Here is a 57,671-nt window from a genome sequence, read left to right as displayed (position 1 = left end):
TCGAATGGATTCGAACATGTTCAAACCGACTATTGGCCCACTCATAGGTCACATCACAACTAACCATGCGCGAATTCTTATTCGCGGCGATTATCAAAGCAATGCAGCAGTATTTGCTGCAATCCGTTACCGCAGTTCCGGATCACAACACTGGTCAAAAGGTACGTTCGCCAAGTTAAGCGCGCTACGCGACATGACGGAAGTACTGACACTCAACAACTTGAGCACTGATACCGAGTATGAGTACCAGGCAGTATGGTTCAGCCCGATGAATCCCGTGCATACCGTTCACAGTGTGGCGGAGTTGCCGCTGCAGTGGCCGAGGGAGATTTACCGGTTTCGCACCCGCTCCAGCAAAGCCTTGCAACCTCGTGCATACATCGTCGGCTCATGCCGCTACCTGCGCATGACGGCAGGTATCGCGTCGCTGCCCCATTTAGGCGACCGGATCTTTGCATCTATCAACCAGTTGATCGAAGGCGCACAGCCGCCGATCAGTGCAACACTCATGACCGGAGATCAAATCTATGTCGATGACCTGAACCTGATTGCACCGGATCGGGAATATAAAGATATTCTTGCAAAGTACCGCGCAGCGTTTTCACAACCCAACATACAACGACTGATGTCAACGACGTCGACCTACATGATTCTTGATGATCATGAAATCGAAGACAACTGGCCGGCAAACGCCGGTAAATCCGATCATGAGTTGTATCGCAATGCCATGGCCGCGTATGAGTTGTATCAAGTCAGTCACAGCCCGGCACACGCACTGACAACGAGTGGTCAAGTTGATCGTTCAACGCTTAAGCACTATTGGTATCAATTCAGTGACGGCGATATCGAGTGGTTTGTGACCGACAGTCGCACTCGCCGCAACTTGTCAGCCAGTGACCGACGCATTCTCGATGAGGCGCAAGAGCAAGCATTGCTTAAATGGCTGATCAACAGCCCGGCACGGGTCAAGTTCGTGGTCACCAGCGTCATGTTTTACCCGGATCGCAAGTTTCACGGCGATGACGCCTGGAAAGCCTTTCCGGAACAGCGTCTGCGCCTGCTCGAAACCATCCGCACCCGACAGATCAAAAATGTCGTGTTCGTTTCTGGCGACGTACACGGCTCGCTGACGTCGCGCCTGACACACAGCCAGGATCCGGACTTTGAAGTCCACACCATCGTTTCCTCGCCGCTGTGCAACAGCAAACTCTTGCCGTACGCCAAGGCGTCCACCTTCATCCTTGATCAGCCGTTGGTGCGCACGGCGGCGGGCGACTATGTGCATGAATTGACCAGCGAGGTGGTCGGCGAGGACAACTTCGCCCACCTGGTGGTCGAGACTGATCAAATCTTGGTCAATTACCACGATCAGAACGGGAAAAAGCTGCAAACCATCAGCCTGAAATTGCGCTGAAACGCAAAAAATCGCAGTCTTCGGCGGCGCCTGCATAGGTTGCAACCCCCCGCAGGCACTGCCGCAAGCTGCGATCTTTGGCTCTTTTATCGCCCCCACTGCAGAAATGCTCCGAGCAGCCGACACATTCTTATAGCACTTGGCCTTCATCACTCTTGTCAGTCAGTGCCGCAATGATGCAACCTTGCCGCAGGCAACAGTAAAGAGGGCGAGAGCCCGGCGCGTTCAGCATATTTCCAAGCGAGTTTCCTTCATGAAGAGCCAACCCGATGCCGCCAGCCGTACGGCGGCCGAGGTAGTGACGCAGTTGCCTGTGCCCTCGCGGCTCGGCATGCTGCGTTTCGAGCGCTTGAATGAAGCCAGCTGGGCGATGCTGTTTCTTGATCCCAACTGCGAACGCCAGTTCGGTCAACCGGCCGTCGAGCTCTGCGCGCTGGTCGGCTCGCCTTACGCCAGCCTGATGGAACCCGAAGCGCGTTATCAACTGCACGACGCGATCCAGCAGCAGCTCAGCGTGGGCCCGTACTATCTGGTGCGCTATACGTTGCACACCATGGCAGGCATGTTGAGTATCCTCGAACTCGGCGAGGCGTATAAACAGCACAACCGCCATCTGCTGCGCGGCTATCTGCTGGCGGTTGACAAGGTCTTTGACGATGCGCAAGCACTGCCCTCCGTTGACCTCGAAACCCAGAATTCCCGACTGCAAATCGCCCTTGAACTGAACCAGCGCGCCCAGCAGGAACAACTGCAACACCTCGAACGCGTGCGTGCCCAGCAAGATTTGATTCTGCTGCTCGCCCGTCAGCGCTACAGCACGCACAACTCGCTGCAAGAAGCCGCCGAACTGATCACCCGCAGTGCCTGCGACATCTACGAAATCGACTGCGCCAGCCTGTGGAACCTCGACGGCCAGCAACTGGTGCCGATCTCGGCTTACCACCGCGCAACGCAGGAGTACATCCTGCCCGACGTGATCGACGTGAGCAGCTTCCCCGACTATATGGAGGCGCTGCACAGTAGCCGCGCCATTGACGCCCACAACGCGATGCGTGACCCGCGTACCCGCGAAATGGCCGAGGCCCTGCGCCCGCGTGACGTCAATGCCATGCTCGACGCCAGCATCCGCGTCGACGGCCACGTAGTCGGCGTGTTGTGCCTGGAACAGACCGGCGTCACCCGCGCCTGGCAGTCCGATGAAATCGCCTTTGCCGGCGAACTGGCCGACCAGTTCGCACAAGTGATCAACAACCACAATCGCCGCACCGCCACCAGCGCCCTGCATCTGTTCCAGCGTGCGGTCGAGCAAAGTGCCAACGCGTTTTTGCTGGTCAACTGCGACGGCGTGGTCGAGTACGTCAACCCCAGCTTCACCGCCATCACCCAGTACACCACCGAGGAAGTCCACGGCCAGCGCCTGTCGGAACTGCCGGCCCTGGAAAACCTCAGCGAACTGCTGTTCGACGCGCCCTCGGCGCTGGCCAAGAGCAACAGTTGGCAGGGCGAATTCAAGAGCCGCCGCAAAAACCTCGAACCGTACTGGGGCCAGTTGTCGATCTCCAAGGTGTACGGCGACAACCGTGAGCTGACGCATTACATCGGCATCTACGAAGACATCACCCAGACCAAACTGGCGCAGCAACGCATCGAGCGTTTGGCGTACACCGACAACCTGACCAACCTCGGCAACCGGCCTGCATTTATCCGTAATCTGGACGAACGCTTCGCCCGGGATAGCGATACCCCGATCAGCCTGCTGCTGGTGGACATCGACAATTTCAAACGGATCAACGACAGCCTCGGCCATCAGACCGGCGACAAACTGTTGATCAGCCTCGCCCGCCGTCTGCGCAACAGCCTGAGCCCGAGCGGCAGCCTCGCCCGTTTCGCCAGTAACGAATTCGCTGTGTTGCTCGACAACACCGACCTTGAGGCCGGCCAACAGATCGCCAGCCAGTTGCTGATGACCCTCGACAAACCGATGTTCGTCGACAACCAACTGATCAGCGTCACCGGCTCCGTAGGCCTGGCCTGCGCGCCGCTGCACGGCCGTGATCCACAAACCCTGATGCGTAACGCCGGTTTGGCCCTGCACAAGGCCAAGGCCAACGGCAAACATCAGGTGCAAGTCTTTACCGAAGCGCTGAATGCCGAGGCCAGTTACAAACTGTTCGTTGAGAACAACCTGCGCCGCGCCCTGACCCAGAATGAACTGGACGTGTTCTACCAGCCAAAACTATGCCTGCGCAGCGGTCGCCTGCTGGGCATGGAAGCACTTTTGCGCTGGAATCATCCGGAACGCGGGATGATTCGCCCGGACCAGTTCATCAGCGTCGCCGAAGAAACCGGTCTGATCATTCCGATCGGTAAGTGGATCGCCCGTCAGGCCTGCCGCATGAGCAAAGCCCTGACCGCCGCCGGGATGGGCAATCTGCAAGTGGCGATCAACCTGTCGCCCAAGCAATTCTCCGATCCGGACCTGGTCTCCTCCATCGCCAACATCCTCAAGGAAGAAGCGTTGCCGGCCAATCTGCTCGAACTGGAACTGACCGAAGGCCTGCTGCTCGAAGCCACCGAAGACACGCACCTGCAGCTCGATCAGCTCAAGCGCCTGGGCCTGACCCTGGCCATGGACGACTTCGGCACCGGTTATTCATCGCTCAGCTACCTGAAAAAATTCCCGATCGACGTCATCAAGATCGATCGCAGTTTCATCCACGAAATCCCCGACAACCAGGACGACATGGAAATCACCTCCGCGGTGATCGCCATGGCCCACAACCTGAAACTCAAAGTCGTGGCCGAAGGTATCGAGACTGCCGAGCAACTGGCGTTCCTGCGTCGTCATCGCTGCGATGTCGGCCAAGGCTACCTGTTCGATCGGCCAATCCCGGGCGCCGAGCTGATCCAGGCCCTCAAACGCTACCCACGCGGCCCGCTCTGCCTCTGAGCACCACAGATCTCCCCTGTCGATGAATTTCCCCTGTGGAATCGTCGCACCGTCGCTCCCACATTTGAATAGTGCGAAATCGGGCATCATTGGGCACACTGGCGGTCTGATTTTTTACATCCCATCCTGACTGAGAGGAACGATCATGGTTCTGCGCTCGGAAATTCTGGTGAACAAAAACGTGCTCCCCACTAAAGATCAAGCTCTGCCCGGCCGCGAAACTGCGATGACCCTGCCGGAAAAACACTTCGTCTTCGAAGAAACCCCGCTGCTTGGCCCGTTTTTCCAGGACGTCGATTTTGCGATTTTCGGTCTGGGCTGTTTTTGGGGCGCCGAACGCCGCTTCTGGCAGCGTGAAGGCGTGGTCAGCACCGTGGTCGGTTACGCCGGCGGTTTCACACCGAACCCGACTTACGAAGAAGTCTGCTCAGGCCTGACCGGCCATGCTGAAGTGGTGCTGGTGGTGTATGACAAAGCGCAAGTCAGCTACGAAGCACTGCTCGCGATGTTCTGGGAACTGCATAACCCGACACAAGGCATGCGCCAGGGTAACGATATCGGCACCCAGTACCGCTCGGTGATCTACGCGACCACACCTGAACAACTGGACGCGGCGCTGAAGAGCAAAGCGACCTACCAGGCCGAGTTGTCGAAGGCGGGCCTGGGTGAGATCAGCACCGAGATCGAGCAGGCACCAACCGTGTACTTCGCCGAGGCGTATCACCAGCAGTATCTGGCGAAGAACCCTGAGGGTTATTGCGGGATTGGCGGCACCGGCGTGTGCATGCCACCGAGCCTGGCGGGTAACTGACCCTTTAAAGCAAAAAGATCGCAGCCTTCGGCAGCCCCTACAGGAGATCAAAGGTCGTACGCACATTGCGTGGACGACGCCGAACTGGGTAGGAGTTGCCGAAGGCTGCGATCTTTTAATCTTGCCGTTGATCAACTCTCGGCAATCAACCAGTCCATCTGCCACCCGCCCCGGGTCTGCCCCAGCTTCTTCGACAACCACGGCAGCAGCTCACGTAATTCTTCCTCCAGCCCCCACGGCGGATTGGCGATCGCCATGCCCGAACCGTTCAGGCTGTTCGGCGTGTCCAGCGGATGCACCAGCAGTTCTACGCGCAACAACTTCGGCGCACCGGTGCCAGCCAAGTCCTGATAGAAACGGCGCAATGCACGCTGATCCTTCACCGGATACCAGATCGCCGCCACGGTTTGGCGCATCCGGCCAATCGCCTCTTTCAACGACGCTGCGCAACGCTGCATCTCGTCGAGCTGTTCGAACGGCGGGTCAATCAACATCACCGCGCGCTTTTCCTGCACCGGCAACATCGCCCGCGCCACATGCCAGCCCTCGCCCAGATGCACTTTTACCCGGCGATCACCGGCCATGTTGTCCTTGAGCAGCACGCCGTCTTCCGGGTGTTTCTCGTTGAGCATCACCCGGTCCTGCGGCCGGGTCAGGCGCCGCGCCAGCTCCGGCGAACCCGGGTAGTAGCGCAGTTGGCCATCCGGGTTCATCTCGTGCAGCACCTTCATATAGTCGGCGGTCAGCGCCGGCAGATCCGGCTGATCCCATAAGCGCGCGATGCCTTCCAGGTACTCACCGGTACGGTTGGCCTGATCGCCCTGCAAGTCATACAGACCGATGCCGGCGTGCGTGTCGAGATAGGCAAACGGCTGCTCCTTGCGCGACATCAAGGCGATGAGACGGGTCAAGGTCAGGTGTTTGAACACATCGGCGTGATTGCCGGCATGGAAGGCGTGACGATAATTCATGGCTGCTCCTGCGAAGGGCGCAAAGTTTACCTTTTACCGGGCGGCAAGTCAGGGGTTGGCAGCCGAGAGGGCCTCAACGTCAAAAGATCGCAGCCTTCGACACTACAGATGATCCCGAGCAGTCTGTATCAAGGCTGCGATTTTTCGTGGAGAGTACGACCGACTCAGACAAACGGTCATTATTCCGTCAACTACCTGTCAGGTCTGACAGTAGCGCCGCCAGCAATGCTGACTGATAGTTCCCAAGGCACGAATGAATCGATTGCCGAGTATTTTTTATTGATGGAAGGAGGCTGGAAATGGCAAAGGATATTGTAGTTACACCGGGCAAGGGCACCGTCAGCGGAACCTATACCGTAGATCCGAACGGAGTTTATCCAACGTATTCTGTGTCTGTTCAGCCCGATGACAACAGCGGAGAGCTTAGCGTAACAACTCCAGCCAACCCGAATCTGAAAAAGGGCGATAAGGTCAGCTTTACCGTATCTGACGGCCCGGCGGGAAGACTCCTGGGGAATGTGGAAAAGATCTAACAGCAAAAATAACCATGCCAACAAACATGCTTGCAAATGCGATCTTTTGATCTCGCGGTATCAGGAAGGCGTGGCGCCCAAGCGTCGACCGATGACGCCGAGCAAATCACAGCCGTCGCGCAAGGGAATGGCGCAGAGTTTGGCGAAGTCGCTAAGGATGAGGGAATCGCATTCGATCGAGCCGCGCATGCACAGGTTTTCCAGCACCTGGACGACCGTGCGTATGCGGTAGTTGGCGGCGACCGTCCACGCCACATCGCGACAAAAGCAACATAAAGAAACATCTTCCTACTGAATTCACGTCGTTCCAATCGCAGAGGGAATGCGAAGATCCGTCTCACTTAAAACCTGTAAAGAGGGAAATTTACATGGGTAGAAAGGTGATCGGAATCGGTGCTCCAACTTCAACAGGAGGCTCGGTACTGGAAGGAAACGTCGGAATTAACATTGATTACGCCGTGAGCACTTCGTCCATCGGCCACATAGCCAGTTGCCCTGTATGCCCTCCTGGCAAAGGCCCCATCGTCGCTGTCGGACCAAGAACAGTCACTCTACCTGCAGGGCCGGTTGCGCTAGAGGGCGATTATGTAGCGTGTGGTTGTCCACCGAAATCCAACACTGTTCTCTCTGGTCAATCATCCGTCTTTGGCGGCGGCGAACACAGCGCTGCGAGCTTCTCAGCCATCATCCCTTTGATACCCAAACCAAAGAGTATTCAACGCATTACGCTTTCATATGGGGAGAGCCAGATTCCGGTCGACTCGGTTTCTCGCTTCTACACCGACCTGAATATTCATGTAAAAACTTCGGGTTACTCACCCGGCGAGATCGTTAGTGTGACGATCACGGGTGCAGCAGAAAAAACTCTGTCCGGCACCGTGGGGGCGAAAGGTATAGCGATTATTCCAAACGCTTTTCAAGGTGAAGTCTTCGACATGGAAGGTGAGGTCTAATGGCTCAGCTCAATATCAGCTCAGGTGGCGTAAACACTAACATCGTCGTAAAGCGTCCAAAATTCAGCACTCTGTGGACTGCTTACGCAGAAGTTGGCCTGAAAAGCTCGATTGATGTTTATGCGCTTGTTGGGGGTAACGTTGAGGCAGCCCGAGCAGAAAAGCCTGACGCTTACGCGAACGCTTGCGCACTGAGGATAAGCAGGGGATTTAATTATGGTGGATACAAAATTCCGAAAGGAACGATCATTCCGAGCAAGTCCATTTATCGTCTGGCCGGCGCAGACCAACTCCCCTACATCATGAAAGTCGCAGATTTTTTGACGTTCCTGAAACACAACTGGGGCGCTCCGGATCGCGAGCTAAAAATGAGTGAGGCGGATTTCATCAATGGCAAGAAAGGCGTGATTATCATGGAGATCACCGGATGGCTCGATGCTACAGGTCATGCGACTTTGTGGAATGGCAGCACAACCGGAGACAACAGTGACTACCATCGTCCAGATAGCCACACTTACGACCGGGCAGGCGTAACGCTGGAAAAGATCAACTTTTGGGAGTTAAAGGGATGAAGTTCCAGCTAATCATCGCATTCAGCATTTTGGGTGCATCTGGCAATGCCCTGGCAAGCGAAGTAGACGTGAACAGTGCGAGGACATCACTGAAAAATTACGGTCTCGCCAACTGCATATCGAATCAGTTCAAAAATCAGTCCGACATCAAGTCGGATATCGGACTAGCTATTGGCGCCTACTCCGCAATGGGTAAAGGGCAACACGCAATATCGCAGAATGAAGATACGCTTGAAGTCATCCATGACCCTTATGCGGAAACCGAAAAATTCATGACTGACGCATATGCGAAGGCTTCTTCTACCAGCAAGCAATCGGGCAAAAATGTTGTGTTTTATTCTTGCCTCGAAATTTACAACTCACCTGCCTTCGAAGCATTTATCAAGTCGCAGGATGCGTATATCTCAGACTGATTACGCGCTCAGCGTTGCCTCAACGTCAAAAGATCGCAGCCTTCGCGCAACGGGATCACGCAGAGCTGGGCGAAGTCGCTGAGGATCATCGAGTCGCACTCGATCGAGCCGCGCATGCACAGGTTTTCCAGCACCTGGACGACGGTTCGGATGCGGTGGTTGGCAGCGTCCATCAGGATGTCGGAGGGGACGTGGGTGTCGATGAACAGGGTGGGCATGTCGCTGTAGTTGCCGGTGAGGGCCATGAAGCGGTTGTCGGGATGGGGGATGATTTTTTCGTAGGGTGGATCGGGGTGCATGTTCGTCATTTTGTTATCTCCATGATTGATAAACGTTAGCCGCCAACGCACCTTCCTACAGGTTTGGGTGGCAGCTGTGCGCAAGAGTAGGAACCGAGCAATCATGGACCTCGGTCACGCCGAAGCGTGTCCCACGCACAGCCGCCGTGAACGATCTTATGGACTTGAATCAAGTGCCGCAAAAATCCAACGAGCTGTAACGTCATGAAAGCGAGGGTTCCTACACCCTGTCACCACTCTCGCAGTGACAACGAAAAGACTATCCCTGCAACCCGCCGCCCACCAGTTCATGAAAAACGCCGCAACTCGAAGGAAACGTCCGAAGCCTTCGCCCGGAAATGTCACTCCAGCTCTGCCAGCAAATACGCCAACAACGCCGATTGCGACGATTCTTCCGACATTGAAACCTGAAAAAACCGCCTGACCTTGCAACGCAAAACCGCCTCGGGAAACGCCTCGAACAATGCGGGATGCTCCTCGCTCAGCCATTGCACCGCGTTGCCTACGCGGACTTCATCCCCCGCCGAAGCCAACACCGAGTCAGGCACCGTCCACCAAGGAAACACACGCCCCGAAACCTGCGCCCGCCCCCCGATTTCCAAGGCCTGACCATTGATCAGTCCGCGTGAAATCATCGGCAAAAGCTGCGCCGCATCCACTGCATCGGACTTCAAGATCGGCAACAAAAACCGCCCATCCCAAAACCGAAAAAACACCGTTTTACCACTCGGCATCAGCACCTGAGTCAGGCTGCGAAAATGCTCGACCACCACTTCCAGGCTCGCCGAAGACACCGCCAACCAGCCCCAATCAAGAGACTCAGTAGTCGCCACCCAATCGAGAAACTCACTGTCCACAGCGACAATTCCCACGAAGGGCATCACCGCATCCCACTCAGCGTAAATAGTGTCCGCCCAAATCGGACTTGGCGCTTGTGCGGTAGTTGAATCGCTCCAGATCTTGAATGGCTCGCCATCGCTGGCGCTGCTGAGAACTGCAAACAATTGTTCATCGGCCATTAGCGGCTGACGCTGTAACCAATGGTGGGGAATTAGTTTATTCATTCAAGGGCCTATGCAGCTCTCGACAATATCGAGAATGCTGTTATCTACAAAAACAAATGGCTGAGTTAAAAACCAGCGTAAAGAGACAACCTGAATAACAAAAACAGATTGATTATCGAAAAGTGGTTAACTCAACCAACCATTAACCTTCCCCAACACCACACCGATTATTGCAATGGCGGTTAACACCAACATCATCCAATTGGAAAACAAAATTATCCGCCGCAAGCCTACTGGCAAGGCTTCGTAATCTTTGGCGTCCAGCTCTCCATTACGTATGGATTTACGCGAAAAGATCATGAGCGTGCCCACACTACTAATAAATAGAAATCGGCCAATCGGCTCCCACCCCAAGGTGCGTTTTCTAGAAATAACAGCCGGTGAATTGCTCAAACACTCAAAGATATCCCGCGCAAAAAAATAAGCGACAAACAGCAAAATCAAGGACGACAGAAAAATAAGTGCAATCAATACCAGACCACTTAACAGGAAGAGTATTTCAATATCAGATCTCAATTCTGTACTTCATAGACAACATCTGCCCCTTGCTCGCCCCACTCCCCGAAAGTATTGCCCAGCACAGCGGTACCCAAACCAGTCAACACAAGACCGCAGGCGATTCCACCTGCCCCCAAAGTGCTGAGTCCGATGGCGGCGCACACCGGGCCAGCTATTGCAGCTCCTGCGGCTCCGCCCATGACAATTCCACCAAATTTCCCACTTTCGGTGAACCGCACTCTCCTGCAAGCCTCTTCAGTACCCTCTCGACAAGTCTCCTTGACCTTGATTCCCGATGCTGTGGCCTGTAGCCCAACTCCGATCCAGCCCCCCACCTTTATTACCTTGCTCGCCTTACTTACCCCCTCAATATGCGTCGCATACCCCGGAATTCCGGCTGAAGAACCCACCTTGCTCCAGTGATGGACAAGGCTGCGGCTGGAAATGCCCAGCGCTTTCCTAAGGTTGGGGTGATCGGGCAAACCGACCATTTTTCGCATTAAGGTGCTGAGGCTGTTATCCAGTTGCGTCATCAACTGTTTTCGCTTTTCAAAGAAATCAGCACCTTTAAGCTTGCCGTGCTTATCGAAGGTTTTCTTATGCAGTGACTCCAATTCATCCAACGTGCCGGCGAGATTTTTAAGGTGATTACTGAACATCGCGGCTCCAATCCCGACACTCGTAGAGCCCTGCGATAAAAACGACTCAATCTCCCCATGATGTCGAGCCATAAACTCGGCCTCCGAGTCACTCATTGGCGCCAACGCCGTATCAACTTTCTGCGCCGCCTCCATCAGCAACGCCTCTTCCCGAGTGCATTGCGTATTACGCGGATCGCTCAGCACGATCAGTTGGCCGGGTTTGGCGTATTGGGTGAGTTGCGGATTGAGGCTACGAAATTTCTCCAGCACGGCCGGGTCCGGCTGCGGGAACAGTGTAGATTCCAGTGCAGACCGAGACATTCCCTGTTCAACAATATGAAAGCCCGGCTCAGCGCCCGAAGGCGCCGGCCGGGCTGAGGACTTTGGGGATTGGGTCAATGCATTTGGCGTCGGGCAGACACCGTCCTTGCAACGCTCACATTCCTCGCAGAATGGCGCATCACCCTTCAGACTCATGATTTGCGCCGGAGTCAGCATTGCCGCCGGCGCCGCCGCCAATGTATCCGGCAACCCCGGCACACTCGGCGCCGCGCTCATCGCCGCCATTGGCGCCCCACCCACAACAATCGGCACGCTGCTGAAGATCCCGCCGGGGCCGATGTTGATCCACTGCCCGCCCGCCTGAATCGTCGCGCTCGCGCCGCCGTCGATCACCACTTGCTGGCCGGCGCTGACGTGGAATTGCGCGCTGGCGCTGGTCGCCTGATTGCTCACGCGGATATGCCGATCGCCGACAACCGTCAGATGATCGTCCTGCCTCACTTCGGCCTTGCGCTGGCCGTGGGTGATGCGTTGTTCGTCGGCCTTCAATTCATGTTTGGCGGTGCCGGTGACGACGATGCTGCGCTGGTTGTCGACCTGCACCTGTTGATCGTGCAGCACATGCTGCGTCCAGTTGCGCTGGGCGCGCAGGTAGATCTCCTCGGCGCCTTTTTTATCCTCGATGCGCAGTTCGTTGTAGCCCCCGCCACCGGGGCTGCTCTGGCTGCGGAAGATGCTGCGGGTTTTCTCGGCCGGCAGTTCCAGCGGCACTGGGGTTGCAGCGTTGGGCAGGCAGCCCATGACCAACGGTTTATCGGCATCGGCGTCGATGAAACCGACCAGCACTTCCATGCCGACTCTTGGGATCAGCACGCTGCCGTAGCCGTCATGCGCCCACCCCGTGGCGACCCGCAGCCAGCAACTGGAATGTTCGTTGAACTCGCCGTCACGGTCCCAGGCCAGTTGCACCTTGACCCGACCGTATTCGTCGCAATGTATTTCGCTGTCCTGAGGCCCGGTGACGACGGCGGGTTGATACCCGCGCACCTGCGGCTTCGCCCCCAAGGCTGGGCGAAAGAACGCGTCCCACGGTGTGGCGAGAAAGGTATTACGGTACCCCTGGAACTCTTCCCCATCACCGGTCACCGATTCCTCCAGCACTTGCGGCTGTCGGCCACGGTGTTCAATGGCTGTCAGCAACCAGAGATCGTTCCAGTCCTGACGCGGATGCTCGGTGAGTTGCAGGAAATGTCCGCTAACCAGTGCCGACTCATCGCTGATGCCTTCGGCCTGACGGTAATCGGCGGCATGGCGCTCAAGTGCCCGCTGAACCAGGTGTTTACCGGTTTCACGATTATCGAATTGTCCGGGAAAGTGATAGTCCTCCAGCACCGGGCGCTGCTCACCGTCGATGCGGCTTTCCAGTTGCAGGCGCGGCTTTTCAAAGTTGTAGTCGCGCCGGGTGACTACGCTGGTGCGGGTTTGCACGCGAACGTTGAAACGCTTGATCGCTGGCGCTCCGCCCGCCATGCCACTGCCCGGCAAATACAGATTCGGTCGGGCCAATCGCGGGAACACGGTTTGATCATCGCCGAACACCAGCAAGTGGCCTTCGGGACTGTGCTGAAAGTGGTAATGAATACCGACTTCAGCACACAGACGCTGGATGAACGCCAGATCGCTCTCGGCGTATTGCACGCAATATTCACGCTGCGGGTAGTCGCTGCCGAGGTGAAACTCAAAGGCATCGCGCAGGATCGCGTGATCCTTGAGGATCTGCGCCACGATCTGCGGCACGCTCTGATGCTGGAATATCCGCTGATTGATCCGCTGCCCAAGGTATGTCAGACGCGGGACAAGGCTTACGTGATAGCGCGTCAGACGTTTCCCGGAGTCGCCCTGCCCGACCTGATAAATCTGACCATGGACGCCGGAACCGTCTGCATCAAAGCTCAGAAACGCCTGACAGTGCAGCAGGCTTTCCAGGTCCAGATCCGGCCGCTCGCTGACCAGTTCCAGCTCAAAACGAAAGGGTTGGCTGATGGCCTCCTTGCCCGTGAACTCAAGAACCTTGAGGTCATGCTGGGCGCCTTCGAGGGTCAACGTGAAACGCGGTTGATTGGCAGGCGCGAACATCCAATGTCTCTCTGCAGAATGAGGGCGGGCGATTCTGCATGAGGGGCTAGGGGTGTGGACTGGGTGACGGAAAATTCAGATTTACCCTACCTTTTTTGTCGAAAAAGCCTTCGAATATCGGCGCATCCGACTACAGACTCATCCCTCAAACACTGGGTTATCCAATGGTCTTGAGAAATTGCAGGCACAAAAAAACGGCCCGCCTCTTGTAGGAGTCGGGCCGTTTTCTGTGAGCCTCAGCTCAGTGCAATCACTTGTTCAGGTGGAAATCTTTTTCCGCCGCTTCGAAGCGCTGCACCATGCCTTTGGTTGGCTCGCCCAGTTTGCTGACGATGTAGATCGCCAGGCTGGCGAAGATGAAGCCCGGGATGATTTCGTACAGACCCATCAGCTCGAAATGCTTCCAGACCACCACGGTGATCGCGCCGACCAGGATACCGGCCAGTGCGCCGTCACGGGTCATGCCTTTCCAGATCACCGAGATCAGTACAACCGGACCAAACGCGGCACCGAAACCGGCCCAGGCGTAGGACACCAGACCCAGTACACGGTTATCCGGATTGGACGCCAGACCGATAGCGATCAATGCGACCAGCAGCACCATGGTGCGACCGACCCAGACCAGTTCCTTCTGCGAAGCGGATTTGCGCAAGAAGGTTTTGTAGAAGTCTTCAGTCAAAGAACTGGAGCACACCAGCAACTGGCAGCTCAGGGTACTCATCACTGCCGCCAGGATCGCCGACAACAGGACACCGGCAACCCATGGGTTGAACAGGATTTTGGTCAGTTCGATGAACACACGCTCAGGGTTCTCGGTGACGGCGCCCGCCACTTCCGGGTGCGCCGAGAAGTAAGCGATACCGAAGAAGCCAACCGCCACGGTGCCGGCCAGGCACAGGATCATCCAGGTCATGGAGATGCGGCGAGCCTTGGCAATCGATTTCACCGAATCAGCGGCCATGAAACGCGCGAGGATGTGAGGCTGACCGAAGTAGCCCAGACCCCAGCCCATCAACGAGATGATGCCGATGAAAGTGGTGCCCTTGAGCATGTCGAAGTTGCTTGGGTCCTTGGCTTCGATGGCCAGGAACGTGGTGTCGACGCCACCGGTCGCCAGCAGCACGATGATCGGCGTGAGGATCAGAGCGAAGATCATCAGCGTGGCTTGCACGGTGTCAGTCCAGCTCACCGCGAGGAAACCGCCAATAAAGGTGTAGGCAATCGTCGCCGCAGCACCGGCCCACAGCGCCGTCTCGTAGGACATGCCGAAGGTGCTTTCAAACAGACGGGCGCCGGCCACGATGCCGGAAGCACAGTAGATGGTGAAGAACACCAGAATCACGATCGCCGAGATGATCCGCAGCAGGCCGCTTTTGTCTTCGAAACGGCTGGCGAAGTAGTCCGGCAGGGTCAAGGCATCGCCGTTGTGCTCGGTCTGCACACGCAGACGGCCGGCGACGAACAGCCAGTTCAGGTAGGCACCGATCACCAGACCGATGGCGATCCAGCCTTCAGACAGACCGGACATGTAGATGGCGCCCGGCAGGCCCATCAGCAACCAGCCACTCATGTCGGAAGCACCGGCAGACAGAGCCGTTACGACACTGCCCAGGCTGCGGCCGCCAAGAATATAGTCAGAAAGGTTGTTGGTGGAACGATAGGCCATCAAGCCGATCAGCACCATTGCTGCGATGTAGATCACGAACGTGATCAGGGTTGGATTGCTTACGCTCATTGAGTTACGCCCTGGCTTTGTTTTTATGTAGCAGCGGTGGTGAATCGTGCGCAAACGACTAAGTTTGGCAGACGATTCCGTATCCCGCGCATTTAGGACTGATGTTTCCCCAGGAAAGCCACCAGCCGGTACACCGGGTATCCCGGTTGCACCTTGGGCGCGAATGCTATGCAACAAATCAAATAAGGTGCAACCAGTTTCGACCGAATAAGTTGCACCTAGTCGGATTTATCGACAATCGCCCCGTTTTTGCTCCCTTTTGTGGCAGTCATGGCGCTTGGCTAGAAGCAAAAGCACCAAGCAGGGGCAGCCCTTTCGTGCCAGAAAGCAATTCCTGACGAACTGCCTGTTTTTCCGACAAAAAAGGGTTGCACCCGGTTGCACCTCTTTCAACGCGCGGCTAATCTTGCCGCCAGCTGATGCCACGCAACTGTGGCAACCATGAGGATAAAAATATGGCTACCACCACCCTTGGGGTCAAACTCGATGACCCAACCCGCGAGCGCCTGAAGGCGGCCGCAACCTCGATTGATCGCACGCCGCACTGGCTGATCAAGCAGGCAATTTTCAATTACCTGGAAAAACTCGAGGGTGGTGCAACCCTGACCGAGCTGAACGGCCTGAGCGCCAAGGACGCCGATGACGCGGGCGAAGTCCACACCGATCACGCCCACCAGTGCTTCCTCGAATTCGCTGAAAGCATCCTGCCGCAATCGGTACTGCGTGCTTCGATCACCGCCGCTTACCGTCGCCCTGAGCCGGAAGTGGTGCCGATGCTGATCGAGCAGGCACGCCTGCCGGCAACGATGGCCGAGGCCACCAATAAGCTCGCCGCGACCATCGCGGAAAAACTGCGTAACCAGAAGAGTGCCGGCGGTCGTGCAGGCATTGTTCAGGGCCTGCTGCAGGAATTCTCCCTGTCCTCCCAGGAAGGCGTGGCGCTGATGTGCCTGGCCGAAGCGCTGCTGCGCATCCCGGACAAAGGCACTCGCGACGCGTTGATCCGCGACAAGATCAGCACCGGCAACTGGCATCCGCATCTGGGCAACAGCCCTTCGCTGTTCGTCAACGCGGCCACTTGGGGCCTGCTGCTGACCGGCAAGCTGGTGTCCACGCACAACGAAGCCGGCCTGACGTCGTCCCTGAGCCGCATCATCGGCAAGAGCGGCGAGCCGATGATCCGCAAGGGCGTCGACATGGCCATGCGCCTGATGGGCGAGCAGTTCGTGACCGGCGAAACCATCGCCGAAGCCTTGGCCAACGCGAGCAAGTTCGAAGCCAAGGGCTTCCGTTATTCCTACGACATGCTCGGTGAAGCCGCACTCACCGAACACGACGCGCAGAAGTACCTTGCGTCGTACGAACAAGCCATTCACTCGATCGGCAAAGCCTCCCACGGTCGTGGGATTTATGAAGGCCCGGGCATTTCCATCAAGCTGTCGGCACTGCACCCGCGTTACAGCCGTGCGCAGTACGAGCGCGTGATGGAAGAGTTGTACCCACGCCTGCTGTCGCTGACCCTGCTGGCCAAGCAATACGACATCGGCCTGAACATCGACGCCGAAGAAGCCGACCGTCTGGAACTGTCGCTGGATCTGCTCGAGCGCCTGTGCTTCGAACCGCAACTGACGGGCTGGAACGGTATCGGTTTCGTCATCCAGGCGTATCAGAAGCGTTGCCCGTACGTGATTGATTACGTGATCGATCTGGCGCGCCGCAGCCGTCACCGCCTGATGATCCGCCTGGTGAAAGGCGCGTACTGGGACAGCGAAATCAAGCGTGCCCAGGTCGAAGGTCTGGAAGGCTATCCGGTCTACACCCGCAAGGTGTACACCGACGTTTCCTACATCGCCTGCGCACGCAAACTGCTGTCGGTGCCGGAAGTCATCTACCCGCAGTTCGCCACGCACAACGCCCACACCCTGTCGGCCATTTACCACATTGCCGGTCAGAACTATTACCCGGGGCAGTACGAGTTCCAGTGCCTGCACGGCATGGGCGAACCGCTCTACGAGCAGGTTGTCGGCAAAGTTTCCGACGGCAAGCTGAACCGTCCGTGCCGCGTGTACGCGCCGGTCGGTACCCACGAAACGCTGCTCGCTTATCTGGTCCGTCGTCTGCTGGAAAACGGCGCGAACACTTCGTTCGTCAACCGCATCGCCGACCAGTCGATCTCGATTCAGGAGCTGGTGGCCGATCCAGTGGCTCAGATCGAGCAAATGGCAACCGTGGAAGGTGGTTTCGGCCTGCCGCATCCGCGCATTCCACTGCCGCGTGACTTGTATGGCGCCGAGCGCGCCAACTCCAGCGGCATCGACATGGCCAACGAACATCGTCTGGCGTCGCTGTCCTGCGCCCTGCTCGCGACCGCGCACAACGACTGGAAAGCGGCGCCGATGCTCGGCTGCGCTTCCAGCAACGAAACGCCGGCAGCGGTGCTGAACCCGTCGGATCACCGCGATGTGGTCGGTCATGTGCAGGAAGCCACCGTCGAAGACGTCGACAACGCGATTCAATGCGCCCTGAACGCTGCGCCGATCTGGCAGGCTACCCCGCCCGCCGAACGCGCCGCGATTCTGGAACGTGCCGCTGACCTGATGGAAGGCGAGATTCAGCCGCTGATGGGCCTGCTGGCCCGTGAAGCCGGCAAGACCTTCGCCAACGCCATCGCCGAAGTCCGTGAAGCGGTCGACTTCCTGCGTTATTACGCGGTGCAGGCGCGCAACGATTTCAGCAACGACGCCCACCGTCCACTGGGCCCGGTGGTGTGCATCAGCCCTTGGAACTTCCCGCTGGCGATCTTCAGCGGTCAGGTCGCTGCGGCACTGGCTGCGGGTAACCCGGTCTTGGCCAAACCTGCGGAGCAAACCCCGCTGGTCGCCGCGCAAGCCGTGCGTTTGCTGCTCGAAGCCGGTATTCCGGAAGGCGTGCTGCAACTGCTGCCGGGCCGCGGTGAAACCGTCGGTGCCGGTCTGGTCGGTGACGAGCGCGTCAAAGGCGTGATGTTCACCGGCTCCACCGAAGTGGCGCGCCTGCTGCAACGCAACATCGCTGGCCGTCTCGACAGCCAGGGCCGCCCGATTCCGCTGATCGCTGAAACCGGCGGCCAGAACGCGATGATCGTCGACTCCTCGGCACTCACCGAACAAGTCGTCATTGATGTGGTGTCCTCGGCCTTCGACAGCGCCGGTCAGCGTTGCTCGGCACTGCGCGTGCTGTGCTTGCAGGAAGATTCCGCCGATCGCGTCATCGAAATGCTCAAAGGCGCGATGGCCGAGGCTCGACTCGGCAACCCTGAGCGCCTGTCCGTGGACATCGGCCCGGTGATCGACGCCGAAGCCAAGGCTGGCATCGACAAGCACATCCAGGGCATGCGCGACAAAGGTCGTAACGTTTACCAGGTGGCGATCGCCGACACCGAAGAAGTCAAACGCGGCACCTTCGTCATGCCGACCTTGATCGAACTGGAAAGCTTCGACGAACTGCAGCGCGAGATCTTCGGTCCGGTGCTGCACGTGGTTCGCTACAAGCGTAAAGAGATCGACCAGTTGATCGGTCAGATCAACGCTTCCGGCTACGGCCTGACCCTCGGCGTGCACACCCGCATCGACGAGACCATCGCCAAGGTGATCGACAACGTCAACGCCGGTAACGTCTACGTCAACCGCAACATTGTCGGTGCCGTGGTCGGCGTGCAGCCGTTCGGCGGCGAAGGCTTGTCGGGGACCGGTCCGAAGGCTGGTGGCCCGCTGTATCTGTACCGCTTGCTGTCGACGCGTCCTACCGACGCCATCGAGCAATCCTTCGCTCGCGGTGATGCAGTCGTCGCGCCGGACGTTCGTTTGCGCGACGCCATGAGCAAGCCGCTGGCCGCCCTTAAAACCTGGGCTGAAAGCAACAAGTACGCGCAACTGAGCACGCTGTGCGCGCAGTACGCCGCGCAATCGCAGAGCGGCATCACCCGCGTTCTCGCGGGCCCGACCGGCGAGAAGAACAGCTACGCGATCCTGCCACGCGAGCACGTGCTGTGCCTGGCGGACGTCGAAGGCGATCTGCTGACGCAACTGGCGGCGGTATTGGCGGTGGGCGGTTCGGCGGTTTGGCCGGAATCCGACATCAGCAAGGCGTTGTACGCACGTCTGCCCAAGGAGATTCAGGCGCGAATCAACCGGGTTGCTGACTGGAACAAGGACGAGGTGGTGTTTGATGCGGTTCTGCATCACGGCCATTCCGATCAGTTGCGCGGCGTTTGCCAGCAAATCGCCAAGCGCGCCGGCGCGATTGTCGGGGTTCAGGGCTTGTCCCAGGGCGAGACCAACATTGCGCTGGAGCGTCTGGTGATTGAACGGGCGTTGAGCGTCAACACGGCGGCGGCGGGTGGTAACGCCAGCCTGATGACGATCGGTTAACACGCTGTCACTCCAGGCAACCGCAATGCTTGCCTGGAATGTCATTCCCCTGTGGGAGCGGGCTTGCTCGCGGATGCGGAGGATCAGTCGACATCAATGTTGCCTGACCCACCGCATTCGTGAGCAAGCCCGCTCCCACATTTGATTAGTGTTGCCCTCATTCCTGCATCACTGCCATCAATCATCCTGTTCAGCCTTTATTCCCCAGCCTAGACTCGGCCCAACCCCAATTTCAGGTAGGCCGCCATGTCCGAGTCGCTGCTCAGTTCCCGCAATCTGGCTTTCGAACTGTACGAAGTCCTCGATGCCGAGGGCCTGACCCGGCGCGAGCGTTTTGCCGAGCACAACCGCGAGACCTTCGATGCCGCCATCGGTACGGCGCGCAACATCGCCGAGAAATACTTCGCGCCGCACAACCGCAAGGGCGACGAGAACGAACCGCGCTACGAGAACGGCCAGGCGATTCTGATTCCCGAGGTGAAACCGGCGGTGGATGCCTTCCTTGAAGCGGGTTTTCTCAACGCCGCGCGCAGTTTCGATGCCGGTGGCATGCAACTGCCGACCCTGCTTTCCCAAGCCTGCTTTGCGCACTTCCAGTCGGCCAACGCGGCTTCGACTTCGTACCCGTTCCTGACCATGGGCGCGGCGAATCTGATCGAGAGCTTCGGCACCGAAGAACAGAAACAGCGCTTCCTGCAGCCAATGATCGACGGCCGTTTCTTCGGCACCATGGCCCTCACCGAGCCGCATGCGGGCTCATCGCTGTCGGATATTCGTACCCGTGCCGAACCTTCGTCCGACGGCACTTATCGCCTCAAGGGCAACAAGATCTTCATTTCTGGCGGCGACCACCCGCTGTCGGAAAACATCGTGCACATGGTGCTGGCCAAACTGCCGGACGCACCGGCGGGCGTGAAAGGCATCTCGCTGTTTATCGTGCCCAAGTTTCTGGTCAACGATGATGGCAGCCTGGGTAAACGCAACGACGTATTGCTGGCCGGGCTGTTTCACAAGATGGGCTGGCGCGGCACGACGTCCACCGCGCTGAACTTCGGCGATAACGGGGAGTGTGTCGGCTATCTGGTGGGCAAACCGCATCACGGTTTGAGTTACATGTTCCAGATGATGAACGAAGCGCGGATCGGCGTCGGCATGGGCGCAGTGATGCTCGGATACGCCGGCTATCTCTACTCGCTGGAGTACGCGCGCGAACGCCCGCAAGGTCGCGTCCCGGACAGCAAAGACCCGACCACGGCGCCGGTGGCGATCATTCAGCACGCCGATGTCAGACGCATGCTGTTGACGCAAAAATCCTACGTTGAGGGGGCTTTTGACCTCGGCCTGTACGCCGCGCGGTTGTTCGATGACACCACAACACTGGAAACCGAAACCGAGCGCAAACAGGCCCATGAGCTACTGGATTTGCTGACGCCGATCGTCAAATCCTGGCCGTCGGAGTTCTGCCTGAAGGCCAATGAACTGGCGATCCAGATCCTCGGCGGTCACGGTTACACCCGCGAATATCCGGTGGAGCAGTACTACCGCGACAACCGTTTGAACCCGATCCACGAAGGCACCCACGGCATTCAGTCGCTGGACTTGCTCGGGCGCAAACTGGCGCAGAACGGTGGCGCAGGGCTCAAGCAATTGATCCGGTTGATCGCCGACACCGCCGAACGCGCCACCGCGTACGAATCGTTAACCGCATTGCGTGAGCCGCTGGAGAAACTGGTCGCGCGCCTGCAAGTGGTGACCATTGGCTTGCTGACCGATCTGGCGCAAGGCAAGGTCAACAGCAGCTTGGCGAATTCGGCGCTGTACCTGAAAGTGTTCGGGCACACGGTGATTGGCTGGCGCTGGCTGGAGCAGGCGATTCGCGCCGAGGAAGGCCTGGCCAAAGGTCAGGCGGCGGATGCTGATTTTTATAAGGGCAAGTTACAGGCGGCGCGGTATTTCCTGACGTGGGAAGTGCCGGGCTGCCACCATGAGCTGACGTTGCTCGAGGCGCGGGATGAAACGTGTCTGGGCATGCAGGACGCCTGGTTCTGAATCATCGCCCATGCGATGTCCCAAACACACTTCAACGCTCTTCACACCTGTCAGGTTTTACAGGTGTGAAGAGCGGGAACTGGAGATAGGCTGTTTTCGCCCGACATGTAGTTTGCAGTTGCCCGGCAGGTACGGACACCAACGTCCGCTTCCCTTACCTCATCCGAGTAAACACCATGAGCGAACATGTTCTCGTAGACCAAACCGTCAAACTCTCAGGTCTTGTGACACTGGACTATTGCGTCCTTGCCGCAATCTCCCAAGCGCCTGCGCGCAGCGGTACGGTGTGGACGAACAAGGATTCTAGCGAGTCCATTGTCATCAGCAAAAACCATCACCGCCTCTCGGATGAAAAGTCGCAGATCAGTCTCACGACCTCGCCCGACAATGGCGCGCCGAGCGTTGAAACGACGGCGGCAGGAATGTTTGAGATCATTTGTGCTGAAGACCGGTACGAAACCACCAACCGGGTTTCTTACAAAGACTACACCCGGCTCAGTGCCAACCAATGGCGGTCGGTGGTCTATGGCGGTGCGGGGCTGAACGATGAAACGGCCGTCACCGAAATCGATCCTTATGTGAATCTCACTGAAGACCAGTTTCTACTTTCCGCCAGAATCAATGATGTTGTGAAAGATCCCCAGGCAGTGCGAATCACCGGAAAACGTTACACCCTCAGAGGCGAGCGGTATCAAGTTACCGTCATCGCTCCGAACAACAGCTATGTCAGCGTGACGGACTTCAGCAAGGACGACATGTTCAGGACCCTGGCGGTGGGTGATAGCTATGTCGTCAATCAAGCCATGCGGACAGTCAAAGAGAAACGCGTTTTCTACATGGAGACTATTGGTGGCATCGACTTTTACGGACGGGAAATTCTTCTGGCGTGAAACAACTGATCCAAGGTCACGCCGACGCGCCATACCAGGCGCGCCGGTCCTTTTGAAAAAAGGCTGAACTCAGCTCAACTTGAACCCACCCATCTGCCGCGCCAGATCATCCGCCAGCTTCTGCAGCATCTGACAATCCTCACGACACGCCCGAACCTCCCCCGCCGTGGCCCGGGCCAGATCGGAAATGCCCTGTACGTTTCGGTTGATCTCTTCGGTCACCGCCGATTGCTCTTCCGTCGCTGTCGCCACCTGATGGTTCATGTCGCTGATGCGCTCGACCTGCCCGGTAATCGCGGTCAGCGAGGCCCCGGTACGCTGGCTCGACTCAACCCCGGTGCCGGTCGCTGCCTGACCGGTGCGCATCGAGGACACGGCGTTTTCCGCGCCTTGCTTGAGGTTGCCGATCATCTGCTGGATCTCGTCGGTGGATGCCTGCGTGCGGCGTGCCAAGGTACGCACTTCGTCCGCCACCACCGCAAAACCACGCCCCATGTCCCCGGCGCGCGCCGCTTCAATGGCGGCGTTGAGGGCCAGCAGGTTGGTCTGTTCGGAGACCCCGCGAATCACCGCCAGCACCGAGTCGATCGACGCCACTTGATGCGCCAGTTCTCCCACAGCGCCCGCTGCCACGCCGATCTCGTCAGACATGCTTTCTATATGCCGGATGGAGCCGCCGACCACTTCTCGCGCTTGCATGGCTTCATCGCGCGCCGTTTGCGAGGCGAGCGCTGCGTTGCCAGCGTTTTGCGCGATTTCCTGTACGGTCAGGCCCATTTCATGGACGGCGGTGGCGACCATGTCGGTCATCTCCTGCTGACGACCAGAGCGCTCGGCGGTGTTATCCACAACCTTGGCCACTTGGCCGACGGCGGTGCGCAAACGCTCACTGGTGGCCAGCACTTCGCCAATCATCCCGCGCTGACTGTCGAGGAAGCGGTTGAAACCGCGAGCAAGATCGCCCAGCTCATCGGCGCGACTGGAATCTAACCGGTGGGTCAAATCTCCACCACCGCTACCGATGGCTACCAGCGCGGCTGTTACCTGACGAATCGGTCGCACCAAGCCCTGGGCCAACCACACCACCAGCGCCAGGCACACCAGCGCTACCGCCAGCCCGATGCCGCCACTGAGCCACATCGCCCGCCGGGCTTCAGCGTAGATCTGCGACTGCGGCACTTCGGCCACCAACGTCCAGCCCAGATCGCGCAAAGGCAGGCTGAACGCCAGGAAGTCCTCGCCATCGCGCTGGAAGCTGCTGCTGACCGCATTTTTTTGACCGAGAACTGACTGCGCCGCCGCCGCACCGATCTGCTCCGTGAGGGTGCGTTTGCCACTGAACTGCGCCTCGGGATGGACCTGGATCAAACCGTCGGAACGCACGAGATAGACCTTGCCGCGCTCACCAAAGCTGAAGTTGTGGATCAGCTGCGACAGTTCTTTCATGCTCAGTCCAAGTCCGGCGACGCCGACCACTTTGCCGGCCTGCTCGACCTTCAAATCGATGAACAGTGCCAGCTCTCCGGTGGCGCCATCGTTGTCGATATTCAGGGTGCGCGGCTGAGTGCTGTCGAGGAAGGAATAGAACCAGGCATCGGCCGGTTTGGCGCGACTGAGGGTGCGATCCAGGCCTTTTTCGGTGATGTAATGATTGGAGTCGGTGCCGATGATCAAAGCGGTAAATGCCTTGTGTTCGGCGCGGATGCCCTCCAGATACTGCGCGAAGGCCGCTGTTTTGCTGCTGTCTTCGCCATTGGCCAGCCAGTCGCGGACCATGGAATTGCTGGCGATGTCTTTAGCGGCGGTGAGGGGCTGAACGAGGATACGTTCGATGTCGTTGCGCGTCGCTTCGATGCTCGACGGCAACGCTTGTTCGACCAGATAGCTCTGGGCGAGGCGGTTGACCACCAGGGTATAAATGCCAACCACGATCAGGATACTGACCAGCAGGGCGGTGCCCATGCTGAGAATCAGCTGCCATTGAATACTGCGTCGCCACAACTGCATGGAGCACCCCCAAAGAATAAGTGGCCGAAACAATGCAACAGCCATGCCGATTGTATACAACTAAACCGACAATCTATTCTTTGGTTGTGCGCAACGCCATCAGCCCTGATTGATGGTCTTGGCGATGGTGTCGACCGTGGCGCTGACTTGCTCTTGGTAACGGTCGAGTTCTTCCTGGTGCTGCTTCTTCATTTCAATCTGCTGCGAGCACAGATTCATTGCCGCCAGCACCAGCAAACGATCACCGATCAGGGTCGGGTATTTGCGTTTGGTGTCTTCCAGCGCAGCCTTGAGCATCATGGCCGCGTCCAGCAGGGTCTGTTCTTCCCCGGCCGGTGCCTTGATCGAATAGTCCTCCCCAAGAATGGAGATGACTTTTACCCCTGCTGTCTGGTGGTTCATGCGCTGACGGGACCTGCGTTGACGCGATCAACCAGTGCCTGGATGCGCGCTGCGGTGGCGCCGTGCTTCTCTTCCTGCTCCATCAGGTTCAGTTGCAGGCTCTCGTTTTCATCCTTGGCCTGGGCCAGTTCCGTAGCCAGGGTCTGGTTGGTTTGCGCAAGGGTTTGGTTCTGTTGCACCAGTTCGCTGACGAGCTGTTCCAATTGGCTGAGGGATGCTTCCAACATTTTGATCTTCCAAGCGTTTTTCAAAGGGCGCGTACGATAAAGAAAAGTCACCACAGATGCCAGGGTTAAACCGGCGCAAAGCCTTGATTTTCCTGGTGGGCGACCGTTCCTGCGAGTTTAAAAGACTGTGATCTGCCGATCTGGTTCCTGCACTTCGTCGCCAGAGGGGCTGTGCGACAAATACGCACACCGGTTCAAGACTTTAGTCGCATGACCGATAAGTCATCCATACAGCAGTTTCAGCCCGCATGGATGCGGCCCTTTTCGGTATCCGCACATGTCCCTTCGCAATATGAATATCGCCCCTCGGGCCTTCACCGGTTTTGCCTTGATCGGCGGCCTGATGCTGATCCTGGGCGTGTTCGCCCTGAACCAGATGAGCAAAATCCGCGGCGCCGCCGAGGACATCACCTCCAACAGCGTGCCAAGCATCAAGAACCTCGATGAGTTCACGCAACTGACGCTGCGTCTGCGCGTGCTCTCGTACCGTTTGCTGGTGAACCGCGAACCGGACGTTCAGCAGAAGACCATGGAGTTGCTGGAAACGCGCAACGCGCAGATCCGCAAGGCCCAGGCAGCTTACGAGCCGTTGATCGGCAGCGCTCAGGAGCGTGCGACCTATGATCAATACGTGCAGTTGCAGGGGCAATACCGCCAGATCGAAGAGCGGATGAAAAACCTGTCGCGCAACAATCAGGTGGATGAGTTGCGCAACTTGCTCAACACCGAGTTGCTGAACAACTCCGAAGCGATGAACACCGCCCTTAACACGTTGATGCAGATCAACGACAAACAGGTGCGCGACACCAACGAGCAAGCGGCCGAGCAGTACGCTACAGCGTTCGACCTGGTGGTCGCCCTGCTGGTAATCGCTACCGGTCTGACCTTGCTGTTCGCCTGGTTGCTGACCACCAGCATCACCAAGCCCATTGCCAAGGTTCTGGAAGCGGCGCAAACCATCGCCGAAGGCAACCTGACCCAGCCGATCCACGTTGACGGCTCCGACGAAGCCGGGCGCCTGCTGGCGGCCATGGCCAAGATGCAGTCCAAGCTGCGCGACACCCTGCAGCGGATTTCCGGTTCGGCCACGCAGTTGGCCTCCGCCGCTGAAGAGCTCAACAGTGTCACCGACGAAAGCGCCCGTGGCCTGACTCAGCAGAACAATGAAATCGAACAGGCCGCCACCGCGGTCAACGAGATGACCAGCGCGGTTGAAGAAGTTGCCCGCAACGCGGTCAGCACCTCGGAAGCCTCGAAGAACGCCACTACCTCGGCCGGCGACGGTCGTGACCTGGTGCAGGAAACCGTCAGCGCCATCGAACGCATGAGCGCCGACGTGCAGAGCACCGCGACGTTGATCGGCGACCTGGCCAACGAATCCCGCGACATCGGCAAAGTGCTGGACGTGATCCGTGGTCTGGCTGACCAGACCAACCTGCTGGCCCTGAACGCGGCGATTGAAGCGGCGCGTGCCGGTGAGGCGGGGCGTGGTTTTGCGGTAGTGGCTGATGAAGTTCGCGCCCTGGCCCATCGCACTCAGCAGTCGACCAGCGAAATCGAACGCATGATCGCCAGCATTCAAAGCGGTACCGAACACGCCGTGGACTCGATGCGTAACAGCACTGAACGCGCCGAATCGACCCTGAACATTGCCCGTGGTGCCGGAATGTCGCTGGACACCATCAACACCGCCATCGTCGAGATCAACGAGCGCAACCTGGTGATCGCCAGCGCCGCCGAAGAACAGGCGCAAGTGGCACGGGAAGTGGATCGCAACCTGGTGAACATCCGCGATCTGTCGGTGCAATCGGCCACCGGGGCGAATCAGACCAGTGCGGCGAGCAACGAGCTGTCGCGATTGGCGCTGGATCTGAACAACATGGTTGGGCGCTTCAGCCTCTAACGGCAAGATCGGCGCCAATGGCCGTCACTGCACTGATCGTTCCCACGCTCTGCGCGGGAACGCAGCCCGGGACGCTCCGCGCCCCAACGCGCACGCAGAGCGGCCATTGAGGCATCCCCACGCGGAGCGTGGGAACGATCTGGCATCCTCGGTGTAAAAACCTTTTTGACAGCATCACATTTCAACAGGTTAGAATCGCTGGCACGCAGACTGCATGGTCAGTTTGTGCCCGTCTTCACGCTTCTGGAGTACTGCCTTTGAATGCGACGACCATCAACAGCCTGTTCTTGATCGGCGCGTTGCTGGTAGGTGCGAGCATTCTCGTCAGCTCACTTTCATCCCGTCTCGGCATCCCGATTCTGGTCATTATTCTCGCGGTCGGCATGACCGCCGGGGTGGATGGCGCCGGGATCATTTTCGATAACTACCCGACGGCCTATCTGGTCGGCAACCTCGCACTGGCGGTGATCCTGCTCGACGGTGGCTTGCGCACGCGGGTTTCAAGTTTCCGCGTGGCGTTATGGCCGGCGCTGTCACTGGCCACGGTCGGGGTGCTGATCACCACCGGGCTGACCGGCATGGCGGCCGCATGGCTGTTCGATCTGAACCTGATCCAGGGCTTGCTGATCGGCGCCATCGTCGGCTCAACCGACGCCGCCGCCGTGTTCTCGCTGCTCGGCGGCAAAGGCCTGAACGAACGGGTGTCGGCCAGCCTGGAAATCGAATCCGGCAGCAACGACCCGATGGCGGTGTTTCTCACCGTGACCCTGATCGACATGCTCGCCAGCGGCCAGACGGGCTTGCACTGGAGCCTGCTGACCCACCTGATCCGCGAATTCGGCATCGGTGGCGTGATCGGTCTGGGCGGTGGCTGGCTGATGCTGCAACTGGTCAACCGGATCAACCTCGCCGCCGGCTTGTATCCGATTCTGGTGATCGCCGGTGGTCTGGCGGTGTTCGCCCTGACCAACGCGCTGCACGGCAGTGGCTTCCTCGCGGTTTACCTGTGCGGCCTGGTGCTCGGTAACCGTCCGGTGCGCAGTCGCCACGGCATCCTGCACATGCTCGACGGCATGGCGTGGCTGGCACAGATCGGTATGTTCCTGGTACTGGGTTTGCTGGTGACGCCGCACGATTTGCTGCCGATTGCCCTGCCCGCGCTGGGCCTGGCGCTGTGGATGATTCTGTTCGCGCGGCCGCTGTCAGTGATCGTGGGTCTGCTGCCGTTCAAGGCGTTCCATGGCCGCGAAAAAGCGTTCATTTCCTGGGTTGGTCTGCGCGGTGCGGTGCCGATCATTCTGGCGGTGTTCCCGCTGATGGCCGGGCTGCCCCATGCGCAGTTGTACTTCAACCTCGCGTTTTTCATCGTGCTGGTGTCGCTGCTGGTGCAGGGCACGAGCCTGCCGTGGGTCGCCAAATGGCTCAAGGTCACGGTGCCGCCCGAGCCCGCGCCGATCTCTCGGTCCGCGCTGGAAGTGCATATCACCAGTGAGTGGGAGCTGTTCGTTTATAAGCTCGGTGCGGAGAAATGGTGCATCGGTTCGCCCCTGCGTGAACTGAAAATGCCCGAAGGCACGCGTATTGCCGCCCTTTTCCGTGGTCAGCAACTGCTCCATCCGTCGGGTAGTACGGTGCTGGAGGTCGATGATTTGCTCTGTGTTATCGGCCATGAACACAACTTGCCGGCCCTCGGAAAACTCTTCAGTCAGGCACCGCAACGCGGCCTCGACCTGCGTTTCTTCGGCGACTTCGTGCTCGAAGGAGACGCCCAGCTTAAAGCGGTTGCAGCCCTCTACGGCTTGCCGGCCGAGGGCATCGATCCCGACATGACCCTGGGTGCCTTCATTGCCCACAAGGTCGGCGGCGCGCCCATCGTGGGCGACCAGGTGGAGTGGAACAACACTCACTGGACCGTCGCGGTCATGGACGGGAACAAGATTGGCAAAGTGGGCGTCAGATTCCCCGAAGGAAGTCGCCCGGGCCCCGGACTCTTCCTCTAAACTGCGTCCACTATCACTTGCTTGACCGGTCTCTATGCCTACCCTGCGCTCCTTGTTTATCGCGGCCCTGCTGGGCCTGAGTCTTACTGTCGGCCCGCTTTACGCCGCCGAACCGCCGTCCAGCGACGCCGTGCAGGCCAGCCTGGATAAACTCGCCGACAGCAAACTGCCGGATGCCGATAAAAAGACCCTGCAAACCGTTCTGCAGAACACGCTCAACCAGCTCAACAACAAAAGTGATTACGAACAGAAACTGATCGACCTCAAGCAACAACTCGCGACCGCGCCAAAACAGACCATCGAAAACGCCCGTGAACTGACGCGCCTCAAGGCCAGTAGCGTGGTGCCGGTGGCGCAGCGTTTCCCCAAGGAGTCGATTCAGCAACTGGAACAGATCCTCACCGATCGCTCCACCCAGCAGAGCGATCTGCAAAAAGCCCTGGCCGACGCCAACAGCCTGATCATCACTGCGCAGACTCGTCCCGAGCGCGCCCAGGCGGAAATCTCCGCCAGCCAGACGCGCATTCAGCAGATCAACAACATCCTCAAGTCCGGCAAGGACAGCGGTAAAACCATCAGCGGCGAGCAACGCGACCAATTGAACGCTGAGTTGGCGGCGCTGAACGCGCTGATCCCGCTGCGCCGTCAGGAACTGGCCGGCAACAGCCAGTTGCAGGATCTGGGCAATTCCCGGCACGACCTGCTCTCGGAGAAATCCGACCGCCTCGACCACGAGATTCAGGAACTGCAAACCCTGATCAACCAGAAACGTCTGGCGCAGTCTCAGGAAACCGTCACCCAGCAGTCGATCGAAGCGCAGAAGGCCGGTGGCAGCAGCCTGCTCGCCAGCGAAAGCACGGCCAACCTGAAGCTCTCGGACTACTTGCTCAAAAGCACCGACCGCCTCAACGAAGTCACCCAGCAGAACCTGCAAACCAAACAGCAACTCGACACCCTTACCCAAAGCGATTCGGCTCTGGACGAGCAGATCAACGTGCTCAAGGGCAGCCTGTTGCTGTCGAAGATTCTCTACAAGCAGAAACAGGCCCTGCCGCGTTTGAAGGTCGACCGCGATCTGGCGGACCAGATTGCCGACATTCGCCTGTATCAGTTCGAAGTCAGCCAACAGCGTGAGCTGCTGAGCAATCCGTCGACCTACGTCGATAACCTGCTGTCCACCCAGCCGCCGGAACAAGTCACCCCGCAACTGCGCAAAAGCCTGCTGGATCTGGCCAACACCCGCGCCGACTTGCTGGAGCGCCTGAACCGTGAACTGAGCGCGGTGCTCAACGAATCGATCACCCTGCAACTCAATCAGAAGCAACTGCTGAGCACCGCGCAAAGCCTGCGCGCGACGCTCGACGAGCAGATGTTCTGGATCCCGAGCAACAAACCGCTGGATCTGGAATGGATGCGCGGCGTGCCGGAGCGCCTCAAGCGTCAGGTCGACACCCTGCCGTGGGCTTCCAGCCTGAGCGAACTGGCCGACGGCCTGACCCAGCGACCGTTGCTGTTCCTGCCGCTGGCGCTGCTGATCGGCGCGCTGCTGTTGCGCCGCAAAAACCTGTATGCGCGCCTGAACAAGGTTCACCAGGACATCGGTCACTTCAAACGCGACAGCCAATGGCATACCCCGCAGGCGATTCTGATCAATATTCTGCTGGCGATGCCGGTGGCGCTCGGTCTGGCACTGTGCGGTCTGGCCTTGCAGATCGATGCACGCGGACAGAACACCAACATGGGCGCGGCGTTGATACAAATGGGGCAGGCGTGGCTGGTGTTCTACACCGCTTACCGGATTCTTGCGCCGGGCGGCGTGGCGGAGCTGCACTTTCGCTGGGAAAAACCGCAGGTCGAATTCCTTCAAGGCTGGGTACGGCGACTGGGGCTGGTGGTCCTGGCGCTGGTGGCGGTGGTCGCCGTGGCCGAATTGCAACCGGCAGCATTGGCCGACGACGTACTCGGCATGCCGGTGGTGTTGATTTGCTACGCCCTGATGGCATGGCTGCTCAGTCGTCTGCTGATCAGCAGCCCGGCCCACGAAAACACCTCGCTGTTTCGCAAAGCCCTCGGCGTGATGTTCACCCTGCTGCCGATCGCCCTGTTCACCGCCGTGTGCTTCGGCTACTACTACACCGCCCTGAAACTCAGTGATCGCCTGATCAACACCCTCTATCTGCTGATGTTCTGGCTGGTGATCGAAGCCACCTTCGTCCGTGGCCTGGCGGTTGCAGCAAGGCGTCTGGCTTACCAGCGCGCCTTGGCCAAACGCCAGGCCGCAAAAGAAGCCGGCGAAGGCGAAGCGGTGATCGAAGAGCCGACCCTGGACATCGAAAAGGTCAACGAACAGTCGCTGCGCCTGATCCGTCTGGCGCTGCTGGGCGGTTTCATCGCCGCGCTGTACTGGGTCTGGTCGGACCTGATCTCGGTGTTCTCGTACCTGGACAACATCACCCTCTACGAATACACCAGCGGCACCGGCTCGAACATGAGCATGGTGCCGATCAGCATCGGCGACATGCTCGGCGCACTGATCATCATCGGCATCACTTTCGCGCTGGCGCGCAACCTGCCGGGCCTGCTTGAAGTGTTCGTGCTGTCGAAACTCAATCTGGCCCAGGGCAGCGCCTACGCGACGACGACGCTGCTGTCGTATGTGATCGCGGGTGTCGGCTTCGTCTCGACCCTGTCGACCCTCGGCGTGAGCTGGGACAAGTTGCAGTGGCTGGTGGCGGCGCTGTCGGTCGGCCTCGGTTTCGGCATGCAGGAGATCTTCGCCAACTTCATCTCCGGCATCATGATCCTGTTCGAACGACCGGTCCGGATCGGCGACACCATCACCATCGGCAACCTGTCGGGCACGGTGAGCAAAATCCGCATCCGCGCCACGACCATCACCGACTTCGACCGCAAGGACATCATTGTCCCGAACAAGACGTTCATCACCGGGCAACTGATCAACTGGTCGCTGACCGACACCATTACCCGGGTCACACTCAAGCTGGGGGTGGATTACGGTTCGGACCTGGACCTGGTCAAGGAACTGCTCCTCAAGGCCGCCCGGGAAAACCCGCGAGTGCTCAAAGAACCCGAACCGCACGTGTACTTCCTCAACTTCGGTGAAAGCACCCTCGACCATGAACTGCGCATGCATGTGCGCGATCTCGGTGACCGCAACCCGGTGATCGATGAGGTCAACCGCTTCATCAACCGCGAGTTCAAGACGCATCACATCAACATCTCGTTCCGCCAGATGGAGATTTACCTGAAGAATCTCCAGGGCCAGGAATACAAGCTGGTGCCGGCCGAGCCGGAAACCAAAACCGCCTTGCCGGGTGTCGGCGGGGAAAAACCACTGCAAGAGCCGCCGCCGGCCAAACTCGACTAACCGGTCTAATCCCAGCAGAATGCTCGGACATTCTGCTGGAGCCGGCCCTTGAAAGCCCTCGACGAACTGACCTTCGACAATCGCTTCGCCCGCCTAGGCGATGCGTTCTCAGCCCACGTGCTGCCTGAGCCGATCGACAATCCGCGTCTGGTCGTCGCCAGTGCCGCGGCCATGGCATTGCTGGACCTCGACCCGGCAACGGCTGAAACCGAGGAATTCGCCCAATTGTTTGGCGGCCACAAACTGTGGGCCGACGCTGAACCTCGGGCGATGATCTATTCCGGGCATCAGTTCGGCGGCTATACGCCGCAACTGGGCGATGGGCGCGGTTTGCTGTTGGGCGAGGTCTGCAACGCGGCGGGCGAACACTGGGACCTGCACCTCAAGGGCGCCGGGCAGACGCCGTTTTCGCGCATGGGCGATGGCCGTGCGGTACTGCGTTCGTCGATCCGTGAGTTCCTCGCTTCCGAAGCGCTGTACGCATTGAACATTCCTTCGTCGCGGGCAGCCTGCGTGATCGGTTCCGACACACCGGTCTGGCGCGAAAAGCAGGAGCGCGCGGCGATGGTGCTGCGTCTGGCGCCGAGCCACATCCGCTTTGGCCACTTCGAATATTTCTACTACACCAAGCGCCCCGAGCAGCAGAAGCAACTCGGCGAGCACGTACTGGCGATGCATTTCCCCGAATGCCTGGAACAACCGGAACCGTATCTGGCGATGTTCCGCGAAATCGCCGAGCGCAACGCCGAACTGATCGCCCAATGGCAGGCCTACGGCTTCTGCCACGGCGTGATGAACACCGACAACATGTCGATCCTTGGCATCACCTTCGACTTCGGCCCGTTCGCCTTCCTTGATGATTTCGACGCCAACTTCATCTGCAACCACTCCGACGATCAGGGCCGCTACTCGTTCAGCAATCAAGTGCCCGTCGGCCAGTGGAACCTCAGCGCACTGGCTCAGGCGCTGACGCCGTTCATCAGCGTCGAAGCCCTGCGCGAAGCCCTGGGCCTGTACCTGCCGCTGTTTCAAGCGCATTACCTGGACCTGATGCGCCGTCGACTCGGTTTCACCACCGCTGAAGATGACGATCAATTGCTGCTGGAAAACCTGCTGCAACTGATGCAGAACAGCGGCGTCGATTACACGCTGTTCTTCCGCCATTTGGGTGAAACCTCACCGGAACAGGCCCTCGCCCGCTTGCGTGACGACTTCGTCGATATCAAGGGTTTCGATGCCTGGGGCGAGCGTTACGTGGCGCGGGTTGCCCGCGAAGGCACGCGTGATCAGGAACAGCGCCGAGCGCGGATGCACGCGGTGAATCCGCTGTACATCCTGCGCAATTATCTGGCGCAGAAAGCCATCGATGCGGCTGAGCAAGGGGATTACTCAGAGGTGCGCCGTTTGCATGCGGTGCTGAGCAAGCCGTTCGAGGAGCAGCCGGGGATGGAGAGTTATGCAGAGCGGCCGCCGGAGTGGGGCAAGCATTTGGAGATCAGTTGTTCTTCTTAAAGGGCTGGACTCCATCTTGATAAGCGATTCGTGCGTCTCCAGATAAGGCGTACGCATCGTAAACCTTCTCCGAGCCGAACATGACCAACCCACTCCTGATCCCCTGCCCCTCCTGCAACGGCCTTAACCGCATCCCCGCCGAGCGCCTCACCGACCAGCCGAAGTGCGGCCGCTGCAAATCCGCAGTGCTGTTGAGCAAACCGTTCGAACTCAAGCAAGGCGACTACGCCAGCCAGATCAAGGGCGATCTGCCGTTGTTGGTGGATGTGTGGGCCGACTGGTGCGGGCCGTGCAAGTCGTTTGCGCCGGTGTTCGAGCAGGCGGCGGCGCAGTTGGCGGGCAAGTGCCGGTTGGCCAAGCTTGATAACGAGGCGAATCAGCAGTTGTCGGCGCAGTTGGGGATTCGCTCGATTCCGAGTCTGATTCTGTTCAGGAACGGCCGGGAAGTGGCGCGTCAGAGTGGCGCGTTTGCGCTGCCGCAGTTGATGAGCTGGCTGCGCAGCCAAGGGATCTGACACACCCCAACACCCCATGTGGGAGCGGGTTTGCTCGCGAAGGCGTCGGATCCGTCAACTAAAGTATTGAATGTGACGGCCATTTCGCGAGCAAGCTCGCCCGCACCAGGGACTAAGTGTGTCTCAGAACCTCAGGCGTCTTCGAGCAGGTTGTGCAGTTCAACAAATTGCTGGGTCAGCTTGTGTCGCGGATCGAGGTGGATCAGCGGTGTGCTGGCCTGATGCGACTCGCGCATGCGCACCGAACTGCTCAGATACACCGGCAGCACCGGCAATCCTTCTGCGATCAGTTCATCAAGCATCTGCTGCGGCAGACTCGCCCGGGCCTGGAACTGATTGACCACGATGCCCTCGACTTCCAGCCCTTCGTTGTGGTCTTCCTTCAACTCCTGGATTTCCGCGAGCAAGCCGTACAGGGCCTGACGCGAGAAGCTGTCGCAATCGAAGGGAATCAGTACGCGATCTGCGGCAATCAGCGCCGATACCGCATAAAAATTCAGCGCCGGCGGCGTATCGAGGTAGATCCGGTCGTAATCTTCCGACAGCTCATCGAGCAACTTACGCAGTTTGTTGATCTTGTGTTTGGCTTCGAGCTTGGGCTGCAAGTCCGCGAGTTCGGCGGTCGCGGTGATGATGTGCAGGTTGTCGAACGGCGTTTCGTAGATATCCGCCTGATTCTTTTTCGAGAAGGGCCCCGAGGACAGGGTCTGCTTGAAGAAATCGGCAATACCCATCGGGATGTCGTTGCCAGTGAGCCCCGTCAGATACTGAGTGGAGTTGGCCTGGGCATCGAGATCCACCAACAGCGTGCGATAACCCTCGCTGGCGCTGACCGCCGCCAGATTGCAGGCAATGCTGGATTTGCCTACACCACCTTTCTGATTGAACACCACGCGCCGCATGACAAAACCTCCGTGTATCAAAGAATGACCGAGTGTAGATGCGGGCGACCGTGCTTCGCTACCTTCACCGACACGGACTACAAGGTCATACATCAATATCCGGCGACAGGCAGCGTAAAAACCGCCATCAAACACCAACATGTCCGACAGACAGACTGCATTCAATGTGAATAATGGCCAAGTGACAGTTTTGTCGCGAACCACTCGGTACATTTCATTGCACAAAATGTAACCAGCATTTGCTACACACTCCTTGCACCGGGATAATGCGCGCCACCCGGCGCCAAGCGCCACGCCACCTCCAGCGCAGTCGGTTCATCTGCGCCGCGGCTTTGGCGACTCAAAATGCGTCAACAGAAGCCCGCAGGGGCGGGATGAGCGTCCGTGATCAACTTCAACATCGCCCAATGGCGCGCGTGGGCCCCGGGGCTCGACAGCGTGGACGCCTGGCAGGCCTGGAGCCGACAACCGGTCGAGCTCCAGAGCAGTGATGCCGCGCCCGATGTATCGTTCTTGCCGGCCATGCAGCGGCGCCGACTCAGTCGCCTCGCCCGAATGGCCTTCAGTGTTGGCTGGCCGCTGGCCGACGGACGGGAACACCTGCCACTGGTGTTCGTCTCCCGCCACGGCGAAACCCCGCGCACCTACGAAATTCTCAGTGATCTTGCCAAAGACGAACCGCTGTCACCGACCCAGTTCAGCCTGTCGGTGCACAACGCGATCATCGGCCTGTGGTCGATCATGCGTGGCGAAACCAGCGAAATGACGGCCCTCGCCGCTGCGGGCGACGGCCTCGAACACGGCATGCTTGAAGCCGCCGCTCTGCTGAACGAAGGCGCCCCGGCGGTGTTGCTGGTGATCACCGAAGAACAGCCGCCCGAAGCCTATTGGCAGTGGATCGACGATGTGCCGTTTCCGTACGCACTCGGTCTGTTGCTGACCCCCGGTACCGACTGGCGGCTGAGCCTGAACAGCACCTCGCAAGCACTGTCCAAAGCACAATGGCCCCACGCACTGAGTCTGTTGCGCACCCTGCTCGGCCAACAACCCCATTGCCAACATGCCTGGAAAAATCGTCTATGGACCTGGCAACGCAACCCATGACCGAGAAAAAACGTGACGCCTATTACTGGCGCCTGCTCGCCACCGCCGCCAGTTTCGCGCTGTTCGGGCTCGGTGGACTGTGCCTGCGCGTACTGGTGTTTCCGCTGCTCGCCTGCCTGCCCGGCGATGCCTTGGCCCACCGCCAGCGTGCGAGGCAGACCGTCAGTCGGCTGTTCTGGTTTTTCGTACGGTTCATGACCCGCTCCGGCGTGCTGACCTACGACATTCAAGGTGCCGAACGTTTGGGCCGACCGGGGCAAATGATCATCGCCAACCACCCGTCGCTGATCGATGTGGTGTTTCTCATCGGCCTCGTGCGTCAAGCCAATTGCGTGGTGAAGAAAAGCCTGTGGGAAAACCCCTTCACCCGGGGTCCGCTGCGCAGCACCGAATACATCAGCAACGACGGCAGCATGGACATGCTCGATGCCGCCGCCGAGTCTCTGCAAAACGGCCAGACCCTGATCATTTTCCCCGAAGGCACGCGCACGCAACCGGGACAGGCACCCGCCTTTCATCGGGGCGCCGCAGCCATTGCCCTGCGGGGTGCGAAGATCCTAACGCCGGTGATCATCACCGTCAGCCCGACCACTTTGACCAAAGCCGAACCCTGGTATCGGATCCCCAGTCGCCGTGTGCACTTCAGTTTTCGTGTCGGCGCCGATATAGACCCACAGACATTCGCAGCGCAAGGGCCTGCACCGCAGGCCTCGCGCAAGCTCAACGATTATTTGCACTCTTACTTTATTAAGGAGCTCGCCCAAGATGAGCGATCTGCATCGGGACATTAAAGAGCTGATCATCGACGCCCTCGGCCTCGAAGACATCAGCGTTGAAGACATTGACGACGATCAGACACTGTTCGGCGAAGGCCTGGGCCTGGACTCTGTCGACGCACTGGAACTGGGTCTGGCGATCCAGAAAAAATACGGCATCAAGATCGATGCTGATGCCAAAGACACCCGTAACCATTTCTCCAACGTGGCGAGCCTTGCGGCATTCGTCACGGCAAAACAGGCAGCTTGAGACCGGACCATGCAAACTCGTGATGACATTTTCAACACCCTGCGCGATGCCCTGGTCGAGCTGTTCGAACTGGACCCGGCCCGTGTGAGCCTGGACTCCAACCTGTATCAGGATCTGGAAATCGACAGCATCGATGCGGTCGATCTGATCGATCACATCAAACGCCAGACCGGCAAGAAAATCGCCGCTGAAGAGTTCAAATCGGTGCGTACCGTGGGTGACGTGGTCGAGGCGGTCTACCGTCTGGTTCAACCGGCCGCATGAGCCGATTGATCGGCCTCGGCCTGTTACTGGCCGGCCTGCTGTACCCCTTTGCGGTGTATTTCGGCATGGAGCACTTCGCCCCGTGGCAGTTCGGACTGCTGCTGGGCAGCCTGTGGCTGGCGCGGGCACTGACCGGCGAGCGCAAGCCAGGCAGCCTGTGGATGGCCAGCGTGGCCATCGTGTTCTGCCTGCTGCTGGCGGTGTTCGATAGCCCAATGCTGCTGCGCTGGTACCCCGTGCTGATCAGCGGTTTCATGCTGGTGCTGTTCAGCCTGAGCCTGAAATTCGGCCCACCGATGGTCGAACGGCTGGCGCGGCTGCGTGAGCCGCAGTTGCCCGCCAACGCGATTCGCTACACCCGCAAGGTCACCGTAGCGTGGAGCATCTTTTTCTTCTGCAACGGTTTGTGCGCCGCCCTCCTCACCCTGTGGGCGCCGCTGAATTGGTGGATGTTGTACACCGGCCTGATTTCCTACGGATTGATCGGCCTGATGTTTGCCATTGAATGGCTGATACGACAACGGGTAAGAGGCCGTACATGAACTGGATAAAACTTGAGCAGTTATTGCTCAAGGCGCTGCCGACGCGGGCGATCAGCCACGCACCTGCACTCGATCACGCGCAACTGCGCGAGCAAGCGCTACGCGTTGCCGCCGGCCTGCAAGCTCAGGGTGTACGGCGCTTGGCCGTGCATCTGGAAGACGCCGCCGATCTGGCCATCGCCCTGTTAGGCGCCTGGCGCGCAGGTGTCCAAGTGTTGCTGCCCTCGGATCTGCAAGCGCAGACCCGTCAGCGCTGGTCAGATGAAGTCGACCTGTGGCTGACCGATCAAAGCGGTGACAGCCATTTAGGGGACTTCGATCAGCCGCCATTGCCCGGCGCGGAACTGGATCTGGATGAGTGCCGCTTGAGCCTGTGTACTTCCGGTTCCAGCGGCGAGCCCAAGCGCATCGACAAATCCCTGCGCCAACTGGCCAATGAAGTCCACGCGCTGGAGCAGCTCTGGGGGGCGGATCTCGGTGAAGCCTGCATCATCGGCAGTGTCGCGACTCAGCACATCTACGGTTTGCTGTTCCGTGTGCTCTGGCCGCTGTGCGCCGGTCGAACGTTCGTGCGCAAGCAACTGGCCTTCTCCGAAGATTTGCAACGCGCCAGCCGCGAGCACTCGACCTTTGCCTGGGTCGCCAGCCCGGCGCTGCTCAAGCGCATGGGTGACAACCTCGACTGGCCGGCCCTGAGCGCAGTGCGCCGGGTATTTTCCTCCGGTGGCGCGCTGCCGGCAGAAGCCGCACAGAGCCTGCATCAACGCCTGCAACAGTGGCCGACGGAAATCCTCGGCAGCTCCGAAACCGGTGGCATCGCCTGGCGTCAGGGCGCAACGCTGTGGCAACCCTTCGCCGACGTCGAACTGACTCAGGACAACGACGGCGCACTGCTGATTGCCTCACCCTATCTGCCCGCCGGGCATGTCGAACACACCGCCGACGCTGCGCGCATCGGCGCCGATGGTCGTTTCGAACTGCTCGGGCGACTGGACCGGATCGTCAAACTGGAAGAAAAACGCATCTCGCTGCCAATGCTCGAGCACGCCCTGATCGCCCATGATTGGGTCGCGGAAGCGCGTCTGGGTGTGGTGCAGGAAAACCGTGCGTCGTTGGGCGCCTTGCTGGTGCTCAGCGAGTCGGGCCTGTTTGCCCTGCGTGAACATGGCCGCCGCAGCCTCACCGAAGCCCTGCGCAAGCACCTCAGCGAGCATTGCGAAGCCCTCGCGCTGCCGCGTCGCTGGCGTCTGCTGCGTCAATTACCGCTGAACAGCCAAGGCAAGCTGCCGCAGGCCGATGTCGAAGCGCTACTGCTGGCGCCCCGGCCGAAAGCCCCCGATGTGCTGGATCAGCTTGAAACCGACGGTGAATGGAGCCTGCAACTCAGTGTTCCACCGGACCTGGCCTATTTCAGCGGCCACTTCCCCAAAGCCCCGGTGTTGCCGGGCGTGGTGCAAGTGGAATGGGCGCTGAACCTCGGCCGCCAACGGCTGAACCTGCGCGGTACGTTTGCCGGCATGGAAGTGTTGAAGTTTCAGCAACTGGTGCGCCCTGGCGATGAAATTCAACTGCACCTGCGCTTCGATCCCGAACGCAACAAGCTGTATTTCGCCTATCGCAACGACACCGCCACCTGCTCCAGCGGCCGGATCTTGCTGGAGACCGCTCATGCATAACCCTTGCGCTGTGATCCCGGTCTACAACCACGAAACCGCGATCACCACCGTGGTCGACGCCCTGCTCGCCCAAGGCCTGCCGTGCATTCTGGTGGACGACGCCAGCACGCAATCCTGCGCGCGCGTACTTGAGGGGCTGGCCGAACGCGACAACGTTTTTCTGGTGCGCCTGACCGCCAATCAGGGCAAGGGCGGCGCGGTGATGACCGGCCTGCGCGAAGCCGCAAGACTGGGTTTCAGCCATGCACTGCAGGTCGATGCCGACGGCCAGCATGACTTGCACGACGTCGCTCGTTTCGTCGAAGAATCCCGAGCGCATCCACACGCGATGATCTGCGGTTATCCGCTGTTCGATGAAAGCGTGCCCAAGGGCCGTTTGTATGCCCGCTACCTGACCCACGTGATGGTGTGGATCAACACGCTGTCGCTGCAGATCCGCGATTCGATGTGCGGTTTTCGGGTGTACCCGCTGGCCTCGACGCTGGCGTTGATCAACTCGGCGAAAGTCGGCAAACGCATGGATTTCGACTCGGACATTCTGGTGCGCCTGTCGTGGCGCAATCAGCCGATGCGCTGGCTGCAAACCAGCGTGCATTACCCGTTGGATGGCGTCTCGCACTTCCGTCTGTTCCACGACAACGCACTGATTTCCAGCATGCACACCCGGTTGTTCTTCGGCATGTTGCTGCGCTTTCCGCTGATCCTCTGGCGGCGGTGGCGCGCATGAATACCGAGACCGACAAAAAACACTGGGCCGACCGCGAGGAACGCGGCAGTTTCCTGTTGATGAAATTCACCGCGCTCGCCGCCAAAGTCCTTGGACGTCGGCTGCTGAGCCCATTGCTGTACGGCATCGTCCTGTACTTTTTCCTGTTTGGGCGAGTCGCGCGGCGCAGTGCCTGGCAATACCAGCAACGCCTGGCCGACTGGAGCCAACGCGAAGACCTGCAGCCGAACCATTGGCGGGTGTTCGGCCAGTTCATGGCCTTCGCCGATTCGATGCTCGACAAGCTCGACGTGTGGAACGGCAAACTCAAAATCGAGCAGATCGAAATCATCGACCCGGCGCTGCTGCGCAATCAGTTGCGCGGCAGTCGCGGGCAACTGCTGGTCGGCGCGCACCTGGGCAATCTCGAAGTGTGCCGCGCACTGGCGGAGATCGGCGAAAAAGTCACCATGAATGTGCTGGTACACACCAAGCACGCCGAGCAGTTCAACCGTTTGCTCGGCGAGGCCGGGGCGACCAATCTGCGCCTGATTCAGGTCAGCGAACTCGACCCGGTGATCATGCTGCAACTGCACGAACGCCTGGAGCGTGGCGAGTGGCTGGCGATTGCCGGCGACCGCGTGCCGCTGCATGGCGGGCGCAGCGTGACCGTCGATTTCCTTGGCCACCCGGCGCCGTTCCCGCAAGGGCCATGGCTGCTGGCCGGTCTGCTCAAATGCCCGGTCAACCTGCTGATGTGCCTCAAACAACCCGACGGCCACTACCGCCTGACCCTCGAACCGTTCGCCGACGCCGTAGTGTGGAAGCGCAGCGAGCGCGAGCAGGTCATTCATCAGTGGGCGACCCGCTATGCGCAGCGCCTGAGTCACTATTGCCTCGAAGCGCCGCAACAATGGTTCAACTTTTACCCTTTCTGGAAGACCGATGACGACGCCAACCCATGAGCCGGTAACCTTCGGCGAACGCCCTTTGCGCATCGAAGACGTGCTGGCCCTGGCCAACCGTCAGGCGCCCGTGCAGTTGCAGAGCGACGCGGTTTACCGTGAACGCATCGCCAAAGGCGCACGGTTCCTCGATTCGCTGCTGGACAAGGAAGGCGTGATCTACGGCGTAACCACCGGTTACGGCGATTCCTGCGTGGTCGCGGTGCCGCTGCATCACGTCGAAGCGTTGCCGCGTCATCTCTACACCTTCCACGGTTGCGGCCTCGGCAAACTGCTCGACGCCCAGGCCACCCGCGCCGTGCTGGCGGCGCGTTTGCAGTCGCTGTGCCACGGTGTTTCCGGGGTGCGGATTGAACTGCTCGAGCGTCTGCACGCCTTCCTCGAATACGACATCCTGCCGCTGATCCCCGAAGAGGGTTCCGTCGGCGCCAGCGGCGACCTGACGCCGCTGTCCTACGTCGCGGCAACGCTGTCCGGCGAGCGCGAAGTGATGTTTCGTGGCGAGCGCCGTCAGGCTGCCGATGTGCATCGCGAACTCGGCTGGACGCCGCTGGTGTTGCGCCCCAAAGAAGCGCTGGCATTGATGAACGGCACCGCTGTGATGACAGGCCTCGCCTGCCTGGCCTACGCCCGCGCCGACTATCTGCTGCAACTGGCCACGCGCATCACCGCGCTCAACGTGGTGGCGCTGCAAGGCAATCCGGAACACTTCGACGAACGCCTGTTCGCCGCCAAGCCGCATCCGGGGCAAATGCAGGTCGCCGCGTGGCTGCGCAAGGATCTGGCCATCGACGCGCCGACTGCGCCGCTGCATCGCTTGCAGGATCGCTATTCGCTGCGCTGCGCCCCGCACGTGCTCGGCGTACTGGCCGACAGCCTGAACTGGCTGCGTTCGTTCATCGAGACCGAACTCAACAGCGCCAACGACAACCCGATCATCGACGCCGAAGCCGAACGTGTCTTGCACGGTGGGCACTTCTACGGCGGGCACATTGCGTTCGCCATGGACAGCCTGAAAAACCTCGTGGCCAACGTGGCCGACCTGCTCGACCGTCAACTGGCGTTGCTGGTGGACGAGCGTTACAACCACGGTTTGCCGAGCAACCTGTCCGGCGCTCCGGCTGATCGGGCGATGCTCAACCATGGCTTCAAGGCTGTGCAGATCGGCACCAGCGCCTGGACCGCCGAAGCGTTGAAAAACACCATGCCGGCCAGCGTCTTCTCACGCTCCACCGAGTGCCACAACCAGGACAAGGTGAGCATGGGCACCATCGCTGCCCGCGACGCGATCCGCGTGCTGGAACTGACCGAACAGGTTGCCGCCGCCACGCTGCTGGCCGCGAACCAAGGCGTGTGGCTGCGAGGTCAGGCCGCAGACGCTCGGCCACTGCCACCCGCACTGGCCGCGATGCACGAGGAACTTGCCCATGACTTCCCGCCGGTCATCGAAGACCGTGCACTGGAAGGCGAACTGCGCCTGTGCCTGCAACGCATCGCCGCGCAACACTGGAGGTTGCATGCGTAGTGCCGGAGTGCTTCACGCCGATACGGAAATCCTCGTACCGTTCTTTGACGTCGATACCCTGCACGTGGTCTGGCACGGCCATTACGTCAAATACCTCGAAGTGGCGCGTTGCGCGCTGCTGGACAAGATCGGCCACAACTACACACACATGGTCGAGTCCGGTTACGCCTGGCCGATCATCGACCTGCAACTGCGCTATGTGCGTGGCGCGGTGTTCGGCCAGAAGCTGAACGTGCGCGCCAGCCTGGTCGAGTGGGAAAACCGTCTGAAGATCAACTACCTGATCACCGATCTGCAAACCGGCGAACGCCTGACCCGCGCCAGCTCGGTGCAGGTCGCGGTCGAGGTCTGCAGTCGCGAGATGCAACTGGCCTCGCCGAAAGTCTTCACCGATGCCGTGGAAAGGATGCTGCGATGAACCTGTTTCTTGGAAGTCTCGGCGCGCTGGCGCTGCTGGCCGTGTCGACGTTGGCCAACGCCTTCGACCTGCAACAGCTCAGCGAACAACTGGCCAAACCGGACGTAATCCACGGCCAGTTCATTCAGGAAAAACACCTGCGCGCCCTGCCTCAGCCGCTGGTCAGCAAGGGCCGTTTCGTCCTCGCCAAAAACCTTGGCCTGCTCTGGCGACTGAAGACCCCGCTGCAGCAGGACTACCGCATCAGCGCCAAAGGCATTGCCCGGCGTGACGCCAGTGGCTGGCAATGGCTGCCGAACAAAAGCGCCGGGGCCGAACAGAACCGTTTGTTCCTCGCTGTATTGCAAGGTGATAGCAGTGGTCTGCAACGGGATTTCGAACTGGCCCTGAGCGGCGATGCGCAGAAGTGGACACTGACCCTGACCCCGCGCTCGTTATTGCTCAAGCAAGTGTTCAACCAGATCAACATCAACGGCGGCGCACTGGTGCAAACCATCGAACTGCTGGAAACCCAGGGCGACAGCACTGTACTGCGCATGCAGGACAGCACCGCCGACCAACCGCTGAGCGACGCGGAGCAACATGACTTTGCCGAGTGAACGCAAGCTGCCGTGGCTGTTTCTGATCCTGCTGCTGGCGGTGATCGCACTGGCCGGTTGGCAGTGGCGCGACGGTGCGCCGTTGTCGGCCAACCTGATGGAACTGGTGCCGGGCACAAACCCGGACGCCCTCCAATTGCGCGCCGAACAACGCATGCAGGAACCGCTCAACCGCGAAATGCTGGTGCTGGTCGGCCACACTGATCGTCAGAAGGCGTTGGCCATGGCCCAGACCCTGGGCGAGCAGTGGCAAGCCAGCGGACTGTTTGAAACCGTGCAGTGGAACCTGCAAGCAGACCTGCCGGCCCTGCGCAAACAACTGCTGGACGGTCGGCTGGCGATGCTCTCGGCGGATGATCGGCAATTGCTGAGTGAACATCCCGACGCCTTCATCCAGCAACGGGTGCAGGCGCTGTACGACCCCTTTACCGGCTTCAGTCTGGTCCCCAGTCAGGATGACTGGCTGGGCCTGACCGGGCGCATCCAGAACAGCCAGCCCAAGCACGGCGCAGTGCAACTGGACATCGGCAGTGGTGCATTGGTCGCTGATGCCGACGGCAAGAACTGGGTCATGCTGCGCGCGCGCACCACCGGCAACGCCTTCGACATGAACCTGCCGCTGCAAGTCGCCGCCCTGCTGCAAAACAGCCGCGAGCAAGCGGCTGAATCAGGTGTGCAACTGCTGGCCGCCAGCGGTCTGCTGTACGCGGCCAATGGTCAACAGCAAGCCACTCGCGAGATGACCTGGGTCGGCGGCGGTGCCACCCTCGGTATTCTGTTGCTGCTATTGCTCGCCTTCCGCCGATGGCAGGTGTTGCTGGCATTTATGCCGGTGCTGGTCGGCATGTTGTTTGGTGCGGTGACGTGTGTGGCGCTGTTCGGCCATATGCATGTGATGACCCTGGTATTGGGCTCCAGCCTGATTGGCGTGGCGGTGGATTACCCGCTGCACTACCTGTCCAAGAGCTGGAGTTTCAAGCCCTGGCGCAGTTGGCCGGCCTTGCGTCTGACCCTGCCTGGGCTGACATTGAGCCTGATCACCAGCGTCATCGGTTATCTGGCACTGGCGTGGACGCCCTTCCCGGCGCTGACGCAAATTGCCGTGTTCTCCGCCGCCGGGTTGCTCGGTGCCTACCTCTCGGCGGTGTGCCTGCTGCCGGCGCTGTTGCGCAATGTCGAACTGCGCCCGGCACAATGGCCACTGCATCTGGCCGAGCGTCTGGTGAATCTGCGAGAACGACTGCTTGAACACATCTGCACACCGGTACTGTTGGCACTGCTGATCGCCTTCTGCATCGGCGGCCTGGTGCAACTGCAAAGCAAAAACGACATCCGCCAATGGGTCGGCACGCCACAACGCCTGACCGATGAAGCACAGACCATTGCACGCATCACCGGCTATCAACCGACCAGCCAGTTCTTCCTGATTCGCGCCGCCAATCAGCAGCAATTGCTCGAACGTCAGGCCGCACTGAGCGGGCGCCTGCAACAACTGGTCAACCTCGACAAGCTGCAAGGGTATCTGGCGCTCGATCAACTGGTCAGCCCGCCAGGTCAGCAGCAGACAGTGCGTGATGCGTTGAGCCAACTGGCGCAGCACTGGCAACCACTGCTCGACCTCGGCGTGCCCCTCGCCGCGCTGCAAAACGAGCTGCAACAGCTACAAAATCTACCCGCCAAGGACATCGACGCCGCGCTGGCCGGCCCGCTTGGCGAACCCTATCGCACGCTGTGGCTCGGTCCGACCGAGCACGGCGTTGCGGCAATGACCAGCCTGCAAGGCCTGAACAACCCGGCGCTGTTGCGGGTGCAGACGCAAGACCTGCCGGGCGTTGTCCTGGTGGATCGTCTCGGCAAGCTCAATGATGTTTTCGCCGCGACCCAGATCAGCGCCGCCGAACTGAAACTCGCCTCCTGCGTGTTGATCGTGCTGGTGCTGATCGTGCCGTTCGGTTTAGGCGGCGCATTGCGCATCGTGGCCCTGCCATTGCTCGCGGCGCTGTGCAGCCTGGCCAGCCTTGGCTGGCTCGGCCAGCCGCTGACCCTGTTCAGTCTGTTCGGCTTGTTGCTGGTCACGGCCATCAGCGTCGATTACGCGATCCTCATGCGTGAGCAGGTTGGCGGCGCGGCGGTCAGCCTGCTCGGCACGTTGCTGGCCGCCGTGACGACGTGGCTGTCGTTCGGTCTGCTGGCGGTGTCGAGTACACCGGCGGTGAGCAACTTCGGTCTGTCAGTGAGCCTCGGACTGGCCTTCAGCTTCATTCTTGCCCCTTGGGCCGGGCGTCATGTCCACACGCCCCTGAATACCACCGCCATCGCGCCCGAGAGTTCACATGCCCATCATTGAAACGCAGCGTCGCCAGGTCGTCATTATCGGCGCTGGCCCCTCCGGCGCCATCGCCGCCGCGCTGCTCAAGCGCAAGGGCCACGATGTGCTGGTGATCGAGCGCCAGCACTTCCCACGCTTTTCAATCGGTGAAAGCCTGCTCAGTCATTGCCTGGATTTCGTCGAAGAGGCTGGCATGCTCGACGCCGTCAACGCCGCTGGCTTCCAGCGCAAGACCGGCGCGGCGTTTGCCTGGGGCGAGCGCTACAGCGCGTTCGATTTCAGTGACACCTTCACCGACGGCAAACCGACGACGTTCCAGGTGCAACGCGCCGATTTCGACAAACTGCTGGCCGACCAAGCGGCGCTGCAAGGTGCTGAAATCCGCTATGGCGATGCCATCGTCGGCGTCGATTTCGACCGGGCGAAACCGCAGCTCGAGGTGCGCCGCGAAGACGGCAGTGAGTACCGCCTCGAGGCGGATTTCGTGCTCGATGCCAGTGGTTACGGGCGCGTGCTGTCACGTTTGCTCGATCTCGAAGCGCCGTCGAATTTCCCGGTGCGCCAAGCGGTGTTCACCCACGTCGAAGACCACATCGACCACCCGGCCTTCGACCGCGAAAAAATTCTCGTCACCACCCACCCGCAACATCGCGATATCTGGTTCTGGACGATCCCGTTCAGCCACGGCCGTTGCTCGGTGGGCGTGGTCGCCGCCGCAGAACATTTCGCCGGTCGCGATGCAGATCTCGATGCCTGCCTGCGCGGTTTCATCGCCGAAACGCCAAGCCTCGCCCGTGTGCTGAACAACGCGGTGTGGGACACCCCGGCGCGAACCCTCGGTGGTTATGCGGCGAATGTGAAAACCCTGCATGGCCCGGGCTTCGCTCTGCTCGGCAACGCCGCGGAATTTCTCGACCCGGTGTTCTCCTCGGGCGTGACCATCGCCATGCGTTCGGCGAGCATGGCCGCCGCCGTGCTGCACCGTCAGTTGCAAGGCGAAACCGTCGATTGGCAGCGCGAGTTCGCCGAGCCGCTCAAACGCGGCGTCGACACCTTCCGCTGCTACGTCGAGGGCTGGTACGCCGGCACCTTTCAGGACGTGATTTTCTATGAAGACAGTCAGGCGGAGATTCGCCGGATGATCTGCTCGATCCTCGCCGGCTACGCCTGGGATGAGCGCAACCCGTTCGTCAGCGAAGCGCGCCGCCGGTTGAAGATGATTTCCGAACTTTGTGCAAAGGACGCCCCATGAGTTACCTGAGCGACAACTATGTCGAAGAAACCCGCTTCGGTTTCTGGTTCCTGCGCAGCCACACCTGGCAGCACCATGTGTTACGTGTAGCGATCAACGATCTACGCAGCCTGTTCAGCGAAACGCTGCCCGCGAACCCGGTGCTGCTGGACGCCGGCTGCGGCCAGGGCAAGTCGTTCCGCCACCTGAGCCAGACCTTCGCCCCGCAACGTTTGATCGGTATCGATGCCGATCCGCACAGCCTTCAATTGAGCGGTGAAGAAGCGGCGCGGCAGGGTTTGGACGTCGAGTTGATCGGCAGTGATTGCGCAACCCTCAACGTGCCGGATGCCAGCGTTGATCTGCTGTTCTGTCACCAGACGTTCCATCACCTGGTCGAACAGGAAAAAGCCCTGGCCGAGTTCTATCGCGTGCTCAAACCGGGTGGCTATCTGCTGTTCGCCGAGTCAACCGAGGCCTACATTGATACGTGGGTGATTCGTTGGCTGTTCCGCCATCCGATGCATGTGCAGAAGAGTGCAGCGCAGTATCTGCAGATGATTCGTGAACAAGGTTTCGAGTTTGGCGAGCGCAATGTTTCGTACCCGTATTTGTGGTGGAGCCGCTCGAAAGATTTTGGCTTGCTGGAACGGTTTGGATTGCGCAAGCCCAAGCCGTTTGGCCAGCGGGAGGAAACGTTGGTGAACGTTGTCGCCCGAAAACCATTAGCAGGGGCGTGCTGATGCAACACCTGACCTGTGGGAGCGGGCTTGCTCGCGAAAGCGGTGGATCAGCTTGCATTGATGCCGGATGTGCCGACGCCTTCGCGAGCAAGCCCGCTCCCACAGGGGTTATGGTGTGGCTGGTATTGTTGGTAACGGCCCTGTTGAGTGGTTGCGCCAGCCAGGCGCCACTGCCGGCGGGCAACCCTGCTTTGCCACTGCCCCTGCAATTGCACATCGAGCAACTCCAGGGCGATCAGCGTCAGGACTGGCTCTTGGTGATCCAGCGCGAGGGCCCCGGCATTCGCTGGTCGATGATGGACCCGCTGGGCATTCCTCAGGCGCGCCAGCAATTGATCGACGGTCATTGGCAGCCCGATGGTCTGCTGCCGCCCAACCCGCAGGCCCGGGAGCTGTTCGCCGCGCTGTTGTTTGCCCTGACCCCGTCCGGCGAACTGCTACGCAATTACCCCGCCGCGCTGCAGCACGACGGGCAACGTTCCCTGGCGCCGCGCTGGAACATTCGTTATTCACAACCGTTGAGCTTCGATGTGAACCTGCCTCAAGGCCCGCACTATCGCGTGTCTCCACTCGGTGAACCGACGCCATGACTGCCTACCTGAATGCCCTCGGCGTGATCTGCGCCCTGGGTCGCGACAAGCAAGAAGTGGCCCGCAAGCTGTTTGCCGGCGATTGCTCGGGCATGTGCAGTGAATCCGGCTGGGTGCCCGAGCGTGTGTTGCCGGTAGCGGCGGTACACGGTGAACTGGCGCCGATTCCCGCAGCGCTTCATGACCAGAGCAGCCGCAACAATCAACTGTTGCTGGAAGCCGCGCTGCAGATCCGCGAAGACATCGATCAGGCGATCCAGACCTTTGGCCGCGAGCGCATCGGCGTGGTGCTCGGCACCAGCACCTCGGGCATCGACGAGGCCAGTCGTGGCCTGGCGCACTTCATTCGCGAGCAGCAGTTCCCGGTCGAGTATGACTATCGGCAACAGGAACTCGGCGCCCCGGCCAACTTCCTCGCCGACTGGCTGCAATTGAGCGGCCCGGCTTATGTGATTTCGACCGCCTGCACCTCCAGCGCCCGCGCCTTGATGAGCGCACAGCGCCTGCTTGATCTGGGCCTGTGCGACGCGGTGCTGTGCGGCGGTGTCGACAGCCTGTGCAAACTGACCCTCAACGGTTTCTCGTCGCTGGAAGCCATGTCCGACGAGCGCTGCAATCCGTTCTCGGCCAACCGCAACGGCATCAACATCGGTGAAGCAGCGGTGCTGTTCGTCATGAGCAAGCAACGGGGCGACGGCCCGGCCATCGCCTTGCTCGGGGCGGGTGCCAGCTCTGACGCGCATCACATTTCCGCCCCGGAACCGAGCGGCCGCGGTGCACTGCAAGCGATGCACAAAGCCTTGAGTCGTGCCCATCTGCAGGCAGCGCAGATCAACTATCTGAACCTGCACGGCACCGCGACCCAACACAACGACGCCATGGAAAGCCTGGCCGTCGCCACGCTGTTTCCCGACGGCGTGGCCTGCTCATCGACCAAACCGATGACCGGTCACACCCTTGGTGCGGCCGGTGCGCTGGAAGCCGCTTTCTGCTGGCTGAGCCTGAGTGCCGACAATCACGAACACGCACTACCACCGCACGTCTGGGATGGCCAGGCCGATCCCGCGCTGCCGCCGCTCAAATGGGTGACTGCGAACGCACGCCTGACGTCCATTGCACCGCGCTACCTGATGAGCAACTCGTTTGCCTTCGGGGGCAACAACGTCAGCCTGATTATCGGAGACGCCCCATGACCGACTGGCCGCTCGCCGAATTACTGCCGCACGCCGGCGACATGATCCTGATCGACCAAATCATCAGCTTCGATGAAGAGCAGATTTACACCCGGCTCACGGTCAAACCTGACAGCCTGTTCAGCCTGCCCGACGGTAGCCTGCCCGCGTGGGTGGGCATCGAACTGATGGCGCAAAGCGTCGCTGCCTTCGCCGGTTGCCATGCACGATTGAAAGGCAATCCGGTGGAACTGGGCTTCCTGCTCGGCACGCGCAAGTTCGAGTGCAACGTCGCCGCGTTCGCCGCTGGCAGCGAGTTGACCGTTCACGGCATCCGCTCGCTGGAAGACGACAACGGCATGGGCGTGTTCGAATGCCATATCAACGCTGACGGCATCCACGCCAGCGCCCGGCTGAATGTATTCCGCCCACCTGCGGCGGCTGATTATCTTGAACAGAAAAAGGCGTCGAACGATGACTGAATCCGTACTGGTCACCGGCTCCAGCCGTGGCATCGGCCGCGCCATTGCGTTGCGCCTGGCGCAAGCCGGGCACGACATCGTCCTTCATTGCCGCAGCGGCGTTGCCGAGGCGCAAGCGGTACAGGCTGAAATCGAAGCGCTGGGCCGCCACGCGCGCATCCTGCAATTCGATGTAGCCGATCGCGAAGCCTGCAAAAGCATTCTTGAAGCCGACGTCGAAACCCACGGTGCCTATTACGGCGTCGTGCTCAACGCCGGCCTGACCCGCGACGGCGCTTTCCCCGCGCTGAGCGACGACGATTGGGACGTGGTACTGCGCACCAACCTCGACGGTTTCTATAACGTCCTGCACCCGGTGATGATGCCGATGATCCGCCGCCGCGCCGCTGGTCGCATTGTTTGCATCACTTCGGTGTCGGGATTGATCGGCAACCGTGGCCAGGTCAACTACAGCGCCTCCAAGGCTGGCGTGATCGGTGCGGCGAAAGCGTTGGCGATTGAACTGGGCAAGCGCAAAATCACCGTTAACTGCGTCGCGCCGGGCCTGATCGACACGGCGATGCTCGACGAAAACGTGCCGGTGGAAGAACTGATGAAAATGATCCCCGCGCAACGCATGGGCACCCCTGAAGAGGTGGCCGGTGCGGTGAATTTCCTGATGTCGGCGGAAGCCTCGTACATCACCCGCCAGGTCCTGGCGGTCAACGGAGGCTTGTGCTGATGAAGCGCGTTGTCGTCACCGGCATGGCCGGCATCACCTCGCTGGGCAGCGACTGGGAAACCATCTCGGGCAACTTCGCGGCCAACCGCAGCGGTATTCGGCGGATGGACGAGTGGGATCGCTTCAGCGAACTCAACACGCGTCTGGCCGGGCCTATCGATGATTTTGTCGTCCCGGTGCACTGGACCCGCAAACAACTGCGCAGCATGGGCCGGGTGTCGCGTCTGGCTGTCGGTGCAGCGGAACAAGCCCTCGCCGATGCCGGTTTGCTCGGCGACGCATCGATCAGGGACGGGCGCATGGGCGTGGCATGCGGCTCGTCCACCGGCAGCACCGACGAGATCAAGGCGTTCGGCAACATGCTCCTCAACTCGGTGGCCGAGGGCCTCAACGCCAACTCCTACGTGCGCATGATGCCGCACACCACAGCGGCGAATATCAGCATCTTCTTTGGCCTGACCGGTCGTTTGATCCCGACATCCAGCGCCTGCACCAGCGGCAGTCAGGGCATCGGTTATGCCTACGAGGCGATCAAGTTCGGCCGCTTGCCGTTGATGCTCGCCGGCGGTGCCGAAGAACTCTGCCCGACCGAAGCCATGGTCTTCGACGCGCTCTACGCCACCAGCCTGAAAAACGATGCGCCACAAACCAGCCCTCGCCCCTACGACAAGGGCCGCGACGGTCTGGTGATCGGCGAAGGCGGCGGCATGCTGGTGCTCGAAGAGCTGGAACACGCCCTCGCTCGCGGCGCGCATATCCATGCCGAAATCGTCGGTTTCGGCAGCAACGCCGACGGCCAGCACACCACACGCCCGGAACAAACCACCATGCGCCGTGCCATGGAATTGGCGCTGGAAGACGCCGGCCTTACGCCGCAGGCCATCGGTTATGTAAATGGCCACGGCACCGCTACAGAACAGGGCGACATTGCCGAAACACTGGCGACCAGCAGTTTGTTCGGTGAACGCATGCCGATCAGCTCGCAGAAGAGTTTCCTCGGCCACACCCTCGGCGCCTGCGGCGCGCTGGAGTCGTGGTTCAGCATCGAGATGATGAATCGCGATCTGTACGTGCACACGTTCAACCTCGACGAGGTCGATCCGCACTGCGGCAAACTCGATTACCTGCGCGGTGAATTCCGCCCGATGCATCACGACTACGTGATGAACAACAATTTCGCTTTTGGTGGCGTCAACACCTCGTTGATTTTCCGCCGCTGGCACTGACCGCAACACGTTTGGAGTGAAGGGAATGACTCAGTTTCACCGCATCGCCGCTCTGTTGGCACTGGCTTTTGTGCTCGGCGGTTGCACCAGCAAACCGGTTTACAACGCCAAGGAAGAGTTCTCGCCCAACTTAGGCTTCACCCAGCAACAGATGAGCCGCGCCATCGTTACCGCGCTCAACGACCGCCAGTGGGTCGTGCAATCGGTACGCCCGGGCATGATCAAGGCCGCGATCACCGTACGCGGTCGCCACCACGCCGAAGTCGACATCCCGTTCAGCCCGACTTCGTTCGAAATCGACTACCGCAGCAGCTACGGCCTCGATGCCAAGGACGGCAAGATCCACGGCAACTACAACCGTTGGGTCAACCGCCTGCGCGACAACGTACTCAAGGAGCTGTCGATCAACCCGGACATCGAGTTCGTCAACGACCTGGGCATCGTCAAGCAAGGCGCCGACGAACCGACCTACCTGAGCTTTCGCGAAGGCGTCAAACGCGCCACCGACGCCGGCCTGCTGGACGGCAGCGTGAAGTTCTACCTGGCTGGCGAAACCCTGCCCAAGCAAGTGCGCAAACTCGACACCGTGAGCAGCAGCCGCAAGACCAACGGCTCGAACAAGTCCGACGAAGACGCCTGCTTCTGGGCCCTGCAATCGGCGCTGGCGACCCTGCAGAACGCCGCGAAAAAAGCTGACGCCAACGCCGTGATCAACATCGCCAGCGTCGACCAGCGCGACCTGTACAAAGACACCGAAAAATTCCAGTGCCGCGCGGGGATGCTGGTTTCCAGCGTGGCGTTGCGTGGTGACCTCGCGCACGTGGATTGATTGAATAAGGTCATGTAGTGAGTGGGGTTATCCCCCTCGCCACAGAGGGCGCCATTCAGCACCCTCTGTTCATCTATTTCACAAAAAAATACACATAAGGAAAGCTCAGCGTGTCATTTCGGAAGCGTCTGACACGCAGTACATTTTCTACTCTGTAAGGTTGATGCCGCCGCGATCAAGCGGCACACCCCAAGGACGAAAAAATGCGTAAAAAAGCGGTTATCGTTTTCAGCGGCGGCCAGGACTCAACAACCTGTTTGATCCATGCCTTGCCGAAGTACGACGAAATTCACTGTATTACGTTTGATTACGGACAGCGTCACCGTGCTGAAATCGACGCCGCGCGGCAACTTGCGCAGGAATTGGGCGTTACCGCCCATAGCGTGTTAGACGTAAAACTGCTTAATGAACTAACTGTCAGCAGCCTGACACGCGACAACATTCCAGTTCCGACCGCTAACAAATCCGGTAGCGAATTGCCCAATACTTTCGTGCCAGGAAGAAACATACTGTTCCTGACTTTGGCCTCGATTTATGCCTATCAGGTTCAGGCGCAGACTGTAATTACGGGTGTCTGCGAAACGGATTTTTCTGGTTACCCCGATTGTCGTGATGATTTTGTGAGGGCATTGAATACAGCTATCAAGTTAGGCATGGAGTATGAGTTACAACTTGAAACGCCACTAATGTGGCTGACTAAATCCGAGACTTGGGCACTAGCCGATTACCATGACCAATTGGAATTGATTCGCGAACGGACGCTGTCTTGTTATAACGGGATAAAAGGCAATGGCTGTGGAGAGTGTGATGCCTGTAGTCTTCGCTCGAAAGGACTTGAAGAGTTCATGAAAAACAAGAAAAAACTTACGAACAGCATGAGATACAGATTGAGATTGAACTAATCTCAAAAACGAATTGAGGGCGAGAAGGGGTCGACCCGCTCGCCCGCTCTGTAGTCATGCGATCTGACTTTGCACGACGAATTTCTTGAAGAGCGATCTTGCACCGTATGCGGGAAGAATATTAAAAAACGCAAAAAACATCTTTACGGTTATCTGCACCACCACTATTGACATTATCTCTGCTTTTCCCAAAGCACCAGAAAAAGCTATAAAACAAAAAAGAACACTATCAATTAAAACCGCAAAGAAAGTACTTAGAAAAACCCGCAAGAAAAGATACTTCGAGTTCGTTAACTGCTTAATTTTACATAATAGGTATGAATTCACATACTCAGAAAAAAGAAACGACACAGATGAAGCCAATAAAACCGAAGACACATGCGATACTACCTCACTGTATGGGCCGTCAAGCTTCCAGCCCGGTAAGCCGGGCATCATTTCTGCTGCACTTAACAACAAGATAATCAGTGCATTGCTTAAAAACCCGAAAAAAATCGCTCTTCTTGCCAGCTTGAATCCATACAATTCATTAAGCATATCAACGACTAGAAATGTTAAAGGATAAAGAAACACCCCAGGTGTTAAAACGACATCCAGATCCTCTAAATATATTAACTTTGTCGCGCCAATATTGGAAAACACATATAACACCAAGAGCAAAAGATTTAGTGCAACATAGACCATCCAAGATTTTTCGTGACGATCAGCCATATCATAGGCAGTCAGCGCCGCCCCCATGGAATAATACTTCCTATATATACTTTTTACTTCCCTCCTACTAAGGTCATCTATCACATCGCTTTTCACCAACTCCGCCAACTTAATCTTTATCAGTTTTCCCGTTGAGATCACCATAATTACCGCAAGTTTTTTATCAGATTCAAATGCCAGCAATTTATATTTTTCGTTATCAATCTCAATATTTCCCGACATTAAGCCTCTCCTCCACCAAATCCCCAACGACCCCTATCTCATTAGACTCGACATCTGAGTTGGCGACGATGGATAACCTTCCCGTAAGCTTGTTATAAACGAGCTTTTCTCCGCGACTAGTCGACGCCCCCTTTCTGACGATCAAAAGATCGCCAACCTCGTTAGCCCCGCTAATTTCGTTCTCCAAAAGTACACCTATAAGATTACTGACCGTTCCGAAGTAGTAGGTCAACGGATGAGACACGGCTAACTCTCCAATCCGTTTGTCCAGATTTTGCAAAAGATCGCTTTCTCTGATAACAGGAACCGCGGCCGGATTCATGTTTCCATGAAGGGAAACAGTAGATTCGATGATTTCTCTCTCTTCAAAATTGACTGTTTCAATCTCCTTGTACGACACACCGAAGAAATCCGATATTTTGCGAATCGTAGACTGCTGTACGTTAACAACTCGACCCTCGAGGATATTGTAGATGGTCGTTCTGGTCAGTCCGCTAGAGTTGCACAGTGAAATACGCGTCTCACCGCGACTCTCTATGAGGTACTTAATATTCCGCTTTAGTTTTTCTGCCTTCTCTTTCTTATGCATTTATATCTGCCAATCACTGAATAGTTTCTAATACACTAGCCGGGTGTAGCAGTTTAAAAAAGCCACCCTTCGAAAGAACGCAAAGCAGTCACACCAAAACCGGATTGTACATCTACAACGACGCGTTTAAGTCAATGTTGAATATCTTCAGGCAGCCATAGGACAAATCCCACAATAAAACCAGATGATACTTACAGTAATTTCTAATGAATCATTTAATTACATAAATGTTCAATTATTTGGTTAATAATAACGAAGTTTCTGGTTATAACTTACTACGTAGGCAGTACCTCATCGTTACCAATTAACTACGAAAGGCCGGAAGGGATGCCGCATTTCTTGAGCCTTCAGGGAGATTTCAAAATGAAAAAAAACAATCCCGATCGTCCGCGGTCTCCAAACAACAAAGGCGGCACCATCGATACCCCTAAGCTATCCGCAACCACCGAAGCCCTTTTCAGTAAACGCTTGCGCAACCCAACTCAAGTCAGCCATATGTTCACCATCCTTCCGAACGTGGATAACGAATCCATCCTCTGCCACGCCTGTGAGAATCTCGCTTCGCTGAACGTTATGGCCACCGATCTTGCGGGCGAGCTGCAGCGATCACAGCGCAACATTGCTCTGGCCATTCAGCAATTCGCTGTGCTTTGCGAGTTAGCGGTGAATCGGGCGCTGGATAACCTTGACCCGCCGCAGGGTTTTGCTTGAAAGCCCCCTACAACTACTAAGTCACCGTTTTTTTCGCCAAATGGAGGTTTTTTGTCATGGATCGATACCTGCCCATCACCGGCATCGACTGCAAAATCGCATCGCTGCTGATCGACACCGAAGCACCGCTGGACGTATTGCACGAAACCGCTGCGCACCGTATTCGTACCGCGACCCAACTGCTGGAAAACCTCGCGCACGAGGAAGGGGTTTACAGCGAGTTGGCAAAGGTGCTGGTGACGTCCTTACGCGACGGCTGCGATTTGCTCGATGTCATCGGATGGCGCTTACAGCAGCAAATGTCTACATAGAGAGAATTGCAATAAACGACAAGGGCGCCATTCCAGACTGTGTGAAAACACACTGATGGTGGTTTCAAGCAAACGCCCCGACTTGTTCGGGGCGTTTGCTTTTGTGCGGACGGCAGACAAAAAAGGGCGTTTCAGCCCATCAACGCCATCAACTGACGTGCGCCGAGCACGTTAATCGCTCTTTTCAGGTTATAGGCGTTCACCGCCAAGGCCATTTCGGCTCTCGCCCCCTCGAGCTGTCGCAGCAAGAAGCGAGCGTTGCCAAACAACCACTGTTTTAGGTTGCCGAAGGGATGCTCCACAATGGATCTTCGGCTGACCATCATTTCGGGGTGTGCCTGCATTCGCCGCTCCATGCGTTCGAACGCCTCTTCGTGAGCATGGCGTGAGACATATCGGCGCCGGGCCTCAGTACATTGCGCTTTCAGCGGACAAGCGGTGCAGTCGCTGATCGCCGCCTGGTAGATACGATAGCCCTTACTGGTTTGCTTGAGTGTCAGCCATTTTCCGGCGGGACATTGATATCGATCCTGCGACGCATCGTAGGTAAACACTGTTCGGTCAAAGAACTCCTTTTCCTTGCCGCTGGAGTTGCCTGACC

The 57,671-nt window shown here is 59.0% G+C and carries 50 protein-coding genes and 3 pseudogenes; 39 read left to right on the top strand and 14 right to left on the bottom strand.

What is annotated here, in order from left to right:
* Nucleotides 1-16: 16 nt before the first annotated feature.
* The 3 genes from AACY02_RS12940 (at nt 17) to msrA (ending at nt 5,175) form a co-directional block, all read left to right on the top strand.
* On the top strand, nt 17-1,414 hold the full coding sequence (locus tag AACY02_RS12940; protein ID WP_339432265.1) for an alkaline phosphatase D family protein: 1,398 nt from the start codon (nt 17-19) through the stop codon (nt 1,412-1,414).
* Nucleotides 1,415-1,667: 253 nt separating this feature from the next.
* The gene (locus AACY02_RS12935) at nt 1,668-4,364 is read left to right on the top strand and encodes a putative bifunctional diguanylate cyclase/phosphodiesterase (RefSeq protein WP_339432264.1); all 2,697 of its coding nucleotides are present in this window, start codon (nt 1,668-1,670) and stop codon (nt 4,362-4,364) included.
* A 145-nt stretch (nt 4,365-4,509) separates the two neighbouring features.
* On the top strand, nt 4,510-5,175 hold the full coding sequence (gene msrA / locus AACY02_RS12930; protein WP_339432263.1) for a peptide-methionine (S)-S-oxide reductase MsrA: 666 nt from the start codon (nt 4,510-4,512) through the stop codon (nt 5,173-5,175).
* A gap of 131 nt (nt 5,176-5,306) precedes the next feature.
* On the opposite strand, the gene AACY02_RS12925 is transcribed toward msrA, so the two are convergent.
* Nucleotides 5,307-6,146 (bottom strand): 23S rRNA (adenine(2030)-N(6))-methyltransferase RlmJ, encoded by an 840-nt coding sequence (locus AACY02_RS12925; RefSeq protein WP_339432262.1) that lies wholly within the window; start codon nt 6,144-6,146, stop codon nt 5,307-5,309.
* Nucleotides 6,147-6,445: 299 nt separating this feature from the next.
* Here AACY02_RS12925 and AACY02_RS12920 point away from each other — a divergent pair, with 299 nt between their 5' ends.
* Nucleotides 6,446-6,679 carry a hypothetical protein gene (locus AACY02_RS12920; RefSeq protein WP_339432261.1) on the top strand — a complete coding sequence of 78 codons (234 nt, stop codon included), beginning with the start codon at nt 6,446-6,448 and terminating at the stop codon, nt 6,677-6,679.
* Nucleotides 6,680-6,739: 60 nt separating this feature from the next.
* On the opposite strand, the pseudogene AACY02_RS12915 reads toward AACY02_RS12920, so the two are convergent.
* Nucleotides 6,740-6,919, bottom strand: a pseudogene (locus tag AACY02_RS12915) (hypothetical protein); the annotation flags it as partial.
* Between the two features lie 128 nt (nt 6,920-7,047).
* Here AACY02_RS12915 and AACY02_RS12910 point away from each other — a divergent pair.
* The 3 genes from AACY02_RS12910 to AACY02_RS12900 are packed head-to-tail and all read left to right on the top strand — an operon-like array spanning nt 7,048 to nt 8,617.
* A complete protein-coding gene (locus tag AACY02_RS12910; RefSeq protein ID WP_339432260.1) occupies nt 7,048-7,632 on the top strand; it encodes a PAAR domain-containing protein in 585 nt (194 codons plus the stop codon).
* On the top strand, nt 7,632-8,204 hold the full coding sequence (locus AACY02_RS12905) for a type VI secretion system amidase effector protein Tae4 (protein WP_339432259.1): 573 nt from the start codon (nt 7,632-7,634) through the stop codon (nt 8,202-8,204). The genes AACY02_RS12910 and AACY02_RS12905 overlap by 1 nt, the downstream gene beginning before the upstream one ends.
* A complete protein-coding gene (locus AACY02_RS12900) occupies nt 8,201-8,617 on the top strand; it encodes a hypothetical protein (RefSeq protein WP_267798225.1) in 417 nt (138 codons plus the stop codon). Before AACY02_RS12905 ends, AACY02_RS12900 begins: the two co-directional genes overlap by 4 nt.
* 8 nt (nt 8,618-8,625) lie before the next feature.
* Here the strand turns inward: AACY02_RS12900 and AACY02_RS12895 are convergent, their stop codons facing one another.
* The 5 genes and pseudogenes from AACY02_RS12895 to putP all read right to left on the bottom strand — a co-directional run bounded on the left by AACY02_RS12895 (nt 8,626) and on the right by putP (nt 15,272).
* Entirely contained in the window at nt 8,626-8,925 is a 300-nt protein-coding gene (locus tag AACY02_RS12895) for a hypothetical protein (protein ID WP_339432258.1), read from the bottom strand.
* Between the two features lie 332 nt (nt 8,926-9,257).
* Nucleotides 9,258-9,980 carry a DUF4123 domain-containing protein gene (locus tag AACY02_RS12890; protein WP_339432257.1) on the bottom strand — a complete coding sequence of 241 codons (723 nt, stop codon included), beginning with the start codon at nt 9,978-9,980 and terminating at the stop codon, nt 9,258-9,260.
* A gap of 126 nt (nt 9,981-10,106) precedes the next feature.
* Nucleotides 10,107-10,496: a hypothetical protein gene (locus AACY02_RS12885; RefSeq protein ID WP_339432256.1), complete on the bottom strand. Its 390-nt coding sequence runs from the start codon at nt 10,494-10,496 to the stop codon at nt 10,107-10,109.
* 1,037 nt (nt 10,497-11,533) lie between these two features.
* A pseudogene (locus tag AACY02_RS12880) lies at nt 11,534-13,537 on the bottom strand (type VI secretion system Vgr family protein); the annotation flags it as partial.
* A gap of 250 nt (nt 13,538-13,787) precedes the next feature.
* Nucleotides 13,788-15,272 (bottom strand): sodium/proline symporter PutP, encoded by a 1,485-nt coding sequence (gene putP, locus AACY02_RS12875; RefSeq protein WP_339432255.1) that lies wholly within the window; start codon nt 15,270-15,272, stop codon nt 13,788-13,790.
* Between the two features lie 455 nt (nt 15,273-15,727).
* Here putP and putA point away from each other — a divergent pair, with 455 nt between their 5' ends.
* From putA to AACY02_RS12860, 3 genes are all read left to right on the top strand, one after another.
* A complete protein-coding gene (gene putA, locus AACY02_RS12870; protein WP_339432254.1) occupies nt 15,728-19,681 on the top strand; it encodes a trifunctional transcriptional regulator/proline dehydrogenase/L-glutamate gamma-semialdehyde dehydrogenase in 3,954 nt (1,317 codons plus the stop codon).
* A 246-nt stretch (nt 19,682-19,927) separates the two neighbouring features.
* A complete protein-coding gene (locus tag AACY02_RS12865) occupies nt 19,928-21,730 on the top strand; it encodes an acyl-CoA dehydrogenase (RefSeq protein WP_339432253.1) in 1,803 nt (600 codons plus the stop codon).
* Nucleotides 21,731-21,906: 176 nt separating this feature from the next.
* Nucleotides 21,907-22,620 (top strand): hypothetical protein, encoded by a 714-nt coding sequence (locus AACY02_RS12860; RefSeq protein WP_339432252.1) that lies wholly within the window; start codon nt 21,907-21,909, stop codon nt 22,618-22,620.
* A 69-nt stretch (nt 22,621-22,689) separates the two neighbouring features.
* Here AACY02_RS12860 and AACY02_RS12855 read toward each other — a convergent pair whose 3' ends face one another.
* From AACY02_RS12855 to AACY02_RS12845, 3 genes are all read right to left on the bottom strand, one after another.
* Entirely contained in the window at nt 22,690-24,627 is a 1,938-nt protein-coding gene (locus AACY02_RS12855; RefSeq protein WP_339432251.1) for a methyl-accepting chemotaxis protein, read from the bottom strand.
* Between the two features lie 99 nt (nt 24,628-24,726).
* Nucleotides 24,727-25,029, bottom strand: coding sequence for a cell division protein ZapA (locus AACY02_RS12850; RefSeq protein ID WP_339432250.1), 303 nt, complete (start codon nt 25,027-25,029; stop codon nt 24,727-24,729).
* Nucleotides 25,026-25,256, bottom strand: coding sequence for a hypothetical protein (locus AACY02_RS12845; protein WP_339432249.1), 231 nt, complete (start codon nt 25,254-25,256; stop codon nt 25,026-25,028). The genes AACY02_RS12850 and AACY02_RS12845 overlap by 4 nt, the downstream gene beginning before the upstream one ends.
* A gap of 277 nt (nt 25,257-25,533) precedes the next feature.
* Between AACY02_RS12845 and AACY02_RS26000 the strand changes: the two are divergent.
* The 6 genes and pseudogenes from AACY02_RS26000 to trxC form a co-directional block, all read left to right on the top strand.
* Nucleotides 25,534-26,256, top strand: a pseudogene (locus tag AACY02_RS26000) (MCP four helix bundle domain-containing protein); the annotation flags it as partial.
* A 30-nt stretch (nt 26,257-26,286) separates the two neighbouring features.
* Complete coding sequence (locus AACY02_RS25995; protein ID WP_401160581.1) at nt 26,287-27,159, top strand: methyl-accepting chemotaxis protein; 873 nt, start codon at nt 26,287-26,289, stop codon at nt 27,157-27,159.
* Between the two features lie 257 nt (nt 27,160-27,416).
* Nucleotides 27,417-29,159, top strand: a complete 1,743-nt coding sequence (locus AACY02_RS12835; protein ID WP_339432247.1) for a potassium/proton antiporter — start codon at nt 27,417-27,419, stop codon at nt 29,157-29,159.
* A gap of 34 nt (nt 29,160-29,193) precedes the next feature.
* Complete coding sequence (gene mscK, locus AACY02_RS12830) at nt 29,194-32,547, top strand: mechanosensitive channel MscK (protein ID WP_339432246.1); 3,354 nt, start codon at nt 29,194-29,196, stop codon at nt 32,545-32,547.
* Nucleotides 32,548-32,595: 48 nt separating this feature from the next.
* On the top strand, nt 32,596-34,059 hold the full coding sequence (selO, locus tag AACY02_RS12825) for a protein adenylyltransferase SelO (RefSeq protein ID WP_339432245.1): 1,464 nt from the start codon (nt 32,596-32,598) through the stop codon (nt 34,057-34,059).
* Nucleotides 34,060-34,139: 80 nt separating this feature from the next.
* The gene (gene trxC / locus AACY02_RS12820) at nt 34,140-34,574 is read left to right on the top strand and encodes a thioredoxin TrxC (RefSeq protein WP_339432244.1); all 435 of its coding nucleotides are present in this window, start codon (nt 34,140-34,142) and stop codon (nt 34,572-34,574) included.
* Nucleotides 34,575-34,705: 131 nt separating this feature from the next.
* On the opposite strand, the gene AACY02_RS12815 is transcribed toward trxC, so the two are convergent.
* Nucleotides 34,706-35,476 (bottom strand): ParA family protein, encoded by a 771-nt coding sequence (locus AACY02_RS12815; RefSeq protein WP_339432243.1) that lies wholly within the window; start codon nt 35,474-35,476, stop codon nt 34,706-34,708.
* 384 nt (nt 35,477-35,860) lie between these two features.
* On the opposite strand from AACY02_RS12815, the gene AACY02_RS12810 reads away from it, so the two are divergent.
* From AACY02_RS12810 to queC, 21 genes are all read left to right on the top strand, one after another.
* Entirely contained in the window at nt 35,861-36,580 is a 720-nt protein-coding gene (locus AACY02_RS12810) for a beta-ketoacyl synthase chain length factor (RefSeq protein ID WP_339432242.1), read from the top strand.
* Nucleotides 36,556-37,371 (top strand): lysophospholipid acyltransferase family protein, encoded by an 816-nt coding sequence (locus AACY02_RS12805; RefSeq protein ID WP_339432241.1) that lies wholly within the window; start codon nt 36,556-36,558, stop codon nt 37,369-37,371. The genes AACY02_RS12810 and AACY02_RS12805 overlap by 25 nt, the downstream gene beginning before the upstream one ends.
* Nucleotides 37,346-37,606, top strand: coding sequence for a phosphopantetheine-binding protein (locus AACY02_RS12800; protein ID WP_339432240.1), 261 nt, complete (start codon nt 37,346-37,348; stop codon nt 37,604-37,606). Before AACY02_RS12805 ends, AACY02_RS12800 begins: the two co-directional genes overlap by 26 nt.
* Before the next feature lie 9 nt (nt 37,607-37,615).
* Nucleotides 37,616-37,870 carry an acyl carrier protein gene (locus tag AACY02_RS12795; RefSeq protein ID WP_064388843.1) on the top strand — a complete coding sequence of 85 codons (255 nt, stop codon included), beginning with the start codon at nt 37,616-37,618 and terminating at the stop codon, nt 37,868-37,870.
* Entirely contained in the window at nt 37,867-38,412 is a 546-nt protein-coding gene (locus AACY02_RS12790; RefSeq protein WP_339432239.1) for a hypothetical protein, read from the top strand. The genes AACY02_RS12795 and AACY02_RS12790 overlap by 4 nt, the downstream gene beginning before the upstream one ends.
* On the top strand, nt 38,409-40,088 hold the full coding sequence (locus tag AACY02_RS12785; RefSeq protein ID WP_339432238.1) for an AMP-binding protein: 1,680 nt from the start codon (nt 38,409-38,411) through the stop codon (nt 40,086-40,088). Before AACY02_RS12790 ends, AACY02_RS12785 begins: the two co-directional genes overlap by 4 nt.
* A complete protein-coding gene (locus AACY02_RS12780) occupies nt 40,081-40,815 on the top strand; it encodes a glycosyltransferase family 2 protein (RefSeq protein ID WP_339432237.1) in 735 nt (244 codons plus the stop codon). Before AACY02_RS12785 ends, AACY02_RS12780 begins: the two co-directional genes overlap by 8 nt.
* A complete protein-coding gene (locus tag AACY02_RS12775; protein WP_339432236.1) occupies nt 40,812-41,759 on the top strand; it encodes an LpxL/LpxP family acyltransferase in 948 nt (315 codons plus the stop codon). Before AACY02_RS12780 ends, AACY02_RS12775 begins: the two co-directional genes overlap by 4 nt.
* Entirely contained in the window at nt 41,740-43,284 is a 1,545-nt protein-coding gene (locus AACY02_RS12770; protein WP_339432235.1) for an HAL/PAL/TAL family ammonia-lyase, read from the top strand. The genes AACY02_RS12775 and AACY02_RS12770 overlap by 20 nt, the downstream gene beginning before the upstream one ends.
* Nucleotides 43,277-43,702: an acyl-CoA thioesterase gene (locus AACY02_RS12765; RefSeq protein ID WP_339432234.1), complete on the top strand. Its 426-nt coding sequence runs from the start codon at nt 43,277-43,279 to the stop codon at nt 43,700-43,702. Before AACY02_RS12770 ends, AACY02_RS12765 begins: the two co-directional genes overlap by 8 nt.
* Complete coding sequence (locus AACY02_RS12760) at nt 43,699-44,301, top strand: outer membrane lipoprotein carrier protein LolA (protein ID WP_339432233.1); 603 nt, start codon at nt 43,699-43,701, stop codon at nt 44,299-44,301. Before AACY02_RS12765 ends, AACY02_RS12760 begins: the two co-directional genes overlap by 4 nt.
* Nucleotides 44,285-46,648 (top strand): MMPL family transporter, encoded by a 2,364-nt coding sequence (locus tag AACY02_RS12755; protein ID WP_339432232.1) that lies wholly within the window; start codon nt 44,285-44,287, stop codon nt 46,646-46,648. Before AACY02_RS12760 ends, AACY02_RS12755 begins: the two co-directional genes overlap by 17 nt.
* A complete protein-coding gene (locus AACY02_RS12750; protein ID WP_339432231.1) occupies nt 46,635-47,882 on the top strand; it encodes an NAD(P)/FAD-dependent oxidoreductase in 1,248 nt (415 codons plus the stop codon). The genes AACY02_RS12755 and AACY02_RS12750 overlap by 14 nt, the downstream gene beginning before the upstream one ends.
* Nucleotides 47,879-48,604 (top strand): class I SAM-dependent methyltransferase, encoded by a 726-nt coding sequence (locus AACY02_RS12745; protein ID WP_339432230.1) that lies wholly within the window; start codon nt 47,879-47,881, stop codon nt 48,602-48,604. Before AACY02_RS12750 ends, AACY02_RS12745 begins: the two co-directional genes overlap by 4 nt.
* The gene (locus AACY02_RS12740; protein ID WP_339432229.1) at nt 48,604-49,194 is read left to right on the top strand and encodes a hypothetical protein; all 591 of its coding nucleotides are present in this window, start codon (nt 48,604-48,606) and stop codon (nt 49,192-49,194) included. Before AACY02_RS12745 ends, AACY02_RS12740 begins: the two co-directional genes overlap by 1 nt.
* The gene (locus AACY02_RS12735; RefSeq protein ID WP_339432228.1) at nt 49,191-50,387 is read left to right on the top strand and encodes a beta-ketoacyl-[acyl-carrier-protein] synthase family protein; all 1,197 of its coding nucleotides are present in this window, start codon (nt 49,191-49,193) and stop codon (nt 50,385-50,387) included. Before AACY02_RS12740 ends, AACY02_RS12735 begins: the two co-directional genes overlap by 4 nt.
* Nucleotides 50,384-50,848 carry a hotdog family protein gene (locus AACY02_RS12730; protein ID WP_339432227.1) on the top strand — a complete coding sequence of 155 codons (465 nt, stop codon included), beginning with the start codon at nt 50,384-50,386 and terminating at the stop codon, nt 50,846-50,848. Before AACY02_RS12735 ends, AACY02_RS12730 begins: the two co-directional genes overlap by 4 nt.
* Nucleotides 50,841-51,569 (top strand): 3-oxoacyl-ACP reductase FabG, encoded by a 729-nt coding sequence (gene fabG / locus AACY02_RS12725; protein ID WP_221731292.1) that lies wholly within the window; start codon nt 50,841-50,843, stop codon nt 51,567-51,569. Before AACY02_RS12730 ends, fabG begins: the two co-directional genes overlap by 8 nt.
* Nucleotides 51,569-52,795 carry a beta-ketoacyl-ACP synthase gene (locus AACY02_RS12720; RefSeq protein ID WP_339432226.1) on the top strand — a complete coding sequence of 409 codons (1,227 nt, stop codon included), beginning with the start codon at nt 51,569-51,571 and terminating at the stop codon, nt 52,793-52,795. Before fabG ends, AACY02_RS12720 begins: the two co-directional genes overlap by 1 nt.
* A 25-nt stretch (nt 52,796-52,820) precedes the next feature.
* A complete protein-coding gene (locus AACY02_RS12715; protein ID WP_339432225.1) occupies nt 52,821-53,624 on the top strand; it encodes a hypothetical protein in 804 nt (267 codons plus the stop codon).
* Nucleotides 53,625-53,827: 203 nt separating this feature from the next.
* Nucleotides 53,828-54,526, top strand: coding sequence for a 7-cyano-7-deazaguanine synthase QueC (gene queC, locus AACY02_RS12710; protein ID WP_339432224.1), 699 nt, complete (start codon nt 53,828-53,830; stop codon nt 54,524-54,526).
* Between the two features lie 54 nt (nt 54,527-54,580).
* Here queC and AACY02_RS12705 read toward each other — a convergent pair whose 3' ends face one another.
* Together AACY02_RS12705 and AACY02_RS12700 are read right to left on the bottom strand one after the other, a co-directional pair.
* Entirely contained in the window at nt 54,581-55,459 is an 879-nt protein-coding gene (locus AACY02_RS12705) for a queuosine precursor transporter (RefSeq protein WP_339432223.1), read from the bottom strand.
* Nucleotides 55,443-56,048: a helix-turn-helix transcriptional regulator gene (locus AACY02_RS12700; RefSeq protein ID WP_339432222.1), complete on the bottom strand. Its 606-nt coding sequence runs from the start codon at nt 56,046-56,048 to the stop codon at nt 55,443-55,445. Before AACY02_RS12700 ends, AACY02_RS12705 begins: the two co-directional genes overlap by 17 nt.
* 363 nt (nt 56,049-56,411) lie before the next feature.
* On the opposite strand from AACY02_RS12700, the gene AACY02_RS12695 reads away from it, so the two are divergent.
* Nucleotides 56,412-56,759, top strand: a complete 348-nt coding sequence (locus AACY02_RS12695; RefSeq protein WP_339432221.1) for a DUF6124 family protein — start codon at nt 56,412-56,414, stop codon at nt 56,757-56,759.
* A 56-nt stretch (nt 56,760-56,815) separates the two neighbouring features.
* Nucleotides 56,816-57,070 (top strand): hypothetical protein, encoded by a 255-nt coding sequence (locus tag AACY02_RS12690; protein WP_339432220.1) that lies wholly within the window; start codon nt 56,816-56,818, stop codon nt 57,068-57,070.
* Between the two features lie 131 nt (nt 57,071-57,201).
* On the opposite strand, the gene AACY02_RS12685 is transcribed toward AACY02_RS12690, so the two are convergent.
* Nucleotides 57,202-57,671, bottom strand: a 470-nt coding sequence (locus AACY02_RS12685) for a transposase (RefSeq protein ID WP_339432219.1), incomplete at its 5' end; no start/stop codon positions are given.

The organism is Pseudomonas sp. EA_65y_Pfl2_P78 (assembly GCF_963970495.1).
In the GTDB taxonomy this organism is placed as follows: Bacteria; Pseudomonadota; Gammaproteobacteria; order Pseudomonadales; family Pseudomonadaceae; genus Aquipseudomonas; species Aquipseudomonas baetica_A.
This window is presented reverse-complemented; position numbering and strand designations above follow the sequence as displayed.

Bases quoted from the DNA above. Each gene is read 5' to 3' on its own strand.
- AACY02_RS12695 (WP_339432221.1), top strand. From the start codon at position 56,412: ATGAAAAAAAACAATCCCGATCGTCCGCGGTCTCCAAACAACAAAGGC.
- AACY02_RS12895 (WP_339432258.1), bottom strand. From the start codon at position 8,925: ATGACGAACATGCACCCCGATCCACCCTACGAAAAAATCATCCCCCAT.
- AACY02_RS12715 (WP_339432225.1), top strand. From the start codon at position 52,821: ATGACTCAGTTTCACCGCATCGCCGCTCTGTTGGCACTGGCTTTTGTG.
- trxC (WP_339432244.1), top strand. From the start codon at position 34,140: ATGACCAACCCACTCCTGATCCCCTGCCCCTCCTGCAACGGCCTTAAC.
- AACY02_RS12720 (WP_339432226.1), top strand. From the start codon at position 51,569: ATGAAGCGCGTTGTCGTCACCGGCATGGCCGGCATCACCTCGCTGGGC.
- AACY02_RS12700 (WP_339432222.1), bottom strand. From the start codon at position 56,048: ATGCATAAGAAAGAGAAGGCAGAAAAACTAAAGCGGAATATTAAGTAC.
- AACY02_RS12735 (WP_339432228.1), top strand. From the start codon at position 49,191: ATGACTGCCTACCTGAATGCCCTCGGCGTGATCTGCGCCCTGGGTCGC.
- AACY02_RS12785 (WP_339432238.1), top strand. From the start codon at position 38,409: ATGAACTGGATAAAACTTGAGCAGTTATTGCTCAAGGCGCTGCCGACG.
- AACY02_RS12925 (WP_339432262.1), bottom strand. From the start codon at position 6,146: ATGAATTATCGTCACGCCTTCCATGCCGGCAATCACGCCGATGTGTTC.
- AACY02_RS12910 (WP_339432260.1), top strand. From the start codon at position 7,048: ATGGGTAGAAAGGTGATCGGAATCGGTGCTCCAACTTCAACAGGAGGC.
- AACY02_RS12770 (WP_339432235.1), top strand. From the start codon at position 41,740: ATGACGACGCCAACCCATGAGCCGGTAACCTTCGGCGAACGCCCTTTG.
- putP (WP_339432255.1), bottom strand. From the start codon at position 15,272: ATGAGCGTAAGCAATCCAACCCTGATCACGTTCGTGATCTACATCGCA.
- AACY02_RS12855 (WP_339432251.1), bottom strand. From the start codon at position 24,627: ATGCAGTTGTGGCGACGCAGTATTCAATGGCAGCTGATTCTCAGCATG.
- AACY02_RS12690 (WP_339432220.1), top strand. From the start codon at position 56,816: ATGGATCGATACCTGCCCATCACCGGCATCGACTGCAAAATCGCATCG.
- putA (WP_339432254.1), top strand. From the start codon at position 15,728: ATGGCTACCACCACCCTTGGGGTCAAACTCGATGACCCAACCCGCGAG.
- AACY02_RS12865 (WP_339432253.1), top strand. From the start codon at position 19,928: ATGTCCGAGTCGCTGCTCAGTTCCCGCAATCTGGCTTTCGAACTGTAC.
- AACY02_RS12790 (WP_339432239.1), top strand. From the start codon at position 37,867: ATGAGCCGATTGATCGGCCTCGGCCTGTTACTGGCCGGCCTGCTGTAC.
- AACY02_RS25995 (WP_401160581.1), top strand. From the start codon at position 26,287: ATGGCCAAGATGCAGTCCAAGCTGCGCGACACCCTGCAGCGGATTTCC.
- AACY02_RS12900 (WP_267798225.1), top strand. From the start codon at position 8,201: ATGAAGTTCCAGCTAATCATCGCATTCAGCATTTTGGGTGCATCTGGC.
- AACY02_RS12750 (WP_339432231.1), top strand. From the start codon at position 46,635: ATGCCCATCATTGAAACGCAGCGTCGCCAGGTCGTCATTATCGGCGCT.
- queC (WP_339432224.1), top strand. From the start codon at position 53,828: ATGCGTAAAAAAGCGGTTATCGTTTTCAGCGGCGGCCAGGACTCAACA.
- fabG (WP_221731292.1), top strand. From the start codon at position 50,841: ATGACTGAATCCGTACTGGTCACCGGCTCCAGCCGTGGCATCGGCCGC.
- AACY02_RS12705 (WP_339432223.1), bottom strand. From the start codon at position 55,459: ATGTCGGGAAATATTGAGATTGATAACGAAAAATATAAATTGCTGGCA.
- AACY02_RS12730 (WP_339432227.1), top strand. From the start codon at position 50,384: ATGACCGACTGGCCGCTCGCCGAATTACTGCCGCACGCCGGCGACATG.
- AACY02_RS12890 (WP_339432257.1), bottom strand. From the start codon at position 9,980: ATGAATAAACTAATTCCCCACCATTGGTTACAGCGTCAGCCGCTAATG.
- AACY02_RS12800 (WP_339432240.1), top strand. From the start codon at position 37,346: ATGAGCGATCTGCATCGGGACATTAAAGAGCTGATCATCGACGCCCTC.
- AACY02_RS12850 (WP_339432250.1), bottom strand. From the start codon at position 25,029: ATGAACCACCAGACAGCAGGGGTAAAAGTCATCTCCATTCTTGGGGAG.
- AACY02_RS12935 (WP_339432264.1), top strand. From the start codon at position 1,668: ATGAAGAGCCAACCCGATGCCGCCAGCCGTACGGCGGCCGAGGTAGTG.
- AACY02_RS12815 (WP_339432243.1), bottom strand. From the start codon at position 35,476: ATGCGGCGCGTGGTGTTCAATCAGAAAGGTGGTGTAGGCAAATCCAGC.
- AACY02_RS12940 (WP_339432265.1), top strand. From the start codon at position 17: ATGTTCAAACCGACTATTGGCCCACTCATAGGTCACATCACAACTAAC.
- AACY02_RS12805 (WP_339432241.1), top strand. From the start codon at position 36,556: ATGGACCTGGCAACGCAACCCATGACCGAGAAAAAACGTGACGCCTAT.
- AACY02_RS12845 (WP_339432249.1), bottom strand. From the start codon at position 25,256: ATGTTGGAAGCATCCCTCAGCCAATTGGAACAGCTCGTCAGCGAACTG.
- msrA (WP_339432263.1), top strand. From the start codon at position 4,510: ATGGTTCTGCGCTCGGAAATTCTGGTGAACAAAAACGTGCTCCCCACT.
- AACY02_RS12905 (WP_339432259.1), top strand. From the start codon at position 7,632: ATGGCTCAGCTCAATATCAGCTCAGGTGGCGTAAACACTAACATCGTC.
- mscK (WP_339432246.1), top strand. From the start codon at position 29,194: ATGCCTACCCTGCGCTCCTTGTTTATCGCGGCCCTGCTGGGCCTGAGT.
- AACY02_RS12775 (WP_339432236.1), top strand. From the start codon at position 40,812: ATGAATACCGAGACCGACAAAAAACACTGGGCCGACCGCGAGGAACGC.
- AACY02_RS12740 (WP_339432229.1), top strand. From the start codon at position 48,604: ATGCAACACCTGACCTGTGGGAGCGGGCTTGCTCGCGAAAGCGGTGGA.
- AACY02_RS12760 (WP_339432233.1), top strand. From the start codon at position 43,699: ATGAACCTGTTTCTTGGAAGTCTCGGCGCGCTGGCGCTGCTGGCCGTG.
- AACY02_RS12860 (WP_339432252.1), top strand. From the start codon at position 21,907: ATGAGCGAACATGTTCTCGTAGACCAAACCGTCAAACTCTCAGGTCTT.
- AACY02_RS12745 (WP_339432230.1), top strand. From the start codon at position 47,879: ATGAGTTACCTGAGCGACAACTATGTCGAAGAAACCCGCTTCGGTTTC.
- AACY02_RS12920 (WP_339432261.1), top strand. From the start codon at position 6,446: ATGGCAAAGGATATTGTAGTTACACCGGGCAAGGGCACCGTCAGCGGA.
- AACY02_RS12755 (WP_339432232.1), top strand. From the start codon at position 44,285: ATGACTTTGCCGAGTGAACGCAAGCTGCCGTGGCTGTTTCTGATCCTG.
- AACY02_RS12795 (WP_064388843.1), top strand. From the start codon at position 37,616: ATGCAAACTCGTGATGACATTTTCAACACCCTGCGCGATGCCCTGGTC.
- AACY02_RS12765 (WP_339432234.1), top strand. From the start codon at position 43,277: ATGCGTAGTGCCGGAGTGCTTCACGCCGATACGGAAATCCTCGTACCG.
- AACY02_RS12780 (WP_339432237.1), top strand. From the start codon at position 40,081: ATGCATAACCCTTGCGCTGTGATCCCGGTCTACAACCACGAAACCGCG.